Below are 57,671 nucleotides of genomic sequence, written 5' to 3' on the forward strand. Positions count from 1 at the left end.
TGAAATGAGATGGGATATTGGATATGTACTCCAACAAATAGCACTATTTCCACATATGACGATTAAAGAGAATATAGCTCAAGTTCCAGAAATGAAAAAATGGAAAAAGAAAGAAATCGCTAATCGAGTAGATGAATTGTTAAATATGGTTGGTTTAGATCCAGAAACTTTTAGAAATCGATATCCAAGCGAATTATCTGGTGGTCAACAACAGCGTATTGGTGTAATACGTGCACTTGCTTCAGACCCACCAGTTGTATTAATGGACGAGCCATTTAGCGCATTGGACCCAATCAGTAGAAAAAATTTACAAGATGATTTATTAGAACTTCAGTCTAAAATTAAAAAAACAATCGTCTTTGTTACACATGATATTGAAGAAGCGATGAAAATGGGAGACCGTATTTGTTTGTTAAATCAAGGTCATGTAGAACAAATTGGAACGGCAGATGACTTTATTCATCGACCTAAAAATGATTTTGTAAAATCATTTATTGGTAATGTAGATGCACATGTATTAAAGCAAGTTAAGTTAGGTGATATAGCACAACCTATATCAGAAGTACATACAGATTCAATTGAACAATATCCAAAAGTAGACCCATCTAAAACAATTGATGATATATATGGGCTATTAGCTGAACACGAAGCGATCATAATGGATAAAGGTGACAATGTCCCTAGCCATATCGTGACTAGACAATATGTATTTAGCTATTTGGCAGAAAAGAATAGAGGTGTTTCATAATGAATGCATTATTTGAGACACTTACAAGTAGAAAAGGTCAGCTATTAGAGACATTATTAGAACATATTCAACTATCATTTATTGCATTGCTAATAGCAGTTGTAATAGCAGTGCCATTAGGTATTTTACTAACTAAGACTAAAAAATTAGCAGAAGTCATTATTAATATAGCTGCAGTATTACAAACAATACCGTCTCTTGCTTTATTAGGTTTAATGATTCCGCTATTTGGTATCGGACGTATTCCTGCAATTATTGCACTTGTAATTTATGCTTTATTGCCGATATTAAGGAACACATATACAGGTATTAAAGAAGTCGACCCATCTCTTATTGAAGCGGCACGAGGCATTGGTATGAAAACAGGAAGAAGATTGTCTAAAGTTGAACTACCACTTGCTATGCCAGTTATGATGGCAGGTATAAGAACTGCCATGGTACTTATCATTGGTACTGCAACTCTAGCTGCTCTAATTGGTGCTGGTGGATTAGGGGATTTAATACTTTTAGGTATTGATAGAAATAATACTTCATTAATATTATTAGGTGCTATCCCAGCGGCAATATTAGCTATTTTCTTTGATGTATTTTTAAGAATATTAGAGAAAATCTCATATAAAAAATCATTAATTATTTTAGGCACAATATTGTTGATATTCTTATTATCAGTAACGATTCCATTATTTGCTCAAAAAGGTGACAAAATAACTTTAGCAGGTAAACTAGGATCTGAACCTGAAGTCATTACGAATATGTATAAAATATTAATCGAAGAAGAAACTGATAATACAGTAGAAGTTAAAGCTGGTATGGGTAAAACGTCATTCTTGTTCAATGCATTAAAATCTGATGAAATAGATGGTTATTTAGAATTTACAGGTACTGTGCTAGGTGAATTAACTAAAGAAACGCCAAAATCTACATCAGAAAAAGGCGTCTATGAGCAAGCAAATAATAGCTTAGACAAAAAGTTTGATATGCAATTGCTTGAACCGATGAAATATAACAACACTTATGCTTTAGCAGTTAAAAAAGAGTATGCAAAGAAACATGATATCAAAACAATTTCTGATTTGAAAAAAGTTGAAAATGATATTAGACCTGGTTTTACATTAGAATTCAACGACCGTGAAGATGGTTATAAAGGTATTCAGAAGAAATATGATTTGAACTTTAAAGATGTAAAAACTATGGAACCTAAATTGCGTTATCAAGCACTTGAAAGTAAAGATATTGATTTGATTGATGCGTATTCTACAGATGCTGAGCTTAAAGAATATGGTATGGTTGTATTAGAAGATGATAAAAAGCTCTTCCCACCATATCAAGGTGCGCCTTTGATGAAGAAAGAAACTGTAAAAGAGCATCCTGAAGTTGTTAAAGCAATGAATAAATTAAAAGGCAAAATTTCTGATGAAGAGATGCAAGAAATGAATCATAGAGTAACGATTAAAGATGAAGATGCGTATCAAGTAGCAAAGGAATATTTAGAGAAGAATGATCTGATTAACTAAATACCATTGATTTATGAAAATGATTAGGTCTATAATACTAATAAATTAAAAAAACGGTAAATTTCGATTTACCGTTTTTTATATTTCAATTTGGAGGTCTTAGATTATGAAGCAACAGTTAAGTGAATTACAGGCATATCAACCGGGATTATCACCGAGACAATTAAAAGAAAAGTATGGCATAGATAGAGAAATGGTCAAGCTTGCTTCAAATGAAAATTTATATGGTCCTTCACCAAAAGTTAAAGAAGCCATTAAAAATAATTTAGATGAATTATTTTATTATCCAGAAGTAAAACAGTTTGAAGTAAAAGAAACATTAAGTACATTCCTCAACGTAAAAAAAGAACAAATCTTTTTCGGTTCAGGTTTGGACGAAGTTATCATGATTATTTCTAGAACTGTATTAGAGCCTGGAGATGAAATATTAACGAGTGATATGACGTTTGGACAATACAAGCATCATGCCATCATAGAAAGCGCACAAGTTAAAACAACACCTCTTAAAGATGGTTATTTTGATTTAGATGCTATGTATGAACAAATTACAGATAAGACAAAATTAATATGGATATGTAATCCTAATAACCCAACTGGTACTTATTTATCACATGATGATATAGAAGCTTTTATTAAAAAAGTGCCTGACGATATTATTGTGTTGATTGATGAAGCGTACATAGAATTTGCGGTTGCTGAAGATGTTCCAAACAGTTTAGAATTGTTGTCACAATATAACCAAGTGGTCGTATTAAGAACTTTATCTAAAGCTTATGGATTAGCATCACAACGTATAGGATATGCAATAGCAAACGAATCTTTATTAGACCAGCTAGATATAGTAAGACTACCGTTTAACGTAACATCATTATCAGCAGTTGCGGCAGATGCAGCAATTAAAGATCAAAGCTATTTAAAAGATATTACACAAAGAAACAGACAAGAAATTGAGAAATTTTTAAATGCTCCTTTCAAAGAGCATATATATGATAGTCAAACGAATTTTATCTATGTAAATACTGACCAACCTCAAGTATTATATGATTATTTACTTAAAGAAGGATTTATAACAAGACCATTTCCGAATGGTGTTCGAATCACAATAGGATTTAGTGAACATAATGATAAAATGTTACAAGTATTAGAAACTTTTTTTGAGGAGTATGGGTCATAAGAAAGGAAAGTCAGTAACTTCTTTGATATACTAGTAGACATTGATATATAAAGGAGAAGGTACAATGACGAAGCAAACAATCGGTATTGATATGGATGAAGTCCTAGCTGACACTATAAAAAAATTACTAAGACGTTACAATGAAGAAACATCTTCAAATGTTACTATGGAAGAACTTAAAGGTACAAAAATCCGTAATATGATGCCTGAACATCAAGGTGTTCTTACTGAGATTTTAAGGGAAGATGGATTTTTTAGAGATTTAGAAGTATTTCCAAATGCGATTGAAGTTGTTCAAAAATTAAACGAATATTATGATGTATATATTGTCACAGCTGCAATGGACGTACCAACATCATTTGCAGATAAATATGCTTGGCTTAGAGAACATATGCCATTTTTAAGCCCACAACATTTTGTATTTTGTGGTGATAAAGGCATCGTCAATACAGACTACCTAATTGATGACAATCCTAAACAATTAGAAAGCTTTAACAATCACTCTATTATGTATGCAGCAGATCATAATATAGATTATAATAAATGGCCAAAAGTTCATAGTTGGAAAGAAGTAGAAGAATATTTCTTAGGCGAGAACGGCGAATATGCTAAATCTAATGAAGCAGTATCAGAAACATCAAAATAAATAAAAGCACGACATCAGCACATTCAGGCTGATGTCGTGCTTTTTTGATATAGGTGGATGACGATTCTATTCCGGCAAAAACGCACGAAGACTCAGAAGATATCGTGCGATTCAGACTAAATCGGGTTAAAACGCACGAAGACTTCAAAGATATCGTGCGATTCAGGTGAAATCCGGTTAAAACGCACGAAGACTTCAAAGATATCGTGCGATTCGGCTCAAATCGGACAAAAACGCACGAAGACTCAGAAGATATCGTGCGTTTTAAATTAAAATATACTAATGTATACCTTGCATAAGTTTTTTGATTTTTGGTGTCATGGCTAATACGATTAGTGACACGACGATTGCAATTGCACCAATCAATCCAAAGTAATTTTGTTGTCCTAGTGGTTCTATAAGTTTAACGAGTTGTCCGTTAATACCTTGTGCTGTTGCATTTGTTAAGAACCATAGACTTAACATTTGGGCTGAGAATGCTTTTGGTGCAAGTTTAACTGAAACACTTGATCCAGTAGGTGATAAACAAAGTTCCCCAATAACACATAAGAAGAAGCTAAGTATTAACCATATTGGATTCATAAGTTCTGATTGTTGCATAGACATTGCAATCATCATTGCAATAAATGAAATACCTGCAAATGCTAAACCAATTACAAATTTAAGTGGGGTAGAGGGATTGTATTTCCCTAACTTTTGCCACAAGAATGAGATAACAGGTGCAAATATAACAATAAAGAATGGATTTATAGATTGGAACCAACCTGCTGGTATAACAAAATTAATACCATAAGCGTTTAAATCTAATTGAGTATGCTCTTGCGCAAATACGCCTAGTACATTTGACCCTTGTTCTTGAATGCTCCAGAATAACACGGAAGCTAAGAATAATGGTACATATGCTAACAGTCTTGATTTTTCAGTTCCATCAATATCAGGACTTCGATACATAATTGACCAATATATAAATGGTACAACTATACCAACGATTAATACGATTAAACTGATTGAATTAAATGTAAGTTGTCCAACTAGATATAAAATACCTAGTAGGATAATAATTCCTATCGTGCTATACGTAAAAATTTTAGCATATTTTACTTTTTCTTTATGATTCAATGGGTTTGAAGGATGATTTTCAACTTCTCCAAGACTTTTTCTTTGGAATAATACGTATGCTATTAAAGCTAGAAGCATACCAAAGGCTGCGATAGAGAAACCTTGATGGAAGCCTACACTTACACGTACTTTGTCAATAATAAGTGGTGATAGTAACGCACCCATATTAACTGACATATAAAATATAACGAATCCTGCATCTAATCTATTATCGTTCTTGTGGTATAAACCTCCAACAACGTTTGAAATATTAGGTTTCATTAATCCTGAACCTACGATTATAAGTATCATAGATATTAAAAAGGCACCTAAACCAAATGGTAAAGATAAGACTAAATGACCTAACATGATTAGTACAGCACCATACATGAGTGATCTACGAGAACCGATTAATCTATCGGCAACCCATCCACCTAAAATACCTGTCATGAATATAAGTGAACCGTACATTGCCATAATTTGTTGCGCTGTAATTTTATCTAATCCAAGTCCGCCTTGACTTACAGAAAAGTATAAATAATAAAGTAGTATTGCACGCATTCCGTAATAACTAAAACGTTCCCAAAATTCTACAAAGAATAAAATCCCTAGCCCGCGTGGATGACCAAAAAATCCATGCTGAGGAACTGTTTCTACCATTTCCTCTCGCGTCATTTTGCTCATAATAAATCGCTTCCTTTCCAAACTTCTCCGAAAATCCAAGTGAGTTTATTGAACATTTTAACCCTATAATTTAGAAAATTCAATAAAATTTTAATAAGTTCTAAAATTGTGAATAATCAAAAAATAATTATAATTATAAATTAAAAAATATGAAAAATTACTCATTTATTTTGATTTCTTTAACTTTCCAGTGATATGCATATTTTGTGTAATAACTTTCGATTTTGTACGTGCATGCTTGCCTAGGGGTATGGTTCGAGCCTGTAGTCTCTCACGCATACCATTCCTTCAGGCGTCAGCACTATACAAAGTCGTGATAAATAGATATTTTTATACAAAAAATAAGAGCAGCAATTCATTATTAAAAATGAATTGCTGCTCTTTATGCTCATAACTAGCAAGATACTAGCTTCGATAAAAATTATTTTACGCCGGCCATCAATGTTTTGATTTTTGGACTAGCGACTAATAATAATACTGCAATGACAATTGCTATAATACCAGAATATAAGAAGTAATCATTAGAACTGATACTTGTATAAACTTTAACCATTTGAGCATTTAACCCTTGTGCCATAGCATTTGATAAGAACCAAACACTCATCATTTGAGCTGTAAATGCTTTTGGTGCTAATTTTGTTGTTGTTGATAAAGCGATAGGTGAAATACAAAGTTCACCAAGTGTTACAAGTAAGAAACTAGCGAATAACCAAAATGGGTTAATTAATGATGCGTCGCTTGATAATGGTACAACCATAATAATGTATGAAAGACCTGCTAAGAATACACCAATTGAGAATTTATAAACTGTTGGTGGATTGAATTTACCTAATTTAACCCATAAGATTGAGAACAATGGTGCAAATAAAATGATAAAGAACGGGTTAAGTGATTGGAACCAAGCTGCTGGTATAGAGAAATCAATTGCGCCACCAGTTAACTTAGACATACTTAATTGTGTTTTAGTATCAGCGAATTGTGCTAATACTGTAGAACCTTGTTCTTGAATCATCCAAAATGCTACTGCTGCAATAAATAATGGTATGTACGCATAAACTCTTGAACGTTCGTAATCTTCTGTTTTTTTACTAGCTGTAATTTTAACAAAGTAATAAATTGGTAATAGAACACCTAGAACCGAAATGAAGTTTGCAAAGTTCGGTAATGTTAATTGACCAAATAAACTTAAAATTACGCAAACAATAGCTATTATAACTACGCATATTGCAACGATTTTTGTGATTTTTTTCTTTTCTTCTGCATTCAATGGATCAGGTACTTCGATACCAGCAAGACCTAAATATTTTTTGTTAGTTAAGAAATAAATAACTAAACCAAGAAACATACCTACTGCTGCTACTGCGAAACCAGCATGGAAGCCTACATTAACTTGTAACCAACCGATTAATAGTGGTGATAATAATGCACCTAAGTTGATTGACATGTAGAAAATTGTAAATGCTGAGTCTAATCTTGGATCGTTCTTTTCGTATAATAAACCAACAGTTGAAGAAATGTTTGGTTTTAATAATCCAGTACCAATAATTAAGAATAGTAGTGCGACTAATAATAATGTGAAATTACTAGGTAATGATAATAGTATATGACCAATCATGATGAGTATTCCACCATAGAACAGTGCATGTCGTGTACCTGTAATTCTATCAGCAATCCATCCTCCGATTACACCACTCATGTAAACAAGTGCACCGTAAATAGATACAATTTGTAATGCTAAACCTTGGTCAATGCCAAATCCACCTTTTGCTACTGAATAGTAAATGTAGTAGGCGAGAATTGCTTTCATTCCATAATAACTAAATCTTTCCCAAAATTCGGTTAGGAATAATGTTGACAACCCTTTAGGATGACCAAAGAAACCAGTACGTGGTGTACTTTGAATAATTTCCTCTTTTGTATAATGTTTGTTACCCATTTTTTACTTCCCCTCATAATAAACTGTATTCATTTTAGATGTACTTAAAAATAGCACATGTTAAATTGTAATCGTTTCATAAAATAAACACAAGTTAAAGATTACTAATATTCATACAATAATGATTATTTGCAATAATTAAAACCAGTAGTATCAAGGGATGTAGAAAATAGAATTATTTCTTTAAAAATGTAAACGCTTTCTTATGATAAAGAGTAATAAGTTTATATATGTGAAAAAATAAAATAAGACGTAGATTAAGTCGGAAGTTAATCGAAGACATACTCAAATTCAACACCATACACTGAAAAGCTCATAGGGCTTCAATGACTTTCATAAAAAATAAGAGCAGAGATTCATTTTTAATAATGAATTTCTGCTCTTATTATATTTCTGTTCCACTCCCTGTATATGCTACTATCTGTTATCTATATTTTCAGGGTATAGGTCATGGTTCATCATGCGATATTCTGCCATTTTTTCATATTTTGAGTCAGGTCTTCCATAGTTAGTATAAGGGTCTATTGAGATGCCGCCACGTGGTGTGAATTTACCTAAAACTTCAATATAATGTGGATCCATTAATTCTATTAAGTCGTTCATAATAACGTTCATGCAGTCTTCATGAAAATCTCCATGATTTCTAAAGCTAAATAAGTACAATTTTAAAGATTTAGATTCTACCATTTTAACATTTGGAATGTATGATATATAAATCGTAGCAAAATCTGGTTGACCAGTTATTGGGCATAAAGAAGTGAATTCTGGACAATTAAATTTAACGAAGTAATCTCTACCTTGATGTTTATTGTCGAATACTTCTAACACTTCTGGTTTATATTGATCATGGTATTGATTGTTTTGGTTTCCTAATAATGTGATATCTTTTAATTCTTCTTTATTTCGTCCTTCTGACATTATGATTCTCCTTTTGTAATTGATTCTTTAGGTTTTGGATTTCTTTGAGCTTTTTTGAACATATAATATCCTGCAAGGAATATAATGATGTATCCTAAATAACTTAATAAATCTGGAACTTCTTTAAATATGATGAAACCGAGTAAAGCACTAAATATGACAGAGGCATATACAAATATTGAAATGTCTTTAGCAGCTGCATAACTATATGCGATTGTTATACCAAACTGACCAACTGTAGCGAATACACCTGACATTAATAATATGATGATTTGTGTTAAAGTCATTGGTTCAAATGTGAAAATGACAAATGGGATTAATGCTACTGTTGAAAAGAATGAAAAATAAAATACTGTAGTATAGGATTTCTCACGTTGTCCTAATGGTCGCAAAGCAGTATATGCACCAGCTGCAAAGATTCCGGATAATAAACCGATTACTGCGGGCATTGTATCTGAATCCAATGAAGGCTTAATGATGAAAATTGCACCAGCAATTGCAATAACCATTGCAATAATTTGATATTTCCGAGCTTTTTCATTTAAAAACAATGCACAAAGTAGTATAGTCCAGAATGGATTTAATTTCATTAACATATCCGCATCACTCAATACCATATGATCGATTGCATATATGTTGAGTAAAACACCAATTAAGCCCAGTGTAGAACGTAAAATAAGTAATGGTTGGTTTTCTAATTTTCCGAAAAATGGTGCTTTATATTTGATGACGAAGTAAATAGGTACAATCATCGCGATGAGGTTTCTAAATAGTGATTTTTGAAAAACTGGTAAATCACCAGAAAGTCTGAAGAATACAGCCATTAAACTAAAACCAATTGAAGAAATGAGTATTGCAATGATGCCTTTAACTGTAGAGTTCATTTAAACACCTTCTATTTTTTATCAATGAACATATATTATCATAATTCACTTTAAAAAGTATATGTCATGTTGACGGAAAAAATTTTTGAAACTTAATTTTATGAAAGTAATTTTCAAATGTTGATTTATCAACGATTGTCATATGTGGATGGAAAGTCAACCCTATTTTTTTAAAAAAAATAAGGTAATATAAGTGTTATGAATCATTTATAGTGTTATAATAAATCACATAATATAGTATCTACATAAAAAAGCAGACACAATATCTTGTGTTTTGCACATTTGGAATAAAATTGAATAAAGTGTTGAATTTTTTGTATTTTTATTTTATAAATGCAATTTATTAAGTATATATGTGGCAGGTGAAAGTTAATGAAGATAATTTATTACTCTTTAACAGGTAATGTAAGACGATTCATTCAGAGGGCTGGATTGTCTGATACAATGGCTCTCACTGAGGCAAACAAAACAAATGCAATTAATGAACCATTTATAATTGTGACAGGTACAATCGGATTCGGACAAGTTCCTGATACTGTACAAGATTTTTTGAATGTAAATCATCAACATCTGAGAGCAGTAGCAGGTAGTGGAAATAGAAATTGGGGACAGAATTTCGCGAAAGCAAGTGAAGAAATCGCGAATAAATATCATGTCCCTTTATTGATGAAGTTTGAATTACACGGTAACCAAGAAATAGCAGATGAATTTAAAGAAAAGGTGGTTAATCTCTATGAAAATGATAAACAAACAGAAGCAAAATCATATTGAATTAAACAATAAAGTAACAAAGAGAAGAGAAGATGGATTTTTTGATCTTGAAAAAGACCAAGAAGCATTAGAAGTATATTTAGAAGAAATTGCAGAAAAAACAATTCAATTTAATGACCCAATAGAGCGTTTGCACTTTTTAGTAGATCAAGACTTCTATTATGATCTATTTAAAGAATATAGCGAAGAATCACTAAAAGAGATAAACCAATTTGCAGATTCAATTCCTTTTCAATTTGCAAGTTATATGTCAGCAAGTAAATTTTTCAAAGATTACGCTTTAAAGACGAATGATAAATCAGAATATTTAGAAACTTACAAAGAACACGTTATTATTGTGTCTTTATATTTAGCTAAAGGTAATGTTGAACAAGCTAAACAGTTTGTTGAAGGCATGATTGAACAACGTATTCAACCAGCTACACCAACATTCTTAAATGCTGGTAGAGCAAGACGTGGGGAACTAGTAAGTTGTTTCTTATTAGAAGTGGATGATAGTTTGAATTCAATTAACTTTATTGATTCAACTGCTAAACAATTAAGTAAAATTGGTGGCGGCGTAGCTATTAATTTATCTAAACTACGTGCTCGTGGTGAAGCAATTAAAGGTATAAAAGGAGTAGCTAAAGGTGTACTTCCAGTTGCAAAATCACTAGAAGGTGGATTTAGTTATGCTGATCAACTTGGTCAAAGACCTGGTGCAGGAGCAGTTTACTTAAATATCTTCCATTACGACGTATTAGAATTTTTAGATACTAAAAAAGTTAACGCAGATGAAGATATTAGACTTTCAACAATCTCTACAGGTTTAATTGTTCCTTCTAAATTCTTCGATTTAGCTAAAGAAGGTAAAGATTTCTATATGTTCGCACCACATACTGTTGAACGTGAATACGGTGTAACACTTGATGATATTAACCTTGACGAGTATTACGATGAACTTGTAGCAAATCCTAACATTATCAAAAAAGCTAAAGACGCTCGTGATATGTTAAATACAATTGCGCAAACTCAATTACAATCAGGTTATCCATACTTAATGTTCAAAGATAATGCGAATAAAGTACACCCAAACTCTGAAATTGGCCAAATTAAAATGAGTAATTTATGTACTGAAATTTTCCAATTACAAGAAACATCCATTATTAACGATTATGGAACAGAAGATGAAATCAAACGTGATATTTCATGTAATTTAGGATCATTAAACATTGTAAATGTAATGGAATCTAAGAAATTTAAAGATTCAGTTCATACAGGAATGGATGCTTTAACAGTTGTGTCTGATGATACAGAAATTAAAAATGCTCCAGGAGTTAGAAAAGCGAACAGTGAATTGCATTCAGTTGGCTTAGGTGTAATGAATTTACATGGTTATTTAGCTAAAAACAAAATCGGATATGAATCAGAACAAGCAAAAGACTTTGCTAATGTATTCTTTATGATGATGAACTACTATTCTATTGAGCGTTCAATGGAAATAGCTAAAGAAAGACAAGAAACATATACTGATTTCGAAAAATCTGATTATGCTTCAGGTAAATATTTTGAAAAATACATTCAATCTGATATTAAACCACAATACGACAATGTTGCAGCATTATTTGAAGGCATTGAAATGCCAACTGCTGAAGATTGGAAAGCATTAGCAGAGGCAGTTAAAGAAAATGGATTATATCATGCATATAGACTTGCTATTGCACCAACTCAAAGTATTTCATATGTACAAAATGCTACAAGTTCAGTAATGCCAATCGTAGACCAAATTGAAAGAAGAACTTATGGTAATGCAGAAACATTTTACCCAATGCCATTCTTATCACCAGAAACTATGTGGTATTACAAATCAGCATTTAATACAGATCAAATGAAATTAATTGATTTAATTGCAACAATTCAAGAGCACGTAGACCAAGGTATTTCTACAATCTTATATGTTAATTCAGAAATTTCTACTCGTGAACTTTCAAGATTATACGTATATGCTCATCATAAAGGTTTGAAATCACTTTACTATACACGTAATAAATTATTAAGTGTAGAAGAATGTACAAGTTGTTCAATTTAATCATTTTAATAAGATAGGAGATCTAACATGAAGGCAGTAAATTGGAATACACAAGAAGATATGACGAATATGTTCTGGCGTCAAAACATCTCACAAATGTGGGTTGAGTCAGAATTCAAAGTATCTAAAGATATGGCAAGTTGGGAAACACTAACTGAAGCAGAAAAAAACACATTTAAAAAAGCATTAGCTGGACTTACAGGTTTAGACACACATCAAGCAGATGATGGAATGCCATTAATCATGATGCACACTCAAGATTTAAGAAAAAAAGCTGTATATTCATTTATGGGAATGATGGAACAAATACATGCGAAAAGTTATTCTCATATATTTACTACATTATTGCCATCTAGTGAAACAAATGAATTATTAGATACTTGGGTTGTGGAAGAACCACATCTAAAATATAAATCAGATATGATTGTTGGAAACTACCATAAACTATGGGCTAAAGAAGCATCAATATATGATCAATATATGGCTAGAGTTTCAAGCGTGTTCTTAGAAACATTCTTGTTCTACTCAGGTTTCTATTATCCTTTATATTTAGCAGGACAAGGTCGTATGACAACATCAGGTGAAATTATTCGTAAAATATTATTAGACGAATCAATTCACGGTGTATTTACAGGTTTAGATGCACAAAGTCTGAAAAATGAACTTTCACAAGATGAACAAATTAAAGCAGATAGAGAAATGTATCGCATGCTAGATTTACTATATAAAAATGAGTATGAATATACAAAAACTTTATATGATGATATTGGTTTAACAAATGACGTAATGAATTACGTAACATATAATGCGAACAAAGCATTAGCAAACTTAGGATTTGACCCATATTATGAAGAAAAAGCATTCAATCCTATAATCGAGAACGCATTGAATACAAGCACTAAAAACCACGATTTCTTTAGTGTTAAAGGTGACGGTTACGTTATAGCATTAAACGTAGAAGCCCTAAAAGATGAAGACTTTATCTTTGAAGAAAAATAAGAATATAATGTATGAATGAAGCCGAGACAAACGAATTGTCTCGGCTCTTTTTTTTGTGTAGAAAGTGGGTTTTATGGGGATGGGCTAGATTGTGGGCTGTGGTTACAGGACTTAATTGTGCGCTTACTGGCAGAATTCTGAATAGTGCTCCTTAGACTGCGCTAACTGGCATAATTCCGAATATTGCTCCTTAGGTTGTTCTAACTGGCAGAATTCTGGATTATGCTCCTTAAAAAGTTCTAACTGGCAGAATTTCAGATTATGCTCCTTAGACTCTAGTTCATACGGACATTACTCGTAATTATGTCCCTAACAGCGCCTCATACGGACATTACTCAGAATTATGTCTCTAACACACACTCTTACGGACATTACTCGTAATTATGTCCCTAACAGCACCTCATACGGACATTACTCGTAATTATGTCCCTAACAGCACCTCATACGGACATTACTCGTAATGATGTCCCTAAGGCCCTCATGCTTTTTATTAATCTGTATTACAAAATAACAACTATTAACCTTTGCCATAAAAAGTTAACATATTTTTCAATATTAATTGATTTTAATAGAAAGTAATTGTTTATAATGAAAGTAATAGATGAAAGGTGGGTTTAATCTTGAAAAGAATTTTACTTGGCTTATTAACAGTATTAGTTATATCTGTGTTAGCTGCATGTGGAAATGACAAGAAGGAAGAAGAGCATAATCATTCGGAGCATAAATCGTCTGATAAACCTCAAGCTTTGGAAGTAGCATTAAATGTACCGAAAGAAGCGAAAAGTGGAGAAGAGGTTGAATTATCAGCTGAAGTTACACTTGGTAAAGAAAAGGTTAAAGATGCAGATGAAGTAATGTTCGAAATTGTGAAAGATGGAGACAAAGGTTCTTCTGAGATGAAGAAAGTTAAAGAAAATAAAGATGGCGTTTATAAATTGAAATACAAATTCAAAGATGCTGGTAAGTACAATGTAACAAGTCATGTTACAGCTAGAGATCAACATACAATGCCTAATAAAGACATTGTTATAAAATAATTATTCAAGAGGCTGAGACAAATTTTGTCTCAGCCTCTTATCATTTTTTGAAATAACATTGCTTTTAATTTTATTCTTCATTACAATAGAGATAATGATAATCGTTATCAACTAATGAGAAGTAGGGTGTGACATGGGAAAATTTTTAATGCGTTTAGATGTCTTGATTGTATTATTAGTTATCACGACATTCTTCTCGATTTTTATAGGTGTGTCCGAAGTAAAACCGTTACATATATTTAACTTATCTGATGAACAAAAAAATATATTAGTATCAAGTAGAATTCCAAGAACAGTGAGTATTATAATTTCGGGTAGTTCTTTAGCAATTTGTGGTCTTATTATGCAACAGCTTACCCGTAATAAATTTGTTTCACCAACAACAGCTGGAACTATGGATTGGGCTAGATTAGGTATCTTAATTGCGCTCATCGCTTTTCCAGACGCAAATATATTAGTCAAATTACTATTTGCTACATTGTTGAGTTTGTGTGGAACAATGCTGTTTATGCAAATTCTTCAACGAATTCAATTCAAAGATGTCATATTCATCCCACTAGTTGGTATTATGCTCGGAAATATTGTTTCTAGTTTTTCTTCTTTTATTGCTTTAAGAACGAATACAGTTCAAAGTATTGGGAACTTTATGCAGGGTAATTTTTCAATTATTACTAGCGGTAGATATGAAATTCTATACATAAGCATTCCTTTTTTAATACTTGCATTTATATTTGCGAACCAATTCACGATTGCCGGAATGGGTAAAGATTTTAGTGTGAATTTAGGTCTAAACTATCAAAAAGTCGTAAATATCGGGCTGATTATCGCTTCGATTATTACTGCATTAGTTGTTGTAACAGTTGGAACAATGCCATTCTTAGGTTTAATTATTCCAAACTTAATTTCTATATTTAGAGGTGATCATTTAAAAAATGCTCTACCACATACTGCTGTATTCGGGGCATTGTTTGTTATGATTTGCGATGTGTTAGGTAGATTAATCATCTTCCCATATGAAATTACAATTGGATTAACAATTGGCGTAATTGGTAGTTTTATTTTTATAGTAATGCTGATGAAAGGACGTTCAAGAAATGCTCAATAAATTATCGCCCATACATAAATTAATCCTTTTATCCGTATTAACTGTTCTAATTGCAGCTTTGTATTTATTTTATAATATTAATCCGAATATTTTAGAGTACCAATTAACCGGTCGTGTAAGAAAAGTAATTGCTATGTTGTTAGTAGGAGGAAGTATTGCTGTTTCTACAGTGATTTTTCAAACGATAACCAATAACAGAATTTTAACACCATCAATTATCGGTTTAGATGCTGTATATATGTTTATTAAGACTTCACTAATATTTATATTCGGTTCAACATCATCAGTTGTATTAAACTATCATTTGAATTTCATTATTACACTTGTTGGCATGATTTTATTTAGTTTATTTTTATTCCAAATATTATTTAGATCTAAAGATCAAAATGTATTCTTCATACTATTGCTTGGTATTGTTTTCGGAACATTCTTCTCCAGTTTATCTAGTTTCATTGAAATGATGATTGATCCTGAAGAATTTTTATCTATACAAAGCGCGATGTTCGCAAGTTTTAATGCTATTAATGAAGAATTGCTTACAATATCAGGTGCGGCATTGTTAATTATGATCATTATAGCGTTCAGAATTAGACCATATTTAGATGTATTATCATTAGGAAGAGATCATGCAATAAACTTAGGTGTTAATTATACAAATGTTACGAGATGGCTGATGGTTATGGTTGCATTGCTTGTAACAATTTCAACTGCGTTAGTAGGACCTATTACATTTTTAGGTTTACTCGTAGTTAATCTCGCACATGAATTTATTAAAGAATTTGAACACAAATATATATTGCCAGCTTCTATACTTATAAGTTGGATTAGTTTATTTCTAGGTCAATGGGTTGTCGAACATTTATTTGAAGGTAATACAGAAATTAGTATCATGATTAACTTTATTGGCGGTATTTACTTTATATTCTTAATTTTAAAGGAGCGTAATGTAGCATGATAAAAGTCGAAGGATTAACAAAAACTTATCAGCAAAATAAAGTCGTAGATGATGTTGATATAGAAATTGAAAAAGGCAAAATCACTTCTTTTATAGGTCCTAACGGCGCTGGGAAAAGTACGGTATTAGCTATGGTCAGCCGATTGATTGAAAAAGATAAAGGAAAAATTAAAATAGATAATCAAGATATTGCTTCAATGAAAAGTAACGAACTTGCTAAAAAGCTCGCTATTTTAAAACAAACGAATCACACGGAATTAAAAATTTCTGTAAGACAACTCGTTAGTTTTGGTAGATTTCCTTACTCAAAAGGTAAATTAAAAAGACAAGACAATATTATGATTGATAAAGCACTCGATTATTTAGGATTAACGAATATTCAAAATAAATACTTAAGTGAATTATCTGGTGGACAGAGACAAAGAGCATATATTGCTATGACGATTGCTCAAGATACTGATTATATATTGTTAGATGAGCCATTAAATAATTTAGATATGAAACATTCTGTACAAATTATGAAAATTTTAAGAAGACTTGTTAAAGAAATGAATAAAACGATTGTAATTGTTATACATGATATTAACTTTGCTTCTTGTTACTCGGATAGAATTATTGCGATTAAAGATGGAAAAGTAGAAATCGCTGGTTTTAAAAACGAGGTCATCAATGAGCCGGTATTGAGTGATATTTACGATTTAGATATCAAAATACAAGAAATAAATGGACAACGTATATGTGTTTATTTTGATAATGAATACATTGAAGTAGATGAAATTAAAACTTTAGCTATGTAGTTCATAATACTTTAAACATTGAAAGGAGTGATGCTTGATTTTACATGGGCAGATCGGTTCTTGGACACATTTTATATCATTTAATCAGAAGGAGAATCATGAACTATGAAGAAAGTATTTGGTTTTATTATAATTAGCTTGTTATCAGTAGTGCTTGTAGCTTGTGGAAGTAACTCAAACAGCAAAGACGAAAAGTCATCAAAAGATGATACTAAAAGTGGTTCTCAAACTATAGAAATTCAATCGAAATATGAAGTTAGTGGCGAGAAAAAAGACGGCAGTGATTCTAAAAAAATAGAAGAAAAAGTAAAAGTACCAGTAAATCCTAAAAAAGTAGTCGTATTAGATTATGGTGCTTTAGATACAGTAGAAGCTTTAGGTGCTAAAGATGCAGTTAAAGGTGTGCCAAAAGGGGAAAATGGCGCATCATTACCTGGATTCTTAGACACATTTAAAGGCGATGATGTAGTGAACACAGGTTCAGTAAAAGAAGTGAATTATGACAAGATTGCTGAAATTCAACCAGATTTAATCTTATTCTCTGGTCGTACAGCAGGTACAGAAGTACAAGATGAATTGAAAAAAGCAGCTCCAGATGCATCTAGATTATACGTTGGCGCTGATGATAAAAACTTATTAAAATCAGTAGAACAAAATACAACTAATTTAGGTAAAATCTTTGATAAAGAAGATAAAGCAAAAGAATTAATTGCTGGTTTAGATAAGAAAGTAAAATCAGCAAAAGAAAAAGCTAAAAAATCAGATGACAAAGCAATGTACTTACTAGTTAACGAAGGTGAATTATCTACATATGGACCTGGTGCTAGATTTGGTAGCTTAATTTATGATGTACTAGGCGTTAAACCAGTTGATAAAAATATTAAAGCAAGTGGTCACGGTCAACCAATCAGTTATGAATATGTAACTGAGAAAAATCCAGACATTATTTACGCAATGGATAGAGGTAAAGCAATCGGTGGTAAAGAAAGCTCAAACAAAGCATTATCAAACGATGTCATTAAAGATGTAAATGCAATTAAAGATAAAAAAGTAGTTAATGTTGATCCACAATTATGGTACTTAGCTTCAGGTGGCGTAAGAACAACTGAAAAACAAGTAGACGAAGTAATTAAAGGTTTAGAATAAATAAAAAAAGACAAGCGATATTAATTTATCGCTTGTCTTTTTTTAATCTTCTAACTGTTCTCCTATAATTCTTACTTCTCTTTTTAATTCTATGTCAAATTTTTCTTTTACTACATTTTGTACATGTTTTATTATATTTTCATAGTCTGTAGCAGTACCGTTATCTACATTTACAATAAATCCGGCATGTTTTGTAGAAACTTCTACTCCGCCGATTCTATGACCTTGTAAATCTGCATCTTGAATAAGTTTGCCTGCAAAATGATTAGGAGGTCTTTGGAATACACTTCCACATGAAGGATATTCTAATGGTTGTTTATCTTCACGACGTTGTGTTAAGTCATCCATCGTAGCTTGGATTGAATTAATGTCACCGTCTTTTAATTTAAATGTTGCTTCTAATACAACTAAATGTTTACGTTGAACGATACTTGTACGGTAGTCTAATTCTAAGTCTTCACCTTTAATTACATGTAATCGGCCTGTATCATCAACAGCTTTAATGTGATCTATACAATCTTTCACTTCGCCACCATATGCACCAGCATTCATATAAACTGCACCACCAACAGAACCTGGTATACCACAAGCAAATTCTAGTCCTGTTAAATGATGATCCCTAGCACGTCTTGATACATCTATTATAGCTGCGCCACTTCCACAAGTAATTGTTTGATTATTAACGGTTATTCCATTGAATTGTAATAAGCTTATTACGATACCTCTTATACCACCATCTCGAATGATGATGTTAGATCCATTTCCTAAAAATGTGAGTGGGATTTGATTGTTATATGCAAACTCTATAATTTTTTGAACTTCAATATGTGAAGTTGGTGATAAATAAAAGTCAGCTTTACCGCCTGTCTTAGTGAATGTATATTTTTTTAGTGGCTCGTTCACTTTTATAAGTGATTTAGGGAGGAAAGTAGATAACGCCTCCAAAATTGTATGATTGTCCAACGTACGACGTCCTTTCTATATTGTGCTCATATTACTATTATATCAAGATTTATAATCTTAAGCGAATAGGTTATTTTTTATGCTCATTTAATAATTGTTGAAACCATTTTTGTTTTTGATTTTCATAGTCTTTAATGCTGAATGAGTTATGTAGTGCTGCTAATTTAAATGAGTCATAAGTTTGTATAATATTTTTATCATTTGTTAAAAGTGACTCTACAGTTAAATAATCATAAAGCATTTGGTTGTTTTGTTCAAGAATATGTAAACGCGTAATTTGTTTTAAGCTGATCATATCTTCAAATTGAGCCATCATAACTTTTTTGTTATAGCCATTATGTAATCGATAAATACGGTGATAGTTCAGTCTTTTTTCATCTAAGCTAGTAATATCATGTAAAGATTTTACAGTTACAAGGACATCAACTATTGGCTCAGTAGAATAATTCGTTTGCTTTGTCCCACCTATATGATAAACATCTAAAACAGGTGTATCTAATAAATGAATTAATAAATGTTGAATTCTTTCAAAATTTAGTTTAAAATCATCAGTTGACTTTAGTTGAATAAAAGGTTGAGGAAGTTTTAACATAAAGACTCCTTTCTTAAATGCATAATTGAATATACAATATAACATTTTAATTATCCATGAAATTAGGTATAATACAAGTGAAACAGAGGTGCAATGATGAAAATTAAATTACTTTATTTAATGATGTTTGTCCTTGTCTTTATTATTGCAGCTTGTGGTAATGAATTACATTCAGATCTTCAAAATTATAAAAAGGATATGAAACCTATTTATAAAAAAGAAAATTCAATTCTTAATGATATAGATAAATTAAACTTAAACCGGTTAGATCAACTTATTGGCACGGAAGTAACAGTTGAGAAGCGTAAAGAGTTGGATGAACTTCAAAATAAGCTTGAAAAGCAGATAATACCTGAAGTCAAAGATCTAAAAAAACAAGCTGAAAATATAGATGCAAATACAAATGATGTTAAAGATGCTCATAATATATATGTGAGTAACGTAGCAAAGAAAGAAAAAACAATAACAGAATTAAATGAATATATTTCATTGTTTAAAAAATCGATTGAGTCTAATGAAAAAATATTAGAATATACAAGTGTTTTTGAACAAAATAAATCTGATGCAGAGAAAAATGCAAAGCTAGCCAAAAATAATGCAGAAGAAAAAGAAGATTATGAAGCACTCGTTTCAGTTATTGATAAAAATAGTGAAGAGTTAAGTAGTAAAGCAAAATATTTAAATGAAACTCAGAATGTTCAAGATAGAGCAGATTATATTGAGAATGAAATTATTCCATTGTTTTCTAAAAATGTGAAATCATTAAATCAAACGAATATCTCATCTAAAAGAGTTAATCAAATGAGACAAGCTCAAATAGAGGTTTATTATACGCTCATTAATTATTATAAAGAACGTAAAAAAGGAATTGTAATTGAAGATAAACTTCAAAAAATACAAGTATCAAACGGTATGAATGCTCAATTTACTTATCTAGGTAAAGATGAAAAGTATGACAAAGCAATCGAAAGGTTAGATAAATAAAACACACCAAATACATTAATTTTGGTGTGTTTTCTTCATTTTTTATTTATGGTATCTTCATTTTTATGATTCTTTGATAAATATATGTTTTTGCCTACTAATGATACGAACCAAATAGAAAATGCGATTATAAGAATAAACGATAATGCAGGTTGATTTGTAAAATCAAATAAAAACAGTATAGAAATAATAAGTAAACATGCATTAATCGTATCAATCATGCCCCATCTTTTTATAAGTGTGGGTTTAGCATCTTTGGACAAAACTGGCACCTCCTTAATATATAACTAGTATACCAAAATTGTCTTGTGGTTAATATTATAGTTTAAGGGTAAAGATAATAAAGCCAATTATTAAAAATAGAATTTGCCATATAAATGGATAGATGATATAGTGTTCAATTGTATTGGTTAAATTATGATAGAGGTGAATTAAAATGGTCGTGAAATTAACTTCCATCGATCAATTTGAAAAAGTACTCAATGATAATCCAAACGTATTTGTTATGAAACATAGCGGTACTTGTCCTATTTCAGCAAGTGCATATGATCAATTTAACAAATTCTTATATGAAAGAGACATGGATGGTTATTATTTAATTGTTCAAGAAGAAAGAGAATTGTCTGATTATATAGCTGACAAAACTGGAGTCAAACATGAATCGCCACAAGCATTTTACTTTGTAAATGGGAATGCTGAATGGGATGCGAGTCATGAAAATATCACAGTAGCAAGTTTATCGAAAGCAGAAGAGTAATATTGATAATAAGCAAACAGTCAAAAAAGACTGTTTGTTTTTTTGTTAATTGTGTAAAAAAACAGTATAATGAATTATGATAAAAAGCATGAGGTGAAAATTATGAGAGTATTAGTTGCGATGGATGAGTTTGATAGTATTTTATCTAGTTACCATGCAAATCGATTTGTCGAAGAAGCAATAAAGTCTCAATTTAATGAAGCGGATATTGTACAAGTTCCATTATTTAATGGGCAAAGAGAAGTTATAGATTCAGTATTATTATGGCAATCCGGAACGAAATATTCAGTAGATCATCATGATGCATATATGAGACCGAAATCATCTGTATATGTAGTGACTGAACAGAATATAACAGTTATAGAAGCAGGGGATATACTATCTTCAAGTGAAGAAATCATTAGCCCACTTAATACAAGTTCGTATGGATTAGGTGAAGTCATTTTAGAAGCACTGAATGAAGAAAGTAAAGAAATGTTGATATCAGTAGGGAATGTAGCAAGTTATGATGGTGGGCTTGGTATGTTACAAGCGTTAGGTGCTAAATTCTATGACGCTGAAGGTGCTTTAGTAGATGTTAGTAAAGGCGCTAAATGGATGAAATATATTAGAACAATTGATTTATATGATTTAGATAAAAGATTAAAAGATAAAAATATTAAAGTCATTACAGACTTTGAATCTAAATACTATGGTAAAGACAGCCGAATTATGAAAGAGCAAGAATTAAATCAAATTGCTAAAGATGATGCTGTTTCAATCGATAATGCATTGTGGTATATCAGCGAATTATTTAAAAGTCAGCATAAAATATTATTAGGTAAAGAAGAAAGAGGCGGATCAGGAAGCGGATTAGCTGCTTTATTTAATAGTTTATGGGATGCCCAACTTGTTACAGGTGGGGATGTAGTCAATGAGCTTACGTATTTAGATCAATTAATAGAGCAAGCAGATTTAATTGTATTTGGTGAAGGTTTACAACCTAATCAACAATTGTTGGAGACAACTTCAGTGAGAATAGCAGAATTATGTAAAAAACATCAAAAAATAAATATTGCGATATGTGCAACAGATGAAAAATTCGATCAATATTTAGAACAAGATGTTACTGCAATGTTTAAAGTATTTAATAAAGACCAATATACGATGAGTGATTTAGAAATGGGCATTGCCTTGAGACATTTAACAACGCAGTCACTTAGATTACTAAAATCATCGTTATAATTAAAAGATTAAAAAACCATGCATAGCCGTTAAGTAAGTATTAACAGGTATGCATGGTTTTTTTGATTTATTATGATTGCTTTTCAAATTCAGAAACGATACCGATAATTGTGTGGACTGCTTTTTCCATGACATCTATTGAAGCATATTCAAATGGTCCATGGAAGTTTGCTCCGCCTGTAAATAGGTTTGGCGTTGGTAAGCCCATATACGATAATTGTGAGCCGTCAGTTCCGCCTCTTATTGGTTCAATGATAGGCGTTATACCTAATGACTTGATAACTTTCTCGGGTATGTCAACAAGCTCAGGATGTGGCTTGATTTTTTCACCCATATTGAAATATTGATCATGGATTGTTACATTAATCAGTTCACTATCATATTTATGATTTAAAATTTTGGCTATATCTAATAAATGATTTTTTCTTCGTTCAAATTGTGCTTTATCATGATCACGAATAATATATTGAAGTGTTGCTTTTTCAACTGTGCCAGACATATCTGTTAAATGGTAAAAACCTTCGTATCCATCCGTTTGCTCTGGTACTTCATGATTAGGAAGTTGATCATTAAAAGCCATGGCTAAAGTATTAGCGTTAACCATAACATCTTTAGCTGAGCCTGGATGAACATTGACGCCATTCACTTCTACTATTGCAGCTGCAGCATTAAAACTTTCAAATTGTAATTCACCTTCAAGACTGCCATCTAATGTATAAGCAAAATCTGCATTAAATCGTTCAACATCAAAGTTATGTGGGCCTTTGCCTATTTCTTCGTCTGGTGTAAAGCTAAATCTAATGTCACCATGTTTAATTTCAGGATGTTCATTCAAATAAATAATGGCTTCCATAATTTCAACGACACCTGCTTTATCATCTGCACCAAGTAAAGAAGTACCATCTGTCGTCATTAAAGTATGTCCAATTACTTTGTTTAATTGTGGAAATGTTTTTGGACTAAGTATTTTATCTGAATTTCCTAATTGTATATCTTGACCGTCGTATTTTTCGACTATTAAAGGTTTAACATTTGATGCGTTATAGTCTGGAGAAGTATCGATATGAGCTAATAAACCTATAGTTGGAACCTTTTTATCGGTATTTGATGGAAGTGTTGCCATTAAATAACCTTTATCATCTACATCTACTTCAAGGTTTAATGCTTTTATTTCTTCTTGAAGCAGATTAATTAAGTCCCATTGCTTCTCAGTAGATGGTGTAGTTTGGCTAGATGGATCAGCTTGTGTATCTATTCTTACATATCTTTCTAATCGATCAATTAGACGTTGTTTCAAATTGCTCGCTCCTTTTTACTTCTATTTACGTATTTATTATACGCTCTTTTGTTTCCTAGAAGCAAAAGAATGCTTTGAACGAACATAGATTTGGAAGATGATTTCTGAACATAAAATACCAAATGCGATAGCACCAGAAATCAATGTAGCTTGTAACGTTGTATTGATTGCAACGTCATAATTATTTATAACTAAATTTTTAGTAGCATCATATGCTAGACCACCTGGTACAAGAGGAATAATACCTGCTACTATAAATATGATCATAGGTCGTTTGTAATAACGGCTCATAATATGACTCATTAAAGCTAATGCAAAGCTACCATAAAATGAAGCTTGTACTTTATCTATACCAAAATCTAACGAAATTGTGTAAATCATCCAACCCATTGCTCCAACGATACCGCAAGCTATTAAAAGTCTCTTAGGTGCATTGAAAATGACAGAGAAAAATAACGTTGCTGTAAAACTTAATAAAATTTGATATATATAATCTAACATTTAAAGCACCTCCTTAACTTAGTAATAACACGATTGCAACACCAGCACCGATAGCAAAAGCCGTTAGTGCCGCTTCAACGCCTTTTGAAATACCTGCAAGCAGTTGACCAGCCATTAAATCTCGAATTGCATTTGTAATAAGTACACCAGGTACTAGAGGCATTACTGAAGCAATTGTTATTAAGCTTAAATTTACGCCTATAAAGAAATTAACACTTATGGTTGCAATTGTAGCGATAATCAATGAACTTATGAACTCAGTAAAGAATTTAATTCTAATTGTGTTATGAACAATAGACATAGTTAAATATCCTGTACCACCAGCTATAAATGATGGAATCACTTCAGCTTGTTTACCACCAAACATAGGTAAGAAACAAGCTGAAGCTATCGCTGCAGCTAATACTTTTAACCAAAAAGGAAACTGCAATGAAGCATGATGCAAATGTATGAGTTCCGATTTAGCTTCGTCTATCGATAATTCATTATTCGCTATTTTTCGTGAGATTTGATTCGTTAATGAAATTTTTTCTAAATCTGTTGTACGTTCATCTATTCTTATTAGACGAGTGTTTGTTCTATCGTTTAGAGAAAAGATAATAGCGGTAGAAGTTACGAAGCTATGTGTGTTTTCTAAGCCATAGCTAGTTGCAATTCTTGCCATTGTATCTTCAACTCTATACGTTTCAGCGCCACTCTCTAAAAGTATTCGACCAGCTGTCATGACAACATCAATTATTTTATTTTCATCTATAATAGTGAAGTCTTGTATCTCTTCCATATTAACCTCCAGTTTCACATTGAATTAATGTTAATACATATAATAAAAACTTTCCAACAAAAAACATAGAATTGCTATAGGCAATTCTATGTTCATTTTATAATTTAATAATTGGATTGAACATTACTTTGTTTTGACCTTGTAATTTTGCTTCATGTAACATATCATCGGCATCTTTGAAGACACGACGTTTAGATTTGTTGTCTTGTTCACTTAAGTAACCTACGCCAATAGAAACAGATAACTTTATCGTTTCTTTATTTGGTAAATGGAACGTAGACTGTTGAACGCTATCACGAATGCTTTCAGCTAATTTAATCGCACTGTCTAACGTCTCACCAACAATTATAATTGAAAATTCTTCTCCACCGTTACGAAAAGCCTTAACATCTTTTGGTAAATAATTTATCAATAACTGTGACATTTGTTTAAGAACAGCGTCTCCAGCTTTATGACTATATGCATCATTTACATTTTTAAAGCCATCTATATCAATTAATAATAAAGCCATAGATTGATCATTTTCAGTGATTTGTTCTGTAGTCTTGTTTAAATAACGATCAAATTCTTTAACATTTCCTAATCCTGTTAAATAATCTACTGATTCTTCATTTTCATATCTTGAAATTAAATTTTTCAATATCCAAATGTCTCGATAAACACTTGCACTTATAATACTAAGAATAAAGGAAACAGGTACAAGAAACAACCACTCATTTAGCCATGAGTCTGGATTTAAAAAGATAAGCGTTATAGCTATAATAATGATGCTTATCAAATATAATAATTGAATACTAACGAAATCACTTTGTTTAAGAAATGGACCAATCACACCAACTACAACTGCTATAATAAGCAAATGCAGATTATCTAAAAATGGTGTTCCAAATGCGAACATGTCAACAAGTAATACAACACCTGCACTTAAAACAGAATAAAATAAATTAGTAAACCTTCCTAAGAAGAGAATTGGAATAAAACTTAAAGTAATAACATATTCATGATATTGTATCGGATTTGATACTAATAATATGGAAACACCTGTCATTAAAAGGGTGATATAATTTTGAGAAAAAGTCACTGTTCTTGTTTCGTTATATTGCATTCGATGGTATAGATAAAATGCTGCAATAGTCACTGATATATTAAATATAATTGCTTGTATCATTTAACACCATCCTTCTTTTAGTAAGCCATATGATATTGTAATCTATTAGGTGGCTTTTGTCACGATATAATAGGATATTTTGTTAAAAAAGTTTCTTTTTTCACATGAACGATATAATGTTCTGTTATGCTTTAAAATTCTTCCTACTAAAAAATGTGGTATACTATTGTTTTTATAGCATGTAGAATAAAACTTTGATATTCTAAAAGTAATATATAAATTAAAATAATGCTTCAATTTAAAAATGAAGGTGAATCCATGTTTACTTTGCAACTAATATTACTAACCATGATTGTAAGTTTAATACTAACACCTTTAGTCATTGTTCTTTCAAAAAAAATTGGTGCAGTTGATATGCCAAATGTTAGAAAAGTTCATACTAAACCAGTATCTGTATTAGGCGGATCAGTCATTTTATTATCTTTTCTTATCGGATTATGGTGGGGAAAACCTGTTGAACATGAAACAATTCCTATTATATTAGGTGCAATTGTTATATATTTAATTGGTTTAGTTGATGATCTCTATGATATGAAACCACTTGTTAAACTAGCTGGACAGATTGCAGTTTCTTTAATTGTAGTCTTAAACCATGTAACACTTGATTTTATTACGCTACCTTTTGGTATAGTAATAGAATTTGGTATATTCAGTATTCCAATGACAATATTTTGGGTAGTTGCAGTTATGAATGCAATTAACTTAATTGATGGGTTAGACGGATTAGCGTCAGGAATATCTTGTATAGCTTTAATAACGATAGGATTTATCGCAATACTACAACAAAATATATTTATAATGATGATATGTGGTGTATTAATAGGTTCTTTATTAGGATTCCTAGTATTTAATTCACACCCTGCAAAAATATTCTTAGGAGATAGTGGGGCATTACTTCTAGGGTATATCATTGGTGTCTTATCGTTATTAGGTTTTAAAAATATTACATTAATATCGTTATTCTTCCCAATGGTTATTCTTGCAGTTCCATTTATTGATATGTTATTCGCTGTGATTCGTAGATTACATAATCGACAATCCATCGTACAAGCAGATAAATCACATTTACATCATAAGTTATTAGATTTAGGTTATACACATAGACAAACTGTCGTATTAATATATATGATAGCTATTCTATTTAGTATATCGAGTGTGATACTTTATTTATCACCACCATATGGCGTCTTAATGATGTTTATTATGATTTTAATTACAATAGAGTTAATCGTAGAATTCACAGGTCTCATAAATGCAAATTACAGACCAATTCTTAACTTTTTAACAAGAACAAAATATAAAAAAGAACGCTAATAGAAATTAGCGTTCTTTTTTATGCGCATGCTTTCCGCGGGAAAAATAAGTATATAGGTTTTTAACGAGCAAGTTTTGTGAGTCATGCTCATTAGACAATATAAACAACCTTGATTAGCGTTCTTCTTCTTTATTATATGGAAATGGTAAAGCAATCATATCTTGTTTCGTTAGGTCATATTTTCCTTGATTAACTTCATTTAAGAAAGAGATGAAGTTGTCTTCTTCTGATGCGATGACGTTAATTGTATATGTTACTTTGTCTGTATATGATGTGTCGACTAATTGAAAATCTGTTTGTTGTAATTCGTGTTCGAAGCGTCCTGTTTGATCGTAATCGAGTGTGATTTCAAATGGAATGGCTTCTAATAATATGATGCGTCCTATTTCTTTAATGACTTGGCTAACTGCGCTACCATATGCTCTAATAAGTCCGCCGGCACCTAATTTAATGCCACCAAAATATCTTGTAACGACGACTACGACATTGTGGAGTTGTTGCTTTTTTAATACTTCTAACATTGGTACACCAGCAGTTCCTGATGGTTCTCCGTCATCATTGGCTTTTTGTATAAGCATGGTCGGACCTATAATATAACTTGAACAATTGTGAGTGGCATCATGATGTTCTTTTTTCTTGCTTTGTATAAACGCTTTAGCTTCTTCTTCTGTTTCTGCAGGATATATACTTGCAATAAACCTTGATTTATTGATAACAATCTCAGTTTCATGTGCTGATTTAATTGTAATTAGTCCTTCTGCCATGTTTATACTTCTCCCTTTACATCTTAATCTGTTACGATATATTATATACTATTAAAAATGGACGGGAAAGGATTGTATGAATTGAAGAATAAATTATTACTTTTATGTATAGTGTTATCGTTAGTGTTAGTGGCTTGTGGTTCAAAAGAAGAGGAGAAACCAACGACTGATGAAGCTGGTGATGGTCAAGGTTTATTGTTAGATGATAAAGGAAATCCTAAAGATACAATTCAAGTGAATGATAAGACTGAAAAGGCAGTAAAAGAAGTGATAGAACAAAATAGAAAGTCTTTAAATGAAGGAAATGTTGATGAATATATAAAAACAATAGATTCAAATTCTAAACAACTTGATGTTAAAGAAGAAGAAAAAGTATTAAAAGATACACTTAAAAATTATAAGTTTGATAAAAAGATATCCAATATTAAATTCTTAGAGGATAAAAAAGATAAAATTGTTGTATTTTATAATGTAGAAACAACAGCGCATCCAAAAGATGGTAGTAAAGAGGAGAAGAAATCCTTTAATGAAGTTGTAACACTAGTTAAAAAGGGAGATTCTTACAAATTTTCTAAAATGGCACAAGCAGCAATTTAGTCAATAAACTCCTTTTCAAATAAGTGAGAATTAGATATGATTGATATGGAAGAGAATCAAGGAGGATAACTTTATGAAAATTGCTGTTCTAACAGATTCAACAGCATATTTAGATCAAGCTTATTTAGATAAATATCAAATTAAAACAGTCGCGCTAAACGTTATTTTTAATGATGAAACATATAAAGAATTATCGGAACTGAAGACAGATGATTTTTATAAAAGAATGAGAAATGAAACGCAATTGCCGACAACTTCTCAACCTGCTATGGGTGAATATGTCGAGTTGCTCGAAAGCTTAAAAGAAGATGGCTATACAGATGTAATAGCCGTTCACTTATCAAGTGGTATAAGTGGTACTTTCCAAAGTGCAGTAACAGCAAATGCTATGGTTGATGGAATTCAAGTTCATCCATTCGATTCTGAAATCTCTTGTGCTGTTCAAGGGTTCTATGCTTTAAAAGCTGCTCAGCTTGTAGAACAAGGCATGACAGTTGTAGATAATATACTTGAACAATTAGAAAGCATGAAAGAAACGACAAACGCTTATTTCATAGTTGATGATTTAAACAACTTGAAAAAAGGCGGACGTTTAAACAGTGCACAAGCTTTTGTAGGTACAATGTTACAAGTTAAGCCTTTGTTACACTTTGAGGACACTAAAATTGTGCCATATGACAAAGTGAGAACTAAGAAAAGAGCTATAAAACGTATCGAAGAACAAATAGCTACAGAAGTGGAAGGGTACAAAAACTTATCTATTGTTATTATTCATGCTAATGACAAAGAAAGTGCAGTTTCTTGGAAAGCACAAATAGAAGAGAAGTTTCCTGAAGCGAATGTGATATTGAGTTATTTCGGACCAGTAATTGGCACACACTTAGGTGAAGGTGCATTAGGATTAGGATTTACAACGACAGAATTAGATTTATCTATATAAAATAACTACAGCACAAAAAGCTTAAGCTTTTTGTGCTTTTTTATTGGAGGTTATGATGAAATTATATGGACGAATATGTCATGATTTAAACAATTTAACAACGGAAACAGTAAAAGTCAGTAAACCTGGTGTTTCAAAGGTACATGAAAAATATATTTGTAACCAATGCGGTAATACTGATCAAACGTTATTCTTTAATTATTATTGTCATCATTGTAATGCAACAACAACTTATTGCAGATATTGTATAAACCTTGGCAAAGTTCAAAGTTGCAAAGATATTTATATCATTGAAAGTGAGAGACAGAAATCATTATGTAAATATCGATTAAATTTTGAGCTTAGTGAACAGCAAAGACATGCATCAGAAAAAATTAAACAAGCGGTATTAAACAGTGAACATTTATTACTTCATGCGGTAACTGGTGCAGGCAAAACAGAAATGATATTTGAAGGTATTTCAGTAGCTAGACAAAATGGAGATAACGTTGCTGTAATTTCTCCAAGAGTCGATGTTGTTAAAGAAGTATATTTAAGATTAGCAGATGCTTTTAAAGATGAGCAAATCGATTTAATGTATGAAGGCAATTTTGGTCAATATAATAGCACTTTTGTTGTAGCAACTGTACATCAATTAATGCGTTATGATAGTCATTTTGATGTTGTTATTGTCGATGAAGTTGATGCATTTCCTTTAGATATGGATAATCAACTTATGCATACGATTCATAAAGCATCTACACTTCACGCAAGTCACATTTATTTAACTGCAACTCCAAATCAACAACTCCTAGCGAAATTTACTGATTCTCAAATAATTAAACTTCCAGCAAGATATCACGGTCATCCTTTACCTCTTCCTGAATTTCAATTCAATGCGATAAAAGAAACAAAATTAAATCAAAAATTGCTAAAACTATTAAAGAAACAAATAGAAGATAAAAGGAAAACTTTTGTGTTTTTCCATGATATAAGTTACATGAAAAAAGTATTTAATATGTATGAACACTACTTTTCAAAAATTGAGTATGTTTCAAGTGTTGATTCAGAGCGACATGAAAAAGTTAGCCTATTAAGAAATGATGAGATCGACATCATGTTTACGACGACGATTTTAGAGAGAGGTGTCACGCTTGAATACTTAGACGTCGTTATCGTGCATACTGAAAAATTTACAAGCAGTGCAATTATTCAAATAGCTGGTCGGGTGGGGCGTAAATTATCATGTCCTACTGGAAAAGTCATTTGCTACCACGAAGGTATTACGAAAAATATGTTACATGCAAAAAATGAAATCTCAAAAATGAATAGTCTTGCACGTAAGAAAGGATGGATAACATGAAGAAATGTGTTATATGTCAAAATTCAATAAATGAAGAGATAAATTTATTGAATCTTTTTTCGTCCACACCTACTGTATGTAAAAATTGTGAGCCACAACTTACCTTTAATCTCAATGATAGACGTTGTAAACGTTGTTTAAAAGTGCTGTCTTCAGAGGAAAATGAATGTCTAGATTGTCTTTGGTTATCCAATAGGTATCAATTAATCAATCAACTTTATACGATATATGATTACCAAGGACTTATAAAAGAATTAATGCATCAATACAAATTTATGGGAGACGTTGCGATTGCTCAAATATTTCAGTTACCTAAAAATATTTTGAAACAGTATGACTACATAATGCCTGCACCAATTCATCCAAATAAACTCGCTACTAGAACATTTGATCATGTTACTTTCGTATTAGATATACAAAATGTAAATTATATACAAATATTTGAGACTGAACTCAGACAAAAACAATCTGATTTAACAAAAAAACAAAGGTCTTTACAACTCAATCCATTTAGAATAAATCAAGAAATAGAATTAGAAAATAAATGTATTTTACTCGTAGATGATATTTATACAACAGGGCTGACAATTCACCAATTAGCTGAACTTTTATTTATTAGAAAAATCAGAAAAATAGATGCCTTAACATTTGCAAGAGGGGGAAATAATGGTAAAATATAAGTAGGAAGAAACACAAGAGAAATAGAGCGTTAAAGGAGTCGGTGCTTTATGATCAGATTTGAAATTCATGGTGAAAACATCACAGTGACTGATCCGATAAGAAATTATATTGAGGACAAAGTAAGTAAACTTGAAAGATACTTTACTAATGTCCCAGAGGCAATAGCTCATGTTAAAATTAAAACTTATCAGGATTCTCGCAGTAAAGTTGAAGTAACTATTCCGTTGAAAGATGTTACTTTAAGAGCTGAGGAAAGACATGAAGATTTATATGCTGGAATCGACTTGATAACAAACAAACTTGAAAGACAAGTGCGTAAGTACAAAACAAAGGTCAACAGAAAGTATCGCGATAAAGGGCGAGATAAAGATGTATTTGCAACAAGTGTAGATGCATCATCACCAGAAGAAAGTGAAGATAACGATAGTGATAATGAAATTGAAATTATCCGTTCTAAACAATTTGCGTTAAAACCTATGGATTCTGAGGAAGCAGTATTACAAATGAATTTATTAGGACATGATTTTTACATTTTCACAGATGCAGAAACAGATGAAACAAGTATTGTTTATAAACGTAAAGATGGAAAATATGGATTAATTGAAACTTCTATACAATAAAGTAAGAACACAAGAACTGGTGCAGAATTTCTGCATCAGTTTCTTTGTCTATTAATAGCTTTTCATTTACAGAGGTGGTAATCTTAAATAGTATAAAAAGTGATATAAAAGTGTTATGATATATTGTTGTAAGATTACTAGTTTCCTAGTTGAAGGAGAGAACAAAATGGGTTTTTTATCAAAAATAGCTGATGGTAATAAACGAGTAGTAAAATCACTCGAGAAGTTAGCAAATCAAGTCATTAATTTTGAAGATGAAATTGCTAAGTTAACAGATGAGCAATTAAGAGAAAAGACAGAACAATTTAAAAAAGAATTAGCTGAAATAGAAGATTATAAAAAGCAAGAAAAGTATTTAGAAAAATTACTACCAGAAGCATATGCAATTGTTAGAGAAGCGTCTACAAGAGTATTCAAAATGACACCATTTAAAGTGCAAATTATGGGTGGTATTGCGATTCATCGTGGCGATATTTCTGAGATGAAAACTGGTGAAGGTAAGACATTAACAGCAACTATGCCTGTTTATTTAAATGCATTAACAGGTAGAGGTGTTCATGTTGTTACTGTCAATGAATATTTATCAAGTTCACAAAGTGAAGAAATGGCACAACTATACAATTTCTTAGGACTATCTGTAGGTCTAAATTTAAATTCAATGAATACAGATCAAAAGCGTGAAGCATACGCTTCAGATATTACGTATAGTACAAATAATGAGCTTGGGTTCGATTATTTAAGAGACAACATGGTTACTTATAAGAAAGACCGTGTTATGAGACCATTAAACTTTGCAATCATTGATGAAGTCGATTCAATTTTAATCGATGAAGCGAGAACGCCACTTATCATTTCTGGTGAAGCTGAAAAATCAACAACTTTATATACTCAAACAAACGTGTTTGTAAAAATGCTTAAAGATGATGATGACTTTACTTATGATGAAAAGACTAAAGCAATCACATTAACTGAGCAAGGTATTGATAAAGCAGAACGCATGTTTAAAATAGAAAATTTATTCGACGTTAAAAATGTGAACTTAATGCATCATATTAATATAGCTTTAAAAGCAAACAGAACGATGTTTAAAGATAAAGATTATGTTGTTGAAGATGGCGAAATTATGATTGTTGACCAATTTACTGGTCGTACAATGCCTGGACGTCGATTCTCAGACGGTTTACACCAAGCAATTGAAGCTAAAGAAGGTTTAGAAATTCAAAATGAATCTAAAACAATGGCTTCTATTACATTCCAAAACTTCTTTAGAATGTACAATAAGTTGTCTGGTATGACTGGTACAGCTAAGACGGAAGAAGAAGAATTTAGAAATATTTATAATATGACAGTTACACAAATACCTACAAATAGACCGATCCAACGTCTAGATGAAGCGGATTTAATTTTTTCATCTCAAAAAGGTAAATTCGATGCTGTTGTTAATGACGTAATTGAATTTTACAAAAAAGGGCAGCCTGTATTATTAGGTACTGTGGCTGTAGAAACAAGTGAGTATATTTCACAACTATTGAAGAAAAAAGGCGTTAGACATAATGTATTGAATGCTAAAAACCATGAACGTGAAGCAGACATCATTTTAAATGCTGGTCAAAAAGGTGCAGTTACAATCGCAACAAACATGGCTGGTCGTGGTACAGACATCAAGCTTGGAGATGGTGTTGTTGAATTAGGTGGACTAGCAGTAATCGGTACAGAACGACATGAATCAAGACGTATCGATGATCAGCTGAGAGGTCGTTCTGGTCGTCAAGGTGACGTTGGGCGAAGTAGATTCTACCTATCACTACAAGATGAATTAATGGTCAGATTCGGTTCTGAACGTATGCAATCACTAATGGGTAAATTAGGAATGAATGATGATACACCTATCGAATCTAAAATGGTTTCTAGAGCAGTTGAATCAGCTCAAAAACGTGTTGAAGGTAATAACTTTGATGCTCGTAAACGACTATTAGAATATGATGATGTATTAAGAAAACAACGTGAAATCATTTATGGTGAACGTAACGATATAATTGAAAAAGAAGACGTACAAGATATTGTGAAAGATATGATTAAATCATCTCTAGAACGTGGCGTTAATTATCATTTATCAAATAATGAAGAAGAAATTGATTATGATGCACTCGTACAATTTATCGATGATTCTTATTTACAACAAGATTCAATTAAAGCAGATGATATTCGTGGTAGAGATTATGAAGATATCATTGAAATTGTCCTTGAAAAAATTAAGGCTCAATATGATGCACAACAAGAAGACTTTGGTGACCAAATGTCTGAATTTGAACGCATGATTGTTTTAAGAACAATTGACCGTAAATGGACAGACCATATCGATACGATGGACCAATTACGTACAGGTATTCATTTAAGATCTTATGGTCAAATCAATCCACTTCGTGAATATCAAAACGAAGGATTAGATTTATTTGAAACGATGTTGAACGAAATTGAAGATGAAGTAAGTAAATATATTCTTAAGTCAACAATTGATCGCGGAGAACAAGTTGAACGTGAACAAGTTGAAATAGGCGAAGCTAAACACGTAGGTGCCAATGATGGTAAAGAAAAAGTCAAACCTAAACCTATCGTTAAAGATGAACAAGTAGGTCGTAATGATCCGTGTCCATGTGGAAGCGGAAAAAAATATAAAAACTGTCACGGCCAAGCATAAAGGAGTAAACTTATGGAATTAACGGAAATTAGACAAACTTTAAATAAAAACAATGAAAAATTAATGAATATCAGGGGGTCTCTTTGACTTAGAAAATAAAGAGACGAACATTCAAGAATATGAAGAGATGATGGTTGATCCGAGCTTTTGGGACGATCAAAATAAAGCGCAAGATATTATTAATAAAAATAATGCTTTAAAATCAGTAGTAGGGGATTATCATAAATTAGAACAACAAACGGATGACTTATTAACTACTGTTGAACTTCTTCAAGAAGAATATGACGAAGATATGCATGAAATTTTAGAGCAAGATTTAAAAACATTAAAATCAGACATCGATCAATTTGAACTAAAATTATTGCTTAATGGAGAACATGATGAAAATAATGCGATTTTAGAGCTACATCCTGGAGCCGGTGGAACTGAATCACAAGATTGGGGATCCATGTTACTTCGGATGTATCAACGATTTGCTGAACAAAAAGGATTCAAAGTTGAAACATTAGACTACCAATCAGGCGATGAAGCTGGAATTAAGAGTGTTACAATTCTAATTAAAGGACATAACGCATATGGCTACTTAAAAGCTGAAAAAGGTGTTCATAGATTAGTGCGAATTTCTCCATTTGATTCATCTGGAAGAAGACATACATCTTTCGTTTCATGTGATGTTACACCTGAATTTAATAATGAAAAAATTGAAATTGAAGTTAATTCTGAAGATATTACAGTTGATACGTATAGAGCATCAGGAGCAGGTGGACAGCACGTAAACACTACTGACTCTGCAGTGCGTATCACACACCAACCAACAGGAATAGTCGTAACTTGTCAAAACGAAAGATCTCAAATTAAAAATAGAGAACAAGCGATGAAAATGTTGAAAGCTAAACTTTACCAAAAAGAACTTGAAGAACAAGCTGCAGCCCTTGATGAAATTAGAGGCGAGCAAAAAGAAATTGGATGGGGCAGTCAAATACGTTCATACGTATTCCACCCATACGCTATGGTTAAAGATCATAGAACTAATGAAGAAACTGGTAACACTAATGCAGTGATGGATGGAGATATAGAACCTTTCATTGATGCATATTTAAGAAGTCAAATTGATGAAAAGTAATATTGAGTTGAATGAGGCTGAGACAATTTAATTGTCTCAGCCTCTACTCATTGTATTGAGCGGTGTGTCGTATATATGCATGATTTTAATTGTGAATTCTTGCACAAAAGGATACCTAATTACTAAATTTCATGATAAAATATATTTGATAATATATTGAATGGAGTGTTATACATGAAAATCAAAATGGGCATGATTTCTGTATTGGCATTATCATCGTTAATCTTTGCTGGTTGTGGTCAATCAAACGATGATAGTAAGACGGAGGAATATAGTTCAAAAGGGGAAAAGATTTTTAAAAATAATTCTTGTGTTGGATGTCATGGTAAAGATCTTGATGGTGCTTCTGGTCCTTCACTAAAAAAAGTTGGCGCTAAAATGTCAGAAGCAGATATCGAAAAGATAATTAATGAAGGTAAAGGTAATATGCCGAGCAAAGTTGTAGATGAGAAAGAAGCTAAAGAAGTAGCAAAATGGTTGGTAGAACAAAAATAATATAACTCATTCAAACCTTATAAATAATGTATTAGATGTTTTATTTATATGAAATGGAAAATTTTTAGATAAATATCATGACCTTTTCAAATGTATAAATAGAGTAAAAAAGCGCACCATTAATTGTAAAAATACAATTAATGGTGCGCTTTTAAATACTTTCATGACAGTCTTTAGTAACAATTTTTTCTGAAAAATTATCAGACAGTAACGTTTATATTACGAATTTGTAACAAAGAAAAATGAGGTTCGATAATATGATATATTATTTCCAGTATTAGTTGGGGATAACCCTATAAAATAAAAATATAAATTAAAACACATAAAACTCGGGAGGATATGTCATCATGAAGAAGACATTCATTACTTTAGCGTCAGTCACAGCTTTAACTACATTATCAAACACTACTGCATTTGCATCGGATATTAAAGTTAAAGATGGAGAAACTTTAGAAACGATTGCACAGGAATACGGGACTTCAATTTCAGAACTTAAATCATTAAACAATATCACAGGCGATGTTACAGTCGGACAAAACTTAAAAGTGTTAGAAGATAATATATATACAATTCAAGAAGGCGATACACTTAATACAATAGCTGAGAAATTTGATGTATCTGTTACAGAATTAAAAGAATGGAACAATTTGACTTCTGATTTGATTATTGTGGGAGAGAAATTATCAGTAGCTCAAGAAGGTTCAGAAGCGACAGCTCAACCTACTAGTTTAACAATTCATGCACCAGAGGCATCATCACAAGAAGAAACTGTCTTGAGAAATGTATCTGAACAAACTTCAAATGAAAATGTTTTTAATAGTGAAGATGTACATGCTTATGTAGCACCAACGTTTAATTCAAATAACTCAACTCAAACTGCACAACAAACACAACATGCTCAAGCAACACAATATGCACAACCAGCACAACAAACACAACCAGTATCATACAGCAGACCATCTTCAGGTGGAGGTAATAACTTGTATACTTCAGGTCAATGTACTTATTATGCATTTAGCAAACGTCCTGATATTGGAAACACTTGGGGAAATGCAAATAACTGGGCGAATGCAGCAGCTCAATCAGGTTATACAGTAAATAATAACCCATCTGCAGGGGCTATATTACAGTCAACTGCTGGAGGATATGGTCACGTTGCATATGTTGACAAAGTGAATTCTGATGGATCTATCCAAGTTTCTGAAATGAATTATCAAGGTGTTGGTATTGTGTCTTCACGTACAATTTCAGCATCAGCAGCAGGAGCTTATAACTATATTCATTAGGTTTTAAAATTAGATCATATTTCAAGCAAGTAGTTAATTCTATGTAAGAATTTTAACTATTTGCTTTTTTTTATAACTATAGTTGATATAATAAACGTAAATAAGTGTATTGAGGTTTGAAAACATGAAAAAATGGTTAAAAATCATACTAGTATTATTTTTAATAAGCTTAATCGGTATTAGTGTATATAAAGTACTTGATATTAATAAGTTTCAAACTAAAGAACAGTTTAAAGAACAACAAGGTAAGAAGTCATTTCAAAACAGTCATCCTGCAACAGGCTTAAATGTAAATGATGAAACAGTTAAGAAATTTACAACGCAAAAGGCTACAAATTTAAAAGAAGTTACTTCTAAAAATGATATAACTATTATTAATTTGTTTGCTTCTTGGTGTGATCCTTGTAAAAGAGAAATGCCTGAACTTGTTAAATATGCAAAAAATAAAGAAAATGGTGTCGAGCTGATTGGTTTAAACGTAAAAGATAAACGTAAATCAGCTGAACAATTAATTAATGATGTAAATGTAAACTATAATGTTTATATTGCAGAAGATGATTTTCTTAAGAAATTTAAATCATATAATATCCCTACGACATTATTCGTAGATAAAAACGGCAAAATAAAAAAAGTGTATTTAGGTGAATTATCTGAGAAGACACTGAACAACTTAGTTACACAAGTTAAGGAGGAAAATTAATGGGGGTACATCAATATTTTAAAAGTTTATCTGACTTGGAAAAATTAGTGAGATGTCCAGGTAAATTTAAATATCAAGACCATAACGTTGCAGCTCACTCGTTTAAAGTAACAAAAATCGCCCAATATTTGGCGACAGTTGAAGAACAAAATGGTCAAGAAATAGACTGGAAACTTGTATACGAAAAAGCATTGAACCATGACTATCCTGAAATATTTACTGGTGATATCAAAACACCTGTTAAATATGCCTCTTATGAAATTAAAAAATTATTTTCTCAAGTTGAGGAAGAAATGATAGATAAATTTATAACTGAAGAATTTCCAGAGCAGTATCAAGAGATATATAGACATAGATTGCAAGAAGGCAAGGATGATAGTATAGAAGGGCAAATACTTAGTGTTGCAGATAAAATCGACTTATTATATGAATCTTTTGGTGAGATACAAAAAAGAAACCCAGAACCATTATTCTTTGAAATATATGAAAGTTCATTAGAAACGATTATGCAATTTGATCATTTGTCATCTGTACAAGATTTTATACAGCATATTATACCTGATATGCTACAAGAAAAATTTATTCCACGTTCGGAATTAAGAGAAATAACAATGACAATTCTTGAAAAACGTGAAACAAAAAGGAGTTAGTGAGTTGAATGATTTGGCCGATTCTAGCTTTGTTTCTCCCTTGTTTAATGGTTATTATTTTTACACAAATTGCTCAAAATAAATGGATTGGATTACTCGTATCCAGTATAACAATTGGTGTTTCTGTTTATAAAGGCTTCTTTAATGATGAAGTGATTATCCTATTAGATGTTGTAAGTTTAGTAATAGGCTTTTATATAGTGGATTCACTCGAAATCGATAAAATTGAATCAAGATAGTAAAGAGGATTAATCAATATGATTTTTCCTCTTATTTGTATTTAATAACAATTAAACGAACAAATGTTTGGTCATTTTTACAAATTTTTGATAAAATATATTTATATATTACAAAATTTAAGGAGGTTACTATGCAGCATTTTCCTTTTAAAATACATTCAGATTATTCACCTCAAGGAGATCAGCCTGAAGCAATAAAATCACTCGTTAAAGGTATAAAAGATGGAAAAAGACATCAAACATTATTAGGTGCAACAGGAACAGGTAAAACGTTCACTATGAGTAATGTTATTAAAGAAGTTGGAAAACCAACACTTATAATTGCACATAATAAAACATTGGCTGGCCAATTATATAGTGAGTTTAAAGAATTCTTTCCTGAAAATAGAGTTGAATACTTTGTAAGTTATTATGATTATTATCAACCAGAAGCATATGTACCTCAAACAGATACATTCATAGAAAAAGATGCATCAATAAATGATGAAATAGATAAATTACGACATTCTGCTACAAGTGCATTATTTGAACGAGATGATGTTATTGTTATAGCAAGTGTCAGCTGTATTTATGGTTTAGGTAACCCAGAAGAATATAAAGATTTAGTTGTAAGTACACGTGTAGGAATGGAAATGGAACGTAATGAATTATTAAGAAAGCTTGTCGATAACCAATATTCAAGAAATGATATCGATTTTAGACGCGGAACTTTTAGGGTAAGAGGAGATGTAGTTGAAATATTTCCTGCATCAAGAGATGAATTATGTGTGAGAGTTGAATTTTTTGGTGACGAAATTGACCGAATTAGAGAAGTGAACTATTTAACGGGTGAAGTTATTGCTGAAAGAGAGCATTTTTTATTTTATCCGGCATCTCACTTCGTAACTCGTGAAGAAAAGATGAAAGAAGCAATTGAACGTATTGAAAAAGAACTTAAAGAACGATTAGAGGATCTTAGAAAAGATAATAAATTATTAGAAGCACAACGTTTAGAGCAAAGAACGAATTATGATTTAGAAATGATGAGAGAAATGGGATTTTGCTCAGGAATTGAGAACTACTCAGTTCATTTAACTTTAAGACCTAAAGGATCAACACCTTACACTTTAATGGATTATTTTGGTGATGATTGGCTTGTTATGATTGATGAATCACATGTTACGATTCCTCAAATTAGAGGGATGTATAACGGAGACCAAGCTAGAAAAGGTGTTTTGGTTGAACATGGATTTAGACTACCAAGTGCGTTAGATAATAGACCACTTAAATTTGAAGAATTTGATCAAAAAACAAAACAACTCGTTTACGTTTCAGCAACTCCAGGTCCTTATGAAATTGAACATACTGATGAAATGGTTGAACAAATCATTCGTCCTACTGGATTGTTAGATCCGATAATAGAAGTTAGACCAAGTGAAAATCAAATTGATGATTTAATGGCTGAAATTAATGAACGTGTCGAAAGAAATGAACGCGTATTAATTACAACATTAACGAAAAAAATGAGTGAAGATTTAACGACTTATTTGAAAGAAGCGGGTGTCAAAGTAAATTACTTACACTCTGAAATAAAAACATTAGAGCGGATAGAAATTATTCGAGATTTAAGATTGGGTGTTTACGATGTATTAGTCGGTATAAACTTGCTTCGTGAAGGTTTAGATATACCTGAAGTATCATTAGTAACTATTTTAGATGCCGATAAAGAAGGTTTCTTAAGATCAGAACGTTCACTTATACAAACAATCGGACGAGCAGCACGTAATGATAAAGGTAAAGTAATTATGTATGCAGACAAAATTACTGATTCAATGAGAACAGCATTAGATGAAACTAATAGAAGACGTGAAACACAACAAGCCTATAACGAAGAACATGGTATTACACCACAAACAATTAATAAAAAAATTCGCGATGTAATCTCAGCAACTGTAGATACAGATGAAGTAAACGAAAAAGATAAGAAAAAAGCACCGAAGAAACTCACGAAAAAAGAAAGAGAAAAGACAATCGAGCGCATAGAGAAAGAAATGAAAGATGCAGCGAAGGATTTAGACTTCGAGCGTGCATCTGAATTACGAGACATACTATTTGAATTAAAAGCAGAAAGGTGACTGAGATGAAAAACAAATCCATCATCGTAAAAGGTGCAAGAGCACATAATTTAAAAGATATAGATATTGAAATACCAAAAGATCAACTTATTGTTATGACTGGTTTATCAGGTTCAGGAAAGTCATCATTAGCGTTTGATACAATTTATGCTGAAGGTCAAAGAAGATATGTTGAATCTTTAAGTGCATATGCTAGACAATTTTTAGGGCAAATGGATAAACCAGATGTAGATTTAATTGAAGGCCTATCTCCGGCAATATCAATAGATCAAAAGACTACAAGCAAAAATCCTAGATCAACGGTAGCAACGGTAACAGAAATATACGATTATTTAAGATTGTTATATGCCAGAGTTGGTAGACCAATTTGTCCCAACCATGGTATTGAAATTAAATCACAAACTGTACAACAAATGGTCGATCAAGTTATGGAGTTAGAAGAAAGAACTAAAATACAAATTCTGTCTCCAATAGTTTCAGGCCGTAAAGGTACGCATAAAAAATTAATCGATGACATTGCTAAAAAAGGTTATGCAAGATTAAAAGTTGATGGTGATATTTTAGATGTAGACGATGTTCCAGAACTAAATAAAAATCAAAATCATTCAATTGATGTTGTAATAGATAGACTAGTTATTAAACCGGGTATAGAAGCGAGATTAGCTGATTCATTACAAACAGCATTAGAATTAGCTGAAGGAAATGCAATTGCAGATATTATTGATGGTGATGAAATTAAATTTTCTGAACATCATGCATGTCCTATTTGTGGATTTTCGGTAGATCAATTAGAACCTAGAATGTTCTCATTTAATAACCCATTTGGTGCTTGCCCATCTTGTGATGGATTAGGTAGTAAATTAACTGTAGATATAGATTTAGTTGTACCAGATAATACTTTAAGTTTGAATGAGGGAGCTTTATTACCTTGGCAACCAATTAGTTCGAATTATTATCCAACTTTATTAAAACAAGCATGTGAACATTTTAAAATTGATATGGATAAACCTTTTAATAAGCTAACTAAAAAAGAAAAGAACATCATCCTACGCGGACATGAAGATGAAATTGAATTTAAATTTAATCAAGATTATGGCGTTAAAACTAATCGAACGAGAACAATGGCTTTTGAAGGTGTGTTAAATAACATTGAAAGACGTTATCATGATTCACCATCAGAATACGTAAGAGAAGTAATGCAAAAATATATGGTCGAAAAAACATGTGAAACATGTGATGGCTATCGATTAAATGAAAAAGTATTATCAGTTAAAATTGATGGACAACATATTGGCGAAGTTGTGAGATATTCAATTTATAATGCAATTGAACACTTTGATCATTTGAATTTAGATGAAAGAGAACAAAAAATTGCTAAACTTATTTTAAAAGAAATACATGAAAGATTATCATTCCTAAATAATGTTGGTTTAGAATACTTAACATTGAATCGTGCTTCAGGAACACTATCAGGTGGTGAAGCGCAACGTATCAGATTAGCAACACAAATTGGATCAAGATTGTCAGGTGTATTATATGTGTTGGATGAGCCTTCAATTGGGCTTCATCAAAGAGACAATGATCGTTTAATCGATACATTGAAATCCATGAGAGATATGGGTAATACTTTAATCGTTGTTGAACATGATGAAGATACAATGAAAGCTGCAGATTATTTAGTCGATATTGGTCCGAAAGCTGGGGTCCAAGGTGGTCAAGTTGTGGCGAGTGGTACACCAGAAGAAGTAATGAACAATGAAAATTCATTAACTGGTCGATATTTAAGTGGTAAAGAAAAAGTATTTGTACCTTCAGAACGAAGAAAAATAACAAAACGAAAAATATCTGTTAAAGGTGCTACAAGTAATAACTTGAAAAATATTGATGTGGATTTCCCATTGTCAGTATTGACATGTGTTACGGGTGTTTCAGGTTCAGGTAAAAGTTCATTAGTAAATGAAGTATTATATAAAGGCTTACAAAAACAATTGTATAATACTAAAACAAAACCTGGTGTTCACAAATCTATCAAAGGTGTTAAAGAAATAGAAAAAATTATAGACATCGACCAATCTCCAATTGGTAGAACACCACGTTCGAATCCAGCAACATATACAGGCGTGTTTGATGACATTAGAGATGTGTTTAGTCAAACTAATGAAGCAAAAGTTAGAGGCTATCAAAAAGGTAGATTTAGTTTTAATGTTAAAGGTGGCCGTTGTGAAGCTTGTAAAGGTGACGGTATTATTAAAATCGAAATGCATTTTCTACCAGATGTATACGTACCATGTGAAGTTTGTGATGGAAAAAGGTATAATAGAGAAACATTAGAAGTAACTTACAAAGGCAAAAGTATTTCTGATGTGTTAGAAATGACTGTAGAAGATGCTTATCACTTTTTTGAAAGTTTACCGAAGATAAATAGAAAGTTAAAAACTATCGTTGATGTTGGTCTTGGATATGTTAAATTAGGTCAACCAGCAACAACATTATCAGGCGGTGAAGCACAACGTGTTAAACTAGCATCAGAGCTTCATAGACGCTCAAACGGTAAGTCGTTATACATTCTTGATGAACCAACAACTGGTTTGCATGTAGATGATATTAAACGCTTGTTAAGTGTATTGAATAGACTTGTTGAAAATGGTGACTCTGTCATAATTATAGAACATAATTTAGATGTCATTAAAACAGCTGACTATATCATTGACTTAGGTCCTGAAGGTGGAGATGGTGGCGGTGAAATTATCGCAACTGGAACACCAGAAGATATAGTGAAAGTAGACGCATCTTATACTGGTAAATATTTAAAACCGATCCTAGAGAGAGATCGAACATAAACCGGGAGGGAATTATATGAACGAAGTACAATTAAAGATATTAGACCTTATTGAAAGTGGTAAAGTAACAGTAGATGAAGCGGTGAAATTACTTGAAGTAACTTCAAATAATCAAAAGAATGCTTCAGCTTTCACAAGTAAATCTAAAGAAAATGTAGAAAATTTATTTGAAGATTTGTTGAGTAAAGTTAAAACAACTGCTAAATCAGGTAAAACTGAATTTGATAAACAGTTTAACGATAGAGAAACAACTGACCAAGACCCAATACAACAACTAGACGAATCTTTAAAAAATATTATAAGATCATTCAATAAAAATAATGATCAAAATACTGGTATTTAATCAATAATCAAAGGGACACTGGTCCTTTTCACAAGTAAATTCTCCCAGTCTGTTATATATTTAATGGACTGGGAGAATTTTTGTGTATTGAATACTAAATAATGCTCCTTAGAAAGTTCTAACTAGCAGAATTCCGAATAATGCTCCTTAGAAAGTTCTAACTGGCAAAATTCTGAATAATGCTCCATAGAGACAGCACCTCATACGGACATTACTCAGAATTATGTCCCTAACAGTACCTCATACGGACATTACTCAGAATTATGTCCCCTTAAAGATACTGTCCTAATATTTATAATGATTGCAGTTATTGTTAAAGTTCATTAGAATTAATATATATTAACCTAGAGGTGAACCCTATGATATCAAGTAGTAAATTAATAGAACAATTTAATATGGAAGTCCTTGCAGGTAAAGTAGGACTACATCGTAAAATAACTGAGACTGATTTATCACGCCCTGGCTTAGAGATGGCGGGGTATTTTTCGCATTACTCATCTGACCGAATTCAAGTATTAGGTACAACTGAATTATCATTTTATAATTTATTACCAGATGAAGAAAAACAAGGTAGAATGGCTAAATTATGCCGTCCTGAAACACCAGCAATTATTATTACGCGTGGATTAGATGCTCCAGAAGAATTAATCCAAAGTTGTAATGAGACCAATACACCGCTTCTAAAAAGTGAATCTTCAACGACGAAATTAATGGGTCAAGTAACTGGATATTTAGAAAGAGAATTAGCGCCTGAAACTTCTTTACATGGTGTATTAGTTGATGTGTATGGTGTTGGTGTTCTTATTACGGGAGATAGTGGTGTTGGTAAAAGTGAAACTGCACTAGAACTTGTAAAACGTGGACACAGACTTGTAGCAGATGATAATGTCGAAATTAAAGAAATTAATAAGAATGAACTAATTGGCAAAGCGCCAAAAATAATTGAACATCTGCTTGAAATAAGAGGACTTGGCATTATTAATGTTATGACTTTATTTGGAGCTGGATCTATATTAATGGAGAAAAGAATTAAGCTGAATATTAATCTTGAAACTTGGAATAAAGAAAAGATTTATGACCGAGTTGGATTAAATGAAGAAACTTTAAAAATATTAGATTCTAAGATTACAAAGAAAACCATTCCTGTTAGACCGGGTAGAAACTTAGCTGTTATTATCGAAGTTGCTGCAATGAATTATCGATTAAACAACATGGGTATTAATACTGCAGAGGAATTTAATAATCGACTTAATGCAGAAATTTTGAAAAATGCACGTAAGGAGAATGAATAATGGGTGTGTTAGGTATTGACCCAGTAGCGATACAATTAGGACCTCTAGCAATAAGATGGTATGGCATCATTATTGCTTCAGGTATCTTAATCGGCTATCTATTAGCTCAAAGAACGGCGAAAAAAGTTGGAATAAAGGAAGAAACATTAATTGATTTAATTATTTGGTGCGTTGTTATGGCAATAATATGCGCAAGGATTTATTATGTAGCATTTGAGTGGGGTTATTATAGTCAGCATTTAGTAGAGATACCACTTATTATGAACGGCGGAATTGCAATTCATGGTGGGTTAATTGGAGCGTTTATAACTGGATTCATAATATGTAGAATGAAAAATTTATCATTTTTCCAAATGGTTGATATTGTGGCACCAAGTATTATATTGGCACAAGCTATCGGAAGATGGGGAAATTTCATGAATCAAGAAGCACATGGTGGTCCTGTATCACGTAGTTTCCTTGAAAATTTACATATACCAGAATTTATAATTAACCATATGCAAATAGATGGTATTTATTATCATCCAACATTCTTATACGAATCTGTCTGGAATATAGTTGGTTTTATTTTATTATTATTAATACGTCCACAATTGAAAATTGGTGAGACTTTCTTTGCTTATTTAATTTATTATTCAATTGGTAGGTTCTTTATTGAAGGTTTAAGAACGGATAGTTTAATGCTTACAGAAAACTTAAGAATCGCTCAAGTGATTTCGATTGTTATCATTGTTGTTTCAATAGCGTGTATTATTTATAGAAGAATACGCTATAATCCGAAAAAATTCAGAGATGTTAAAGGTTATTATCATAACTAAACTGAAAGAAGTGTTTATGTGAGAGCATTAAAAACTAAAAAAGTATCTGGGGCAAACCCATTATGGAAAATGTACGAAACAATACGTTTTATAAAAGTGCTGAAAAATGTTATTATCATTGAACTTAGTAGATATATGCCGAGTGTTAAATGGAAGCATTTCATATACAGAAAAGGGTTGAATATGAAAATTGGTCAAGAGACAGCTTTTGCATTTAAAGCTACACCTGACATCATGTATCCAGAGTTAATCACAATCGGTAAAAATTGTATTATAGGTTACAACGCTACCATTCTATGTCATGAATATTTAGTAGAAGAATATAGAATTGGGAATGTGAATATAGGGAACAATGTATTAATCGGAGCAAATGCAACGGTACTAGCAGGTGTTAATATAGGGAATAATGCGACTATTGCTAGTGGGACAATCGTTACGAAAGACGTTCCCGATTGCATGATGGCATATGGCAATCCTATGCAACTTAAACAGAGGTGGTGAGTTAATCGTTGGGAGACAATTCAAATATAATACATGTAAAGTTTGATAAAGACTTTTACTATCATAAGGCAATGGAAAAAATGAGAGAACAAGAATATGTATATGCTGAGTCTTTATTTAAAAAAGCACTTGAACAATCACCTGATGATTTTGTAATTATACCACCTTATACTGAGTGTCTAGTGGAACTTAACCAAACTACAAGAGCAGAAGAAATGATGTATGATCAAATAGCAAAAGATAATTATGTTACAGATTATTATTTTTATTTGAGTCAAATGTTTATAAAGACGAACGAACCTAATAAAGCATTTTTATTTGGGCTTCGCTATGTAACAGAAGAAGATGATCAAGATTATTTTGAAGAAATGATTCAAATGTTCGAAGTGAAATATGATAATCAAACGGTCGTTGAAGAAGAGGCTGAAAGATTTGTAATTCAACATATTTTTCAATATTTATTTGCAAATGGTAGGCTACAAGAAGCAAATGATTATATAGAAAGACAACGTGCAACAATTCAAGAAGACAAACATATCATGAATTTAAAAGCGATGTCGATGCTTTATAATAATCAATATGAAGAGGCAGAAGCGTTACTTCAAACGATATTGGAAGATAATCCGTCAGATATATATGCTTTATGTCATATGACTTTATTGTTATACAATACGGAACAGTTAGAACGCTTTCAACAATATTTAAAGCAATTAAGTAAATTACATCCAATTAACGATGAGGAATCCTTCAAGTTAGGTGTTGTTCTAAGCTATTTAGGAAAACACAAGCCTTCAAATGAGTTGCTCGTTCCACTTTTGAAAAAAGCACAAGCTTCAATGCCACAACTTCATCATGCATTAAGTTATAACTACTACCATTTAGGCTTTGAAGAAGAAGCGAAAAGACATTGGCAAAAATTTGAAGATAGTGTACAATATCATAGTCAATTACCACCTTGGAAAATTGATGAACTTAAAGAAATGTTAGATAGCCATGTATTACCGTTATTAAAAGATGAAGACTACAGGTATAGATTGTATGGCATATTTTTAATAGGTCATATGAAGCACCGTGAACTTGTAATGTCACATGAATTATGGGAAGTCTTAGAAAGTCTACCTGACTATGAAAGGTTATATATAACGTATACTTTTCAAAATCTACATCTTAATAAATTAGGTTTTATTGATAAAGGTATGAAACTCATTGAACAATCAGAATATCAACATTATGGGAAAGAATTATTTGTATCATGGATTGAGCATGCTGAGATGTTAATAGCAGATAATGAATCAATAGAACAAGTTGATCATTATGTAGCAGCCTCAGTTTATATTTATTTGAAAATGTTAAATATAAAAGTAACAAAAAAAGAAATTAAAAATTCATTCAATATAACGACGTATCGCTTAAATAAAGCAATCGATGCTATAGTGAGCATATAGTTATACTTAATAAAAATATTGATGTACAATTCTACTGAATTAATAAGAGGAGGCAGTTTATAAATGACTACACAAGTAGATTATGATGTAATTATAGTTGGAGCAGGCCCTGCAGGAATGACAGCTGCTGTTTATGCTTCAAGAGCAAATTTATCAACTGTAATGATAGAGCGCGGTATGCCAGGTGGACAAATGGCAAATACAGAAGATGTAGAAAACTTCCCAGGATTTGATTTAATTACAGGTCCAGATTTATCAACTAAAATGTTTACACATGCACAAAAATTTGGTGCTAAATATGAATATGGGGACATAAAAAATATAGAAGATAAAGGTTCTTATAAAGTTGTTAATATGGGAGACAAATCATTAACAGCGCACGCTATCATTATTGCAACAGGTGCAGAATACAAAAAAATCGGCGTTCCAGGCGAACAAGAACTAGGTGGCCGTGGTGTAAGTTATTGTGCAGTATGTGACGGTGCATTCTTTAAAGGTAAGAACTTATATGTAATTGGTGGCGGAGACTCAGCAGTAGAAGAAGGTATATTCTTAACTAAATTCGCTGACAAAGTTACAATCGTTCATAGAAGAGATGAGTTAAGAGCTCAAAAAATCATTCAAGACCGTGCATTTAAAAATGAAAAAATTGATTTTATTTGGAATACAACATTAAAAACAATCAATGAAAAAGATGGTAAAGTAGGATCTGTTACTTTAGTTTCTACTGAAGATGGTACTGAAACAGAACATCAAGCTGATGGTGTGTTTGTTTATATTGGTATGAAACCATTGACTAAACCATTTGAATCATTAGGTATATTGAATGAGAACGGTTATATTGAAACAAATGACGAAATGGAAACTAACGTACCTGGTGTATATGCAGCAGGCGATGTTCGTGAAAAAACATTACGTCAAATCGTTACAGCAACTGGTGATGGTAGTATTGCAGCACAAAATGCACAAGCATATATTGAATCACTTGAAGACGAAGAACAATTAATATAATTAATAAAGAGCAGGAATTCATTATTAAAATTGAATTCCTGCTTTTATTTTTTATGAAAATCATTGTGACAACTATAGACTTTGTTGGCATTTTTTTATGCGCATGCTTACACTTCTCTCGACTTGTGTGAATATAGATACCCTTAGTTAAACTTCTCTCGACTTGTGTAAATATAGACATCCTTAGTTACACTTCTTTCCACTTATGTGACTATGGACATACTTGCTTACACTTCTACTGACTTGTGTTAACATAGGCATCCATAGTTACACTTCTCTCGACTTATGTGAATACAGACACTTAAGATTAATTGCCTTTGACATAAATATCCTAGTATTTTAATGATAATCATTTAACTAACTCATAGAGACACCTGTTTTCTATATAAAAATAAATATTTCCAACGATTTTGTAAGTGATGACGCCTGAGGGAATAGTATGAGTGAGAGACTACAGGCTCGAACCATACCCCTAGGCAAGCATGCACTTACAAAATCGTAAGATTGTATAATAAGGTAGGCAAGCATGCACGTACAAAATCGTAAGATATGCTTATTTATTTTGAGTTAGGATTTAAATCCCAAGCACTTTTTATATATGATTTTTCCTTTACTTGATATAGTTTAAAAAGGCGGGTATAGATTTAAATAGACCATTTATTTAATGTTTTTTATAGCATTATCATGTAAGATTAAGATACATATGATAGTTAAAGGAGAAGTGCTATGCAACTTACCGACAAAAGTAATGTAAAAAATGAATTGCTTGTAGTTACTGGTATGTCTGGTGCGGGGAAATCTGTCGCATTACAAGCATTAGAAGATTTAGGATATTTTTGCGTTGATAATTTACCTCCAATTTTATTGCAAAAGTTTGTTGATTTAATGGATCAAGGTAATCCTTCTTTATCAAAAGTGGCAATTGGAATTGATTTAAGAGGTAAAGATTTCTTTGGTGACTTAAGAAAAGAATTGGATTTTATACAAAGTGAAAAAAGAGTTATCGTAGATATTATATTTTTAGAAGCAAGTGATAAAAAATTAATTTCAAGATATAAAGAAACGAGAAGAACCCATCCTTTAAGTGAAAAGGGTAGCTTATTATCTGCTATTGAAGAAGAAAGAGATCTCTTGAATGATATTAAAGGTATAAGCAACTTCGTAATAGATACGACTGAAATGAAACCGAAAGCTTTGAAAGAAGAGTTGAACGCAACATTTGAAAAAGACCCTTCTACAACATTCCAAGTAAGGGTGTTAAGTTTCGGTTTCAAACACGGAATGCCGATTGATGCGGATATCGTATTTGATGTAAGATTTCTACCTAATCCATATTATGTACAAGAATTAAGACCGTTGACTGGATTAGATGACGAAGTTTATCAGTACGTTATGAAATGGAAAGAAACAAATACATTTTATAAAAAGTTTAGTGACCTATTAATGTTTATGTTGCCAGGCTACAAAAAAGAAGGTAAATCTCAATTAACAATTGCAATTGGTTGTACAGGTGGTCAACATAGATCTGTCGCACTTGCAAAACGTTTAGGAGAAGATATTAAAGAAAACTTTGACTATGCTGTGTATACGTCACATCGCGATGCACATATTGAAAGTAAAAAGAAAAAATGAAAAAATTAAAAGTTGTATTAATTGGAGGCGGAACAGGTCTTTCTGTTTTAGCGAGAGGACTGAAAAAGTTTCCAATAGATATTACAGCCATCGTAACGGTGGCAGATGATGGTGGTAGTACAGGTAGAATTCGTGATGTGATGGATATACCTGCTCCTGGAGATATAAGAAATGTGCTGGCAGCTCTAAGTGACACTGAACCTATGTTAGAAGAACTTTTTCAACATCGTTTTGAAGAAGAAAAATTTGGTGGACATTCAATTGGAAATTTATTATTAGCAGCAATGACAAATATTACGGATGATTTTGGTCATGCAGTTAAAGAGTTAAGTAAAATATTAAATATTAAAGGCCAAGTCATTCCATCAACAACTAAAAGTGTTGTATTAAATGCAGTAATGTCTGATGGTGAAATTATAGTAGGGGAATCTAATATCCCTAAAACATCTAAAAAAATTGAAAAAGTCTTTTTAACACCTGAAGATATTGAACCAATGAAAGAAGCCATTGATGCAATAGAAGAAGCAGATTTAATCGTTATGGGACCAGGATCACTGTATACAAGTATAATACCTAATTTGATTTTAGATAAAGTTAAAGACGCTATTATACATACTGATGCTGAAAGGTTATATGTATGTAATCTTATGACTCAAAAAGGTGAAACAACTGGATATTCAGTTAGTGACCACGTGAAAGCCATTCATGATCATGTTGGCCAAGAATTTATCGATTTTGTAATCTGTCAAAATGAACGCTTTAATAAAGATATTTTAATGAGATATGAAGAAGAAGATGCAAAGCAAGTTCATTTTGATGGAGATAAATTAAAAGAGATGGGTGTACAATGCATACACGACAATAATTTAGTGAGCATTACGCCTCATCAATATATTAGACATAATAATAAAGTGCTTGCTCAACTTATATACGAAATAGCATTACGAGAAATTAGTACAATACAATATAAGATAGACAAATAAATTTGAAATATAGAGGGTAGGATAATGAAATCTTTTTTTAGAATTGAGATTTCTGTCCCGCGCTCTATATTTTTATATAGAAATAAAGTAGAATCAATGTAAGGGTTTTCAAAAAGAGGTGATCGTTGATGAAGAATGTTCAAATCATGATGGTATTAATAGGTTGTATATTTCTGCTTATTGGTTTAATTGCAAATCAACAAATAGGTATAAGTTTCTTAATAATTGGTTTAATAATGTTGTTATTTGGTGTAATCAAAGAGGCTACCAAAAAATAATCAATTGTATAAGTTGAAAAACTTGATACGCCCGGCTATTCCATGTAAGATAAAATAGATACAAAACGTATGATATGTCTTTCGGCATATCATTATTTTTATGTACATATAAATTAAGAAAGGATGATCTGCTGTGAGCTTTGCTTCAGAAATGAAAAATGAATTAACAAGAATTGAAGTAGATGATTGTTGCGCAAAAGCAGAACTTTCAGCTTTGATTAGAATGAATGGGAATTTGAGTATTTCTAATCAACAATTTGTCATAAATGTACAAACTGAAAATGCAGCGATAGCACGCCGTATATTTTCGCTCATAAAAAAATGCTTCGGAGTGGAAGTAGAATTATTAGTAAGAAAGAAAATGAAACTTAAAAAAAATAATATATATATCAGTAGAATCAAAGTAAAAGCTAAAGAAATATTAGATGAGCTAGGTATACTACAAGAAGGTATGTTTAAACAAGAAATAGATAAAGATATTTTACAAAAAGATTGTTGTAAAAGAAGTTACTTAAGAGGTGCGTTTTTAGCAGGAGGATCAGTAAATAATCCAGAAACATCTTCTTATCACCTTGAAATTTTTTCATTATATGAAGAACATTCAGCGGATTTAACAGCATTAATGAATCAATATGGTTTAAACGCTAAACAGTTAGAACGTAAAAAAGGTTATATCAGTTATTTAAAAGAAGCAGAAAAAATAGCTGACTTTTTAAGTTTAATTGGTGGATATCAAGCATTACTTAAATTTGAAGATGTTAGAATTATTCGTGACATGAGAAATTCTGTAAATAGATTAGTTAATTGCGAAACAGCTAATTTAAATAAAACAGTAAGTGCTGCAATGAAACAAGTAGAAAGCATTAAACTTATAGATAAAGAAATAGGAATCGATAATTTACCGGATCGGTTACGAGAAGTAGCGAAATTAAGAATAGATAACCAAGATGTATCTATCAAAGAATTAGGAGAAATGGTGAGTACAGGAAAAATATCTAAATCAGGTATAAACCATAGACTACGTAAACTCAATGAAATGGCAGATAAAATTAGAAGCGGCGAAACAATAAAATAATAGTATCTTAATCTTTTAGGGCATGAGATTATTGTATATTTAATAATGAAGAATGATAATGTTTCTGAAACATAAAACAAAAGACGAAATTCACGATAAAAAGTGAGTTTCGTCTTTTTTCTGATATAGGTAATTAATAAACGTCATAGAAATTGAATCTATAGGATTATTATTTATTTTTCAAGTATGAGAAAATGTATTTGGCATTATCTGTATTATCTATTAAGCCTTTGAACTTGTCTGAATTTGCACCTGCAGCATACATGTTTACATCTTCACCAGTGTGACCATTTGTTGTCCAGCCTGTATGTGATTTATCATTTATAGGCTTTTGAACAGCATCTTGTAATACTTGGAATTGTGTTTCATATTCGCTGCTGTCTTTTTTTAGTTTAGATAATTTTTTAGCTTCTTTTTCAATTACCTTAATTTGATTGCCATCTACTTTAAATCCATATCCATCTTTGATGATTTTTTTAGGGGATTTGCTATTGGCTATTTGTTCTGTCATAAAACTTCCAGAATGTTTCATTGATTTTATTGCATCTGGATTCCACACGTAATCTTTACCTTTTCCAATTGTCATTCCACCAGTAGAATGGTCAGCAGTTGCAACAACTAACGTATCTGGATGTGATTTAGCGTAAGAAGTTGCGTTTTTGAATGCATCTTCAAAGCCATTCATTTCAGACATAACACCAGTAACATCGTTTGGATGTCCAGATTTGTCTATTGAAGCGCCTTCAACCATTAAGAAAAATCCTTTTTTGTTTTTCTCAAGTCGTTCTATAGCGGCTTTTTGCATGTCTACGAGTTTTGGATTTTTGTTTGGTGCATCAATTTGTAAAGGCATATTTTCGTCAGCAAATAATCCTAAAATTTGGTCGCTATTATCTTTATGTAACGATTTTTTGTCATGGACTACTTTATATCCATCTTTTTTGAATTTATTTTGTAAGTCACCATTACGTGAATCAAAATATTTTTTACCTCCACCCAGTAACACATCTACAGTATGCTCTCCGTGGATTTTTTCATTATAAAATTGTTTAGCAATTTCATCTTTCTTATCTCTACTATCTACATGCGAAGCAAAGGCTGCTGGTGTTGCATCAGTGATTTCAGCAGTTGTAACTAAGCCAGTAGATTTCTTGTTTTCTTTAGCTTGTTCTAATACTGTTTTTAATTTCTTCTTGTTTTCATCGACACTAATTGCACCATTATATGTTTTTACACCCGTACTAAAAGCGGTTGCTCCAGCTGCTGAGTCAGTTACATTTTCTTTTGGATCGTTAGGGTCAGTTTTTTGTTGACCTGTTAAATATCGATCAAAGGCAGTTGGTTCTATTTCTTTCGTATCAGGATTATCAGCAAAATGTCTATAAGCAGAGTTATATGATGGACCCATACCATCTCCAACCATGAAAATAATATTTTTTGGATTTTTTGTATTTCCAGACACTGCTATTTTAGAATCTGATTTTGTTGTTTCAGAAGCAAAAGCTGTACCTACGATGGATGAAGCAACTAATGAAATAGTAATTAAAGATGTAGTGAATTTTTTTGATAACGTCATAACCTCATTCTCCTTTATAAAGCGTTATTTACTATATAACCGTACCAAAGTAAAGTTAACGAAAAGTTTATATTCAGTTAATATTTTGTAAATATGGGAGGCAAAGTAAAGCGGTATACATGCAATTAAAAGAAAAACAAACTACTTATATATAGATACATGATTGTTTTTAGTAAAAAATAACAAAAAAAATCCTGGAACAAGTTTGTTCCAGGTAGTTATCCATATTCAAGTTAAGCTTTCATATCTTCTGGATGCATTACATCATCGATTAAACCGTATTCTTTAGCTTCATCAGCTGTTAAGAAGTTATCACGATCTGTGTCTTTTTCAATTTTTTCAATTGGTTGTCCAGTTCTTTCAGATAAAATTTTGTTTAATTTTTCACGAGTACGTAAAATGTGACGAGCTGCGATTTCAATTTCTGTAGCTTGTCCTTGTGCGCCACCTAATGGTTGGTGAATCATCACTTCACTGTTAGGTAATGCGAAACGTTTACCTTTTGCACCAGCTGATAATAGGAATGAACCCATTGATGCTGCCATACCGATACAAATTGTTTGTACATCTGGTTTAATATGTTGAATTGTATCATAAATAGCAAAACCAGCTGTTACACTTCCGCCTGGTGAGTTAATATATAAATAAATGTCTTTCTCAGAATCTTGTGCTTGTAAAAATAACAATTGTGATACGATTGAGTTCGCTACATTGTCATCAATAGCTGATCCTAACATAATAATGCGGTCTTTCAATAAACGTGAGTAAATATCATAAGCGCGTTCCCCACGATTTGTTGTTTCTATAACTGTTGGTATTAAATTCATCAGTTAAATCCTCCTTTGAATATCTTAATGACCATATCATACACTATAAAGTCAAACATGGTCAAAATATATGACCTACTGATGAATATTATAACTTAAATAGCTGATTTATACACAGGAAATTTGCGACAAATGTTGTCAATGTTTGCATAAATGATATAATAGTTTCCGTAATCAACAAGCTGAGTGCAGTGAATTTGAGTGACTTGCATATTAAAATGTTCACATCTTTTTCGAATGATGTTTTCTGCTTGATTAGTGGTCATAATTCTTCACTCCTTATAGTTGATACTTCTATTATATTCGTAAGATGTTAAGTGATTATAAATTAATAATTAAGATTTATCTCTCCGTAGTGTAAAGGATAACACGCAAGATTCCGGTTCTTGAAATGGGCGTTCGATTCGTCTCGGGGAGGCTTATTATAACGAAGGATGATTTTATGGATATCAAATTTTATATTGGTTCAAATTGTGGTTTATGTGACGATGCAAAAATACAATTAGATTTTTTCAGAGATGAATATGATCATGAAATTAAAATTATTACTATTAATATAGAAGAAGATGATACATTACATGAAAAATATATGCTTAGAGTACCAGTTGTTGAGTATAACGGTGTTGTCTTACAAGAAGGAAACGTTGATTTTGTTACATTGATTGAGGCGTATGATGAATTGAAATAATGAGTAACGCATTTATCTTGCAATCTTATAGCCATGGGTGTATTATAAAAT

At 31.6% G+C, this 57,671-nt stretch carries 55 protein-coding genes (1 of these 55 cut by a window edge); 41 read left to right on the top strand and 14 right to left on the bottom strand.

Annotated features, from left to right (window positions below):
* The 4 genes from LQ608_RS04830 to LQ608_RS04845 all read left to right on the top strand — a co-directional run.
* Positions 1-748, top strand: partial view of an ABC transporter ATP-binding protein gene (locus LQ608_RS04830; protein ID WP_078357358.1) — the 3' portion only. 212 nt of this gene lie to the left of the window's left edge; the window shows 748 of its 960 coding nt (coding positions 213-960); its start codon lies beyond the left edge, outside the window; it ends in the stop codon at positions 746-748.
* Complete coding sequence (locus LQ608_RS04835; protein WP_239710491.1) at positions 748-2,262, top strand: ABC transporter permease/substrate-binding protein; 1,515 nt, start codon at positions 748-750, stop codon at positions 2,260-2,262. The genes LQ608_RS04830 and LQ608_RS04835 overlap by 1 nt, the downstream gene beginning before the upstream one ends.
* 106 nt (positions 2,263-2,368) lie before the next feature.
* Positions 2,369-3,436 (top strand): histidinol-phosphate transaminase, encoded by a 1,068-nt coding sequence (gene hisC, locus LQ608_RS04840; RefSeq protein WP_239750309.1) that lies wholly within the window; start codon positions 2,369-2,371, stop codon positions 3,434-3,436.
* Positions 3,437-3,500: 64 nt separating this feature from the next.
* Complete coding sequence (locus LQ608_RS04845; RefSeq protein ID WP_239750310.1) at positions 3,501-4,082, top strand: 5' nucleotidase, NT5C type; 582 nt, start codon at positions 3,501-3,503, stop codon at positions 4,080-4,082.
* A 279-nt stretch (positions 4,083-4,361) separates the two neighbouring features.
* On the opposite strand, the gene LQ608_RS04850 is transcribed toward LQ608_RS04845, so the two are convergent.
* From LQ608_RS04850 to LQ608_RS04865, 4 genes are all read right to left on the bottom strand, one after another.
* Positions 4,362-5,867, bottom strand: coding sequence for a peptide MFS transporter (locus LQ608_RS04850; protein ID WP_481817129.1), 1,506 nt, complete (start codon positions 5,865-5,867; stop codon positions 4,362-4,364).
* Between the two features lie 418 nt (positions 5,868-6,285).
* Positions 6,286-7,800 (bottom strand): peptide MFS transporter, encoded by a 1,515-nt coding sequence (locus tag LQ608_RS04855; protein WP_115337713.1) that lies wholly within the window; start codon positions 7,798-7,800, stop codon positions 6,286-6,288.
* Positions 7,801-8,217: 417 nt separating this feature from the next.
* Positions 8,218-8,718: a preQ(1) synthase gene (gene queF, locus LQ608_RS04860; protein ID WP_078357364.1), complete on the bottom strand. Its 501-nt coding sequence runs from the start codon at positions 8,716-8,718 to the stop codon at positions 8,218-8,220.
* Positions 8,718-9,602 carry a DMT family transporter gene (locus LQ608_RS04865; RefSeq protein ID WP_239750314.1) on the bottom strand — a complete coding sequence of 295 codons (885 nt, stop codon included), beginning with the start codon at positions 9,600-9,602 and terminating at the stop codon, positions 8,718-8,720. The genes queF and LQ608_RS04865 overlap by 1 nt, the downstream gene beginning before the upstream one ends.
* Before the next feature lie 372 nt (positions 9,603-9,974).
* On the opposite strand from LQ608_RS04865, the gene nrdI reads away from it, so the two are divergent.
* The 8 genes from nrdI to LQ608_RS04905 all read left to right on the top strand — a co-directional run bounded on the left by nrdI (position 9,975) and on the right by LQ608_RS04905 (position 18,480).
* Positions 9,975-10,373, top strand: a complete 399-nt coding sequence (nrdI, locus tag LQ608_RS04870; RefSeq protein ID WP_078357366.1) for a class Ib ribonucleoside-diphosphate reductase assembly flavoprotein NrdI — start codon at positions 9,975-9,977, stop codon at positions 10,371-10,373.
* On the top strand, positions 10,336-12,441 hold the full coding sequence (nrdE, locus tag LQ608_RS04875) for a class 1b ribonucleoside-diphosphate reductase subunit alpha (RefSeq protein WP_239750316.1): 2,106 nt from the start codon (positions 10,336-10,338) through the stop codon (positions 12,439-12,441). Before nrdI ends, nrdE begins: the two co-directional genes overlap by 38 nt.
* 27 nt (positions 12,442-12,468) lie before the next feature.
* Positions 12,469-13,440 (top strand): class 1b ribonucleoside-diphosphate reductase subunit beta, encoded by a 972-nt coding sequence (gene nrdF / locus LQ608_RS04880; RefSeq protein WP_078357368.1) that lies wholly within the window; start codon positions 12,469-12,471, stop codon positions 13,438-13,440.
* 620 nt (positions 13,441-14,060) lie between these two features.
* Positions 14,061-14,477, top strand: coding sequence for a FixH family protein (locus LQ608_RS04885; protein ID WP_239750318.1), 417 nt, complete (start codon positions 14,061-14,063; stop codon positions 14,475-14,477).
* Positions 14,478-14,610: 133 nt separating this feature from the next.
* The gene (locus tag LQ608_RS04890; protein WP_078357370.1) at positions 14,611-15,582 is read left to right on the top strand and encodes an ABC transporter permease; all 972 of its coding nucleotides are present in this window, start codon (positions 14,611-14,613) and stop codon (positions 15,580-15,582) included.
* Positions 15,572-16,537, top strand: a complete 966-nt coding sequence (locus tag LQ608_RS04895; RefSeq protein WP_239750320.1) for an iron chelate uptake ABC transporter family permease subunit — start codon at positions 15,572-15,574, stop codon at positions 16,535-16,537. The genes LQ608_RS04890 and LQ608_RS04895 overlap by 11 nt, the downstream gene beginning before the upstream one ends.
* Positions 16,534-17,334 (top strand): iron ABC transporter ATP-binding protein, encoded by an 801-nt coding sequence (locus tag LQ608_RS04900; RefSeq protein WP_239750326.1) that lies wholly within the window; start codon positions 16,534-16,536, stop codon positions 17,332-17,334. The genes LQ608_RS04895 and LQ608_RS04900 overlap by 4 nt, the downstream gene beginning before the upstream one ends.
* A 105-nt stretch (positions 17,335-17,439) precedes the next feature.
* Entirely contained in the window at positions 17,440-18,480 is a 1,041-nt protein-coding gene (locus tag LQ608_RS04905; protein ID WP_239750335.1) for a ferrated catecholamine ABC transporter substrate-binding lipoprotein SstD, read from the top strand.
* A 42-nt stretch (positions 18,481-18,522) separates the two neighbouring features.
* Here LQ608_RS04905 and murB read toward each other — a convergent pair whose 3' ends face one another.
* Positions 18,523-19,443, bottom strand: a complete 921-nt coding sequence (gene murB, locus LQ608_RS04910; protein ID WP_239750337.1) for a UDP-N-acetylmuramate dehydrogenase — start codon at positions 19,441-19,443, stop codon at positions 18,523-18,525.
* A gap of 70 nt (positions 19,444-19,513) precedes the next feature.
* Complete coding sequence (locus tag LQ608_RS04915) at positions 19,514-20,035, bottom strand: GrpB family protein (protein ID WP_239750338.1); 522 nt, start codon at positions 20,033-20,035, stop codon at positions 19,514-19,516.
* Positions 20,036-20,131: 96 nt separating this feature from the next.
* Here LQ608_RS04915 and LQ608_RS04920 point away from each other — a divergent pair, with 96 nt between their 5' ends.
* Positions 20,132-21,019: an EMYY motif lipoprotein gene (locus LQ608_RS04920; protein ID WP_239750339.1), complete on the top strand. Its 888-nt coding sequence runs from the start codon at positions 20,132-20,134 to the stop codon at positions 21,017-21,019.
* 35 nt (positions 21,020-21,054) lie between these two features.
* On the opposite strand, the gene LQ608_RS04925 is transcribed toward LQ608_RS04920, so the two are convergent.
* Positions 21,055-21,282, bottom strand: a complete 228-nt coding sequence (locus tag LQ608_RS04925; protein WP_208144083.1) for a hypothetical protein — start codon at positions 21,280-21,282, stop codon at positions 21,055-21,057.
* Between the two features lie 173 nt (positions 21,283-21,455).
* Between LQ608_RS04925 and ytxJ the strand changes: the two genes are divergently transcribed.
* Together ytxJ and LQ608_RS04935 are read left to right on the top strand one after the other, a co-directional pair.
* A complete protein-coding gene (gene ytxJ / locus LQ608_RS04930) occupies positions 21,456-21,776 on the top strand; it encodes a bacillithiol system redox-active protein YtxJ (protein WP_078357378.1) in 321 nt (106 codons plus the stop codon).
* Positions 21,777-21,878: 102 nt separating this feature from the next.
* Positions 21,879-23,000, top strand: a complete 1,122-nt coding sequence (locus tag LQ608_RS04935) for a glycerate kinase (RefSeq protein WP_078357379.1) — start codon at positions 21,879-21,881, stop codon at positions 22,998-23,000.
* 70 nt (positions 23,001-23,070) lie between these two features.
* Here the strand turns inward: LQ608_RS04935 and pepT are convergent, their stop codons facing one another.
* The 4 genes from pepT to gdpS form a co-directional block, all read right to left on the bottom strand.
* Positions 23,071-24,297: a peptidase T gene (gene pepT, locus LQ608_RS04940; RefSeq protein WP_239750341.1), complete on the bottom strand. Its 1,227-nt coding sequence runs from the start codon at positions 24,295-24,297 to the stop codon at positions 23,071-23,073.
* A gap of 36 nt (positions 24,298-24,333) precedes the next feature.
* Positions 24,334-24,798 carry a threonine/serine exporter family protein gene (locus LQ608_RS04945; protein ID WP_078357381.1) on the bottom strand — a complete coding sequence of 155 codons (465 nt, stop codon included), beginning with the start codon at positions 24,796-24,798 and terminating at the stop codon, positions 24,334-24,336.
* Between the two features lie 13 nt (positions 24,799-24,811).
* A complete protein-coding gene (locus tag LQ608_RS04950; RefSeq protein WP_078357382.1) occupies positions 24,812-25,579 on the bottom strand; it encodes a threonine/serine exporter family protein in 768 nt (255 codons plus the stop codon).
* 97 nt (positions 25,580-25,676) lie between these two features.
* Entirely contained in the window at positions 25,677-26,747 is a 1,071-nt protein-coding gene (gene gdpS / locus LQ608_RS04955; RefSeq protein WP_078357383.1) for a GGDEF domain-containing protein GdpS, read from the bottom strand.
* 258 nt (positions 26,748-27,005) lie between these two features.
* Between gdpS and LQ608_RS04960 the strand changes: the two genes are divergently transcribed.
* A complete protein-coding gene (locus LQ608_RS04960) occupies positions 27,006-28,061 on the top strand; it encodes a glycosyltransferase family 4 protein (RefSeq protein ID WP_078357384.1) in 1,056 nt (351 codons plus the stop codon).
* A 114-nt stretch (positions 28,062-28,175) separates the two neighbouring features.
* Here the strand turns inward: LQ608_RS04960 and LQ608_RS04965 are convergent, their stop codons facing one another.
* A complete protein-coding gene (locus LQ608_RS04965) occupies positions 28,176-28,826 on the bottom strand; it encodes a YigZ family protein (protein ID WP_239750346.1) in 651 nt (216 codons plus the stop codon).
* 81 nt (positions 28,827-28,907) lie between these two features.
* Between LQ608_RS04965 and LQ608_RS04970 the strand changes: the two genes are divergently transcribed.
* The 24 genes from LQ608_RS04970 to whiA all read left to right on the top strand — a co-directional run bounded on the left by LQ608_RS04970 (position 28,908) and on the right by whiA (position 54,529).
* Positions 28,908-29,423 (top strand): hypothetical protein, encoded by a 516-nt coding sequence (locus LQ608_RS04970; RefSeq protein WP_239750348.1) that lies wholly within the window; start codon positions 28,908-28,910, stop codon positions 29,421-29,423.
* A gap of 73 nt (positions 29,424-29,496) precedes the next feature.
* On the top strand, positions 29,497-30,363 hold the full coding sequence (gene fakB1 / locus LQ608_RS04975; RefSeq protein ID WP_239750354.1) for a fatty acid kinase binding subunit FakB1: 867 nt from the start codon (positions 29,497-29,499) through the stop codon (positions 30,361-30,363).
* Positions 30,364-30,415: 52 nt separating this feature from the next.
* Positions 30,416-31,705, top strand: coding sequence for a DEAD/DEAH box helicase family protein (locus tag LQ608_RS04980; protein WP_239750356.1), 1,290 nt, complete (start codon positions 30,416-30,418; stop codon positions 31,703-31,705).
* Positions 31,702-32,385, top strand: a complete 684-nt coding sequence (locus LQ608_RS04985; protein ID WP_239750357.1) for a ComF family protein — start codon at positions 31,702-31,704, stop codon at positions 32,383-32,385. Before LQ608_RS04980 ends, LQ608_RS04985 begins: the two co-directional genes overlap by 4 nt.
* Positions 32,386-32,433: 48 nt before the next feature.
* Positions 32,434-33,006 carry a ribosome hibernation-promoting factor, HPF/YfiA family gene (hpf, locus tag LQ608_RS04990; protein WP_107508983.1) on the top strand — a complete coding sequence of 191 codons (573 nt, stop codon included), beginning with the start codon at positions 32,434-32,436 and terminating at the stop codon, positions 33,004-33,006.
* Positions 33,007-33,172: 166 nt separating this feature from the next.
* The gene (gene secA / locus LQ608_RS04995) at positions 33,173-35,704 is read left to right on the top strand and encodes a preprotein translocase subunit SecA (RefSeq protein ID WP_239750359.1); all 2,532 of its coding nucleotides are present in this window, start codon (positions 33,173-33,175) and stop codon (positions 35,702-35,704) included.
* A gap of 12 nt (positions 35,705-35,716) precedes the next feature.
* Positions 35,717-36,827, top strand: a protein-coding gene (gene prfB / locus LQ608_RS05000) for a peptide chain release factor 2 (RefSeq protein ID WP_107508982.1) whose coding sequence is annotated in 2 segments (ribosomal slippage) — positions 35,717-35,788 and positions 35,790-36,827 — 1,110 coding nt in all. Because the reading frame shifts where the segments join, the coding sequence is not laid out codon by codon here.
* 174 nt (positions 36,828-37,001) lie between these two features.
* A complete protein-coding gene (locus LQ608_RS05005; protein ID WP_239750366.1) occupies positions 37,002-37,322 on the top strand; it encodes a c-type cytochrome in 321 nt (106 codons plus the stop codon).
* Positions 37,323-37,669: 347 nt separating this feature from the next.
* A complete protein-coding gene (locus LQ608_RS05010) occupies positions 37,670-38,608 on the top strand; it encodes a LysM peptidoglycan-binding domain-containing protein (RefSeq protein ID WP_239750368.1) in 939 nt (312 codons plus the stop codon).
* A 124-nt stretch (positions 38,609-38,732) separates the two neighbouring features.
* Positions 38,733-39,308 (top strand): TlpA family protein disulfide reductase, encoded by a 576-nt coding sequence (locus LQ608_RS05015; protein ID WP_078357394.1) that lies wholly within the window; start codon positions 38,733-38,735, stop codon positions 39,306-39,308.
* Positions 39,308-39,958, top strand: a complete 651-nt coding sequence (locus LQ608_RS05020; protein ID WP_239750369.1) for an HD domain-containing protein — start codon at positions 39,308-39,310, stop codon at positions 39,956-39,958. Before LQ608_RS05015 ends, LQ608_RS05020 begins: the two co-directional genes overlap by 1 nt.
* 8 nt (positions 39,959-39,966) lie before the next feature.
* Positions 39,967-40,197 carry a DUF2198 family protein gene (locus LQ608_RS05025; RefSeq protein WP_239750370.1) on the top strand — a complete coding sequence of 77 codons (231 nt, stop codon included), beginning with the start codon at positions 39,967-39,969 and terminating at the stop codon, positions 40,195-40,197.
* A gap of 131 nt (positions 40,198-40,328) precedes the next feature.
* Complete coding sequence (uvrB, locus tag LQ608_RS05030) at positions 40,329-42,311, top strand: excinuclease ABC subunit UvrB (RefSeq protein ID WP_239750371.1); 1,983 nt, start codon at positions 40,329-40,331, stop codon at positions 42,309-42,311.
* 5 nt (positions 42,312-42,316) lie between these two features.
* Complete coding sequence (gene uvrA / locus LQ608_RS05035; protein ID WP_239750378.1) at positions 42,317-45,151, top strand: excinuclease ABC subunit UvrA; 2,835 nt, start codon at positions 42,317-42,319, stop codon at positions 45,149-45,151.
* A gap of 16 nt (positions 45,152-45,167) precedes the next feature.
* Positions 45,168-45,494 carry a hypothetical protein gene (locus LQ608_RS05040; RefSeq protein ID WP_239750380.1) on the top strand — a complete coding sequence of 109 codons (327 nt, stop codon included), beginning with the start codon at positions 45,168-45,170 and terminating at the stop codon, positions 45,492-45,494.
* 359 nt (positions 45,495-45,853) lie between these two features.
* On the top strand, positions 45,854-46,786 hold the full coding sequence (gene hprK / locus LQ608_RS05045; RefSeq protein WP_078357399.1) for an HPr(Ser) kinase/phosphatase: 933 nt from the start codon (positions 45,854-45,856) through the stop codon (positions 46,784-46,786).
* Complete coding sequence (gene lgt / locus LQ608_RS05050; protein ID WP_239750388.1) at positions 46,786-47,604, top strand: prolipoprotein diacylglyceryl transferase; 819 nt, start codon at positions 46,786-46,788, stop codon at positions 47,602-47,604. Before hprK ends, lgt begins: the two co-directional genes overlap by 1 nt.
* Before the next feature lie 18 nt (positions 47,605-47,622).
* Entirely contained in the window at positions 47,623-48,105 is a 483-nt protein-coding gene (locus tag LQ608_RS05055) for an acyltransferase (RefSeq protein WP_345773099.1), read from the top strand.
* 8 nt (positions 48,106-48,113) lie between these two features.
* Positions 48,114-49,550: a tetratricopeptide repeat protein gene (locus tag LQ608_RS05060; RefSeq protein ID WP_239750393.1), complete on the top strand. Its 1,437-nt coding sequence runs from the start codon at positions 48,114-48,116 to the stop codon at positions 49,548-49,550.
* A gap of 63 nt (positions 49,551-49,613) precedes the next feature.
* Positions 49,614-50,561, top strand: a complete 948-nt coding sequence (trxB, locus tag LQ608_RS05065) for a thioredoxin-disulfide reductase (protein WP_239750400.1) — start codon at positions 49,614-49,616, stop codon at positions 50,559-50,561.
* Positions 50,562-51,287: 726 nt separating this feature from the next.
* On the top strand, positions 51,288-52,193 hold the full coding sequence (gene rapZ / locus LQ608_RS05070; RefSeq protein WP_078357404.1) for an RNase adapter RapZ: 906 nt from the start codon (positions 51,288-51,290) through the stop codon (positions 52,191-52,193).
* On the top strand, positions 52,190-53,176 hold the full coding sequence (locus LQ608_RS05075) for a gluconeogenesis factor YvcK family protein (RefSeq protein ID WP_239750402.1): 987 nt from the start codon (positions 52,190-52,192) through the stop codon (positions 53,174-53,176). The genes rapZ and LQ608_RS05075 overlap by 4 nt, the downstream gene beginning before the upstream one ends.
* 128 nt (positions 53,177-53,304) lie before the next feature.
* On the top strand, positions 53,305-53,454 hold the full coding sequence (locus tag LQ608_RS05080; RefSeq protein ID WP_170167672.1) for a hypothetical protein: 150 nt from the start codon (positions 53,305-53,307) through the stop codon (positions 53,452-53,454).
* Positions 53,455-53,587: 133 nt separating this feature from the next.
* Positions 53,588-54,529, top strand: a complete 942-nt coding sequence (gene whiA / locus LQ608_RS05085; RefSeq protein ID WP_078357406.1) for a DNA-binding protein WhiA — start codon at positions 53,588-53,590, stop codon at positions 54,527-54,529.
* Positions 54,530-54,698: 169 nt separating this feature from the next.
* Here the strand turns inward: whiA and LQ608_RS05090 are convergent, their stop codons facing one another.
* Both LQ608_RS05090 and clpP read right to left on the bottom strand, forming a co-directional pair.
* Positions 54,699-56,105, bottom strand: coding sequence for an alkaline phosphatase (locus LQ608_RS05090; protein ID WP_239750404.1), 1,407 nt, complete (start codon positions 56,103-56,105; stop codon positions 54,699-54,701).
* Between the two features lie 233 nt (positions 56,106-56,338).
* Complete coding sequence (gene clpP / locus LQ608_RS05095; RefSeq protein WP_239750406.1) at positions 56,339-56,932, bottom strand: ATP-dependent Clp endopeptidase proteolytic subunit ClpP; 594 nt, start codon at positions 56,930-56,932, stop codon at positions 56,339-56,341.
* Positions 56,933-57,374: 442 nt separating this feature from the next.
* Here clpP and LQ608_RS05100 point away from each other — a divergent pair, with 442 nt between their 5' ends.
* Entirely contained in the window at positions 57,375-57,620 is a 246-nt protein-coding gene (locus LQ608_RS05100; RefSeq protein WP_239750407.1) for a glutaredoxin family protein, read from the top strand.
* The last annotated feature ends 51 nt before the right edge of the window (positions 57,621-57,671 follow it).

Origin of the sequence: Mammaliicoccus sp. H-M34, assembly GCF_022386495.1 — a bacterium.
GTDB lineage: Bacteria > Bacillota > Bacilli > Staphylococcales > Staphylococcaceae > Mammaliicoccus > Mammaliicoccus fleurettii.

What these genes read in the sequence shown, in the direction of transcription:
- LQ608_RS04915 (WP_239750338.1), bottom strand. Translation starts at nt 20,035, where the DNA reads ATGTTAAAACTTCCTCAACCTTTTATTCAACTAAAGTCAACTGATGAT.
- clpP (WP_239750406.1), bottom strand. Translation starts at nt 56,932, where the DNA reads ATGAATTTAATACCAACAGTTATAGAAACAACAAATCGTGGGGAACGC.
- LQ608_RS05015 (WP_078357394.1), top strand. Translation starts at nt 38,733, where the DNA reads ATGAAAAAATGGTTAAAAATCATACTAGTATTATTTTTAATAAGCTTA.
- trxB (WP_239750400.1), top strand. Translation starts at nt 49,614, where the DNA reads ATGACTACACAAGTAGATTATGATGTAATTATAGTTGGAGCAGGCCCT.
- queF (WP_078357364.1), bottom strand. Translation starts at nt 8,718, where the DNA reads ATGTCAGAAGGACGAAATAAAGAAGAATTAAAAGATATCACATTATTA.
- LQ608_RS05080 (WP_170167672.1), top strand. Translation starts at nt 53,305, where the DNA reads ATGAAGAATGTTCAAATCATGATGGTATTAATAGGTTGTATATTTCTG.
- nrdI (WP_078357366.1), top strand. Translation starts at nt 9,975, where the DNA reads ATGAAGATAATTTATTACTCTTTAACAGGTAATGTAAGACGATTCATT.
- nrdE (WP_239750316.1), top strand. Translation starts at nt 10,336, where the DNA reads ATGAAAATGATAAACAAACAGAAGCAAAATCATATTGAATTAAACAAT.
- LQ608_RS04920 (WP_239750339.1), top strand. Translation starts at nt 20,132, where the DNA reads ATGAAAATTAAATTACTTTATTTAATGATGTTTGTCCTTGTCTTTATT.
- LQ608_RS04835 (WP_239710491.1), top strand. Translation starts at nt 748, where the DNA reads ATGAATGCATTATTTGAGACACTTACAAGTAGAAAAGGTCAGCTATTA.
- nrdF (WP_078357368.1), top strand. Translation starts at nt 12,469, where the DNA reads ATGAAGGCAGTAAATTGGAATACACAAGAAGATATGACGAATATGTTC.
- LQ608_RS04905 (WP_239750335.1), top strand. Translation starts at nt 17,440, where the DNA reads ATGAAGAAAGTATTTGGTTTTATTATAATTAGCTTGTTATCAGTAGTG.
- LQ608_RS04845 (WP_239750310.1), top strand. Translation starts at nt 3,501, where the DNA reads ATGACGAAGCAAACAATCGGTATTGATATGGATGAAGTCCTAGCTGAC.
- gdpS (WP_078357383.1), bottom strand. Translation starts at nt 26,747, where the DNA reads ATGATACAAGCAATTATATTTAATATATCAGTGACTATTGCAGCATTT.
- LQ608_RS04985 (WP_239750357.1), top strand. Translation starts at nt 31,702, where the DNA reads ATGAAGAAATGTGTTATATGTCAAAATTCAATAAATGAAGAGATAAAT.
- LQ608_RS05090 (WP_239750404.1), bottom strand. Translation starts at nt 56,105, where the DNA reads ATGACGTTATCAAAAAAATTCACTACATCTTTAATTACTATTTCATTA.
- LQ608_RS04960 (WP_078357384.1), top strand. Translation starts at nt 27,006, where the DNA reads ATGTTTACTTTGCAACTAATATTACTAACCATGATTGTAAGTTTAATA.
- LQ608_RS04895 (WP_239750320.1), top strand. Translation starts at nt 15,572, where the DNA reads ATGCTCAATAAATTATCGCCCATACATAAATTAATCCTTTTATCCGTA.
- rapZ (WP_078357404.1), top strand. Translation starts at nt 51,288, where the DNA reads ATGCAACTTACCGACAAAAGTAATGTAAAAAATGAATTGCTTGTAGTT.
- LQ608_RS04950 (WP_078357382.1), bottom strand. Translation starts at nt 25,579, where the DNA reads ATGGAAGAGATACAAGACTTCACTATTATAGATGAAAATAAAATAATT.
- LQ608_RS04865 (WP_239750314.1), bottom strand. Translation starts at nt 9,602, where the DNA reads ATGAACTCTACAGTTAAAGGCATCATTGCAATACTCATTTCTTCAATT.
- LQ608_RS04945 (WP_078357381.1), bottom strand. Translation starts at nt 24,798, where the DNA reads ATGTTAGATTATATATATCAAATTTTATTAAGTTTTACAGCAACGTTA.
- LQ608_RS04890 (WP_078357370.1), top strand. Translation starts at nt 14,611, where the DNA reads ATGGGAAAATTTTTAATGCGTTTAGATGTCTTGATTGTATTATTAGTT.
- LQ608_RS04935 (WP_078357379.1), top strand. Translation starts at nt 21,879, where the DNA reads ATGAGAGTATTAGTTGCGATGGATGAGTTTGATAGTATTTTATCTAGT.
- secA (WP_239750359.1), top strand. Translation starts at nt 33,173, where the DNA reads ATGGGTTTTTTATCAAAAATAGCTGATGGTAATAAACGAGTAGTAAAA.
- hprK (WP_078357399.1), top strand. Translation starts at nt 45,854, where the DNA reads ATGATATCAAGTAGTAAATTAATAGAACAATTTAATATGGAAGTCCTT.
- fakB1 (WP_239750354.1), top strand. Translation starts at nt 29,497, where the DNA reads ATGAAAATTGCTGTTCTAACAGATTCAACAGCATATTTAGATCAAGCT.
- LQ608_RS05005 (WP_239750366.1), top strand. Translation starts at nt 37,002, where the DNA reads ATGAAAATCAAAATGGGCATGATTTCTGTATTGGCATTATCATCGTTA.
- lgt (WP_239750388.1), top strand. Translation starts at nt 46,786, where the DNA reads ATGGGTGTGTTAGGTATTGACCCAGTAGCGATACAATTAGGACCTCTA.
- uvrB (WP_239750371.1), top strand. Translation starts at nt 40,329, where the DNA reads ATGCAGCATTTTCCTTTTAAAATACATTCAGATTATTCACCTCAAGGA.
- LQ608_RS04980 (WP_239750356.1), top strand. Translation starts at nt 30,416, where the DNA reads ATGATGAAATTATATGGACGAATATGTCATGATTTAAACAATTTAACA.
- LQ608_RS05040 (WP_239750380.1), top strand. Translation starts at nt 45,168, where the DNA reads ATGAACGAAGTACAATTAAAGATATTAGACCTTATTGAAAGTGGTAAA.
- hisC (WP_239750309.1), top strand. Translation starts at nt 2,369, where the DNA reads ATGAAGCAACAGTTAAGTGAATTACAGGCATATCAACCGGGATTATCA.
- hpf (WP_107508983.1), top strand. Translation starts at nt 32,434, where the DNA reads ATGATCAGATTTGAAATTCATGGTGAAAACATCACAGTGACTGATCCG.
- LQ608_RS05010 (WP_239750368.1), top strand. Translation starts at nt 37,670, where the DNA reads ATGAAGAAGACATTCATTACTTTAGCGTCAGTCACAGCTTTAACTACA.
- LQ608_RS04855 (WP_115337713.1), bottom strand. Translation starts at nt 7,800, where the DNA reads ATGGGTAACAAACATTATACAAAAGAGGAAATTATTCAAAGTACACCA.
- LQ608_RS05075 (WP_239750402.1), top strand. Translation starts at nt 52,190, where the DNA reads ATGAAAAAATTAAAAGTTGTATTAATTGGAGGCGGAACAGGTCTTTCT.
- LQ608_RS04900 (WP_239750326.1), top strand. Translation starts at nt 16,534, where the DNA reads ATGATAAAAGTCGAAGGATTAACAAAAACTTATCAGCAAAATAAAGTC.
- LQ608_RS05020 (WP_239750369.1), top strand. Translation starts at nt 39,308, where the DNA reads ATGGGGGTACATCAATATTTTAAAAGTTTATCTGACTTGGAAAAATTA.
- LQ608_RS05100 (WP_239750407.1), top strand. Translation starts at nt 57,375, where the DNA reads ATGGATATCAAATTTTATATTGGTTCAAATTGTGGTTTATGTGACGAT.
- uvrA (WP_239750378.1), top strand. Translation starts at nt 42,317, where the DNA reads ATGAAAAACAAATCCATCATCGTAAAAGGTGCAAGAGCACATAATTTA.
- LQ608_RS04965 (WP_239750346.1), bottom strand. Translation starts at nt 28,826, where the DNA reads ATGGCAGAAGGACTAATTACAATTAAATCAGCACATGAAACTGAGATT.
- LQ608_RS05025 (WP_239750370.1), top strand. Translation starts at nt 39,967, where the DNA reads ATGATTTGGCCGATTCTAGCTTTGTTTCTCCCTTGTTTAATGGTTATT.
- ytxJ (WP_078357378.1), top strand. Translation starts at nt 21,456, where the DNA reads ATGGTCGTGAAATTAACTTCCATCGATCAATTTGAAAAAGTACTCAAT.